This is a genomic window from Actinomadura sp. NEAU-AAG7 (assembly GCF_018603865.1).
Lineage (GTDB): Bacteria > Actinomycetota > Actinomycetes > Streptosporangiales > Streptosporangiaceae > Spirillospora > Spirillospora litoris.
Genome location: NZ_JAHFZY010000010.1, coordinates 1 through 57,068, shown reverse-complemented (window position 1 = coordinate 57,068; position 57,068 = coordinate 1). Strand labels below are relative to the sequence as shown.

The 57,068-nt window shown below is 73.5% G+C and carries 53 protein-coding genes (1 of these 53 running past the window's edge); 23 read left to right on the top strand and 30 right to left on the bottom strand.

Translation table 11 applies throughout. From position 1 onward, the window contains the following. A protein-coding gene (locus tag KLI87_RS35405; protein ID WP_156217949.1) for an aldehyde dehydrogenase family protein crosses the window boundary here: on the top strand, positions 1-582 show its end. It extends 846 nt beyond the left edge of the window; the window shows 582 of its 1,428 coding nt (coding positions 847-1,428); the start codon falls outside the window, past its left edge; its stop codon occupies positions 580-582. 44 nt (positions 583-626) lie between these two features. Here the strand turns inward: KLI87_RS35405 and KLI87_RS35400 are convergent, their stop codons facing one another. Both KLI87_RS35400 and KLI87_RS35395 read right to left on the bottom strand, forming a co-directional pair. Beyond that, positions 627-1,874 carry a cytochrome P450 gene (locus tag KLI87_RS35400; RefSeq protein ID WP_214620510.1) on the bottom strand — a complete coding sequence of 416 codons (1,248 nt, stop codon included), beginning with the start codon at positions 1,872-1,874 and terminating at the stop codon, positions 627-629. 22 nt (positions 1,875-1,896) lie between these two features. Next, on the bottom strand, positions 1,897-3,258 hold the full coding sequence (locus KLI87_RS35395) for a glutamine synthetase family protein (protein ID WP_214620509.1): 1,362 nt from the start codon (positions 3,256-3,258) through the stop codon (positions 1,897-1,899). Positions 3,259-3,426: 168 nt separating this feature from the next. Between KLI87_RS35395 and KLI87_RS35390 the strand changes: the two genes are divergently transcribed. After that, complete coding sequence (locus tag KLI87_RS35390; protein WP_214620508.1) at positions 3,427-4,215, top strand: acetoacetate decarboxylase family protein; 789 nt, start codon at positions 3,427-3,429, stop codon at positions 4,213-4,215. Here KLI87_RS35390 and KLI87_RS35385 read toward each other — a convergent pair. Further along, positions 4,212-5,672: an APC family permease gene (locus tag KLI87_RS35385; protein WP_214620507.1), complete on the bottom strand. Its 1,461-nt coding sequence runs from the start codon at positions 5,670-5,672 to the stop codon at positions 4,212-4,214. The genes KLI87_RS35390 and KLI87_RS35385 overlap by 4 nt on opposite strands. 164 nt (positions 5,673-5,836) lie before the next feature. Here KLI87_RS35385 and KLI87_RS35380 point away from each other — a divergent pair, with 164 nt between their 5' ends. Beyond that, positions 5,837-6,412, top strand: coding sequence for a MarR family winged helix-turn-helix transcriptional regulator (locus KLI87_RS35380; RefSeq protein ID WP_214620506.1), 576 nt, complete (start codon positions 5,837-5,839; stop codon positions 6,410-6,412). A gap of 55 nt (positions 6,413-6,467) precedes the next feature. Next, positions 6,468-7,400, top strand: a complete 933-nt coding sequence (locus KLI87_RS35375) for a TIGR03619 family F420-dependent LLM class oxidoreductase (protein WP_156217946.1) — start codon at positions 6,468-6,470, stop codon at positions 7,398-7,400. A gap of 62 nt (positions 7,401-7,462) precedes the next feature. Here KLI87_RS35375 and KLI87_RS35370 read toward each other — a convergent pair whose 3' ends face one another. The 5 genes from KLI87_RS35370 to KLI87_RS35350 all read right to left on the bottom strand — a co-directional run bounded on the left by KLI87_RS35370 (position 7,463) and on the right by KLI87_RS35350 (position 12,459). Beyond that, the gene (locus KLI87_RS35370; protein WP_214620505.1) at positions 7,463-8,482 is read right to left on the bottom strand and encodes a D-alanine--D-alanine ligase family protein; all 1,020 of its coding nucleotides are present in this window, start codon (positions 8,480-8,482) and stop codon (positions 7,463-7,465) included. Between the two features lie 14 nt (positions 8,483-8,496). Then, positions 8,497-9,132 carry a M15 family metallopeptidase gene (locus KLI87_RS35365; protein WP_156217945.1) on the bottom strand — a complete coding sequence of 212 codons (636 nt, stop codon included), beginning with the start codon at positions 9,130-9,132 and terminating at the stop codon, positions 8,497-8,499. A 135-nt stretch (positions 9,133-9,267) separates the two neighbouring features. Beyond that, positions 9,268-10,113 (bottom strand): fumarylacetoacetate hydrolase family protein, encoded by an 846-nt coding sequence (locus tag KLI87_RS35360; protein WP_214620504.1) that lies wholly within the window; start codon positions 10,111-10,113, stop codon positions 9,268-9,270. 1 nt (position 10,114) lies between these two features. Continuing rightward, positions 10,115-11,017 carry a catechol 1,2-dioxygenase gene (locus KLI87_RS35355; protein WP_156217943.1) on the bottom strand — a complete coding sequence of 301 codons (903 nt, stop codon included), beginning with the start codon at positions 11,015-11,017 and terminating at the stop codon, positions 10,115-10,117. Then, entirely contained in the window at positions 11,005-12,459 is a 1,455-nt protein-coding gene (locus tag KLI87_RS35350) for an aldehyde dehydrogenase (protein WP_214620503.1), read from the bottom strand. The genes KLI87_RS35355 and KLI87_RS35350 overlap by 13 nt, the downstream gene beginning before the upstream one ends. Before the next feature lie 118 nt (positions 12,460-12,577). Between KLI87_RS35350 and KLI87_RS35345 the strand changes: the two genes are divergently transcribed. The 5 genes from KLI87_RS35345 to KLI87_RS35325 all read left to right on the top strand — a co-directional run bounded on the left by KLI87_RS35345 (position 12,578) and on the right by KLI87_RS35325 (position 16,873). Next, complete coding sequence (locus KLI87_RS35345; protein ID WP_308166452.1) at positions 12,578-14,062, top strand: aldehyde dehydrogenase family protein; 1,485 nt, start codon at positions 12,578-12,580, stop codon at positions 14,060-14,062. Then, on the top strand, positions 14,059-14,769 hold the full coding sequence (locus tag KLI87_RS35340; protein WP_214620502.1) for a gamma-glutamyl-gamma-aminobutyrate hydrolase family protein: 711 nt from the start codon (positions 14,059-14,061) through the stop codon (positions 14,767-14,769). Before KLI87_RS35345 ends, KLI87_RS35340 begins: the two co-directional genes overlap by 4 nt. 90 nt (positions 14,770-14,859) lie before the next feature. Continuing rightward, positions 14,860-15,033 carry a hypothetical protein gene (locus tag KLI87_RS35335; protein ID WP_156217941.1) on the top strand — a complete coding sequence of 58 codons (174 nt, stop codon included), beginning with the start codon at positions 14,860-14,862 and terminating at the stop codon, positions 15,031-15,033. Positions 15,034-15,119: 86 nt separating this feature from the next. Continuing rightward, positions 15,120-16,241: a sensor histidine kinase gene (locus tag KLI87_RS35330; RefSeq protein WP_214620501.1), complete on the top strand. Its 1,122-nt coding sequence runs from the start codon at positions 15,120-15,122 to the stop codon at positions 16,239-16,241. Then, the gene (locus KLI87_RS35325; RefSeq protein WP_214620500.1) at positions 16,238-16,873 is read left to right on the top strand and encodes a response regulator transcription factor; all 636 of its coding nucleotides are present in this window, start codon (positions 16,238-16,240) and stop codon (positions 16,871-16,873) included. Before KLI87_RS35330 ends, KLI87_RS35325 begins: the two co-directional genes overlap by 4 nt. Here KLI87_RS35325 and KLI87_RS35320 read toward each other — a convergent pair whose 3' ends face one another. Next, positions 16,874-17,575 (bottom strand): gamma-glutamyl-gamma-aminobutyrate hydrolase family protein, encoded by a 702-nt coding sequence (locus tag KLI87_RS35320; protein WP_214620499.1) that lies wholly within the window; start codon positions 17,573-17,575, stop codon positions 16,874-16,876. It abuts the gene before it with no gap. A gap of 53 nt (positions 17,576-17,628) precedes the next feature. Continuing rightward, complete coding sequence (locus tag KLI87_RS35315) at positions 17,629-19,074, bottom strand: carboxyl transferase domain-containing protein (protein WP_214620498.1); 1,446 nt, start codon at positions 19,072-19,074, stop codon at positions 17,629-17,631. Between the two features lie 80 nt (positions 19,075-19,154). Between KLI87_RS35315 and KLI87_RS35310 the strand changes: the two genes are divergently transcribed. Next, entirely contained in the window at positions 19,155-20,567 is a 1,413-nt protein-coding gene (locus KLI87_RS35310; RefSeq protein WP_250904597.1) for an amidase, read from the top strand. A gap of 14 nt (positions 20,568-20,581) precedes the next feature. Here KLI87_RS35310 and KLI87_RS40690 read toward each other — a convergent pair whose 3' ends face one another. Continuing rightward, positions 20,582-21,991 (bottom strand): cell wall metabolism sensor histidine kinase WalK, encoded by a 1,410-nt coding sequence (locus tag KLI87_RS40690; RefSeq protein ID WP_214620497.1) that lies wholly within the window; start codon positions 21,989-21,991, stop codon positions 20,582-20,584. Positions 21,992-22,532: 541 nt separating this feature from the next. On the opposite strand from KLI87_RS40690, the gene KLI87_RS35300 reads away from it, so the two are divergent. Continuing rightward, positions 22,533-23,729 (top strand): serine/threonine-protein kinase, encoded by a 1,197-nt coding sequence (locus KLI87_RS35300; protein WP_156217937.1) that lies wholly within the window; start codon positions 22,533-22,535, stop codon positions 23,727-23,729. On the opposite strand, the gene KLI87_RS35295 is transcribed toward KLI87_RS35300, so the two are convergent. After that, entirely contained in the window at positions 23,710-24,828 is a 1,119-nt protein-coding gene (locus KLI87_RS35295) for a PP2C family protein-serine/threonine phosphatase (RefSeq protein ID WP_156217936.1), read from the bottom strand. The two genes, KLI87_RS35300 and KLI87_RS35295, sit on opposite strands and share 20 nt — an antisense overlap. Before the next feature lie 201 nt (positions 24,829-25,029). On the opposite strand from KLI87_RS35295, the gene KLI87_RS35290 reads away from it, so the two are divergent. Next, entirely contained in the window at positions 25,030-25,278 is a 249-nt protein-coding gene (locus KLI87_RS35290) for a hypothetical protein (RefSeq protein WP_156217935.1), read from the top strand. Between the two features lie 28 nt (positions 25,279-25,306). Here KLI87_RS35290 and KLI87_RS35285 read toward each other — a convergent pair whose 3' ends face one another. The 8 genes from KLI87_RS35285 to KLI87_RS35250 form a co-directional block, all read right to left on the bottom strand. Next, positions 25,307-25,783 carry a ribose-5-phosphate isomerase gene (locus KLI87_RS35285; RefSeq protein ID WP_156217934.1) on the bottom strand — a complete coding sequence of 159 codons (477 nt, stop codon included), beginning with the start codon at positions 25,781-25,783 and terminating at the stop codon, positions 25,307-25,309. An 89-nt stretch (positions 25,784-25,872) separates the two neighbouring features. Further along, a complete protein-coding gene (locus KLI87_RS35280; protein WP_156217933.1) occupies positions 25,873-27,009 on the bottom strand; it encodes a hypothetical protein in 1,137 nt (378 codons plus the stop codon). Positions 27,010-27,054: 45 nt separating this feature from the next. Next, complete coding sequence (locus KLI87_RS35275) at positions 27,055-28,002, bottom strand: ATP-binding protein (RefSeq protein WP_214620496.1); 948 nt, start codon at positions 28,000-28,002, stop codon at positions 27,055-27,057. Positions 28,003-28,142: 140 nt separating this feature from the next. Then, positions 28,143-28,892: an energy-coupling factor ABC transporter ATP-binding protein gene (locus KLI87_RS35270; protein ID WP_214620495.1), complete on the bottom strand. Its 750-nt coding sequence runs from the start codon at positions 28,890-28,892 to the stop codon at positions 28,143-28,145. Between the two features lie 59 nt (positions 28,893-28,951). Beyond that, a complete protein-coding gene (cbiQ, locus tag KLI87_RS35265; RefSeq protein ID WP_214620494.1) occupies positions 28,952-29,716 on the bottom strand; it encodes a cobalt ECF transporter T component CbiQ in 765 nt (254 codons plus the stop codon). After that, positions 29,716-30,036, bottom strand: a complete 321-nt coding sequence (locus KLI87_RS35260; protein WP_214620493.1) for a PDGLE domain-containing protein — start codon at positions 30,034-30,036, stop codon at positions 29,716-29,718. Before KLI87_RS35260 ends, cbiQ begins: the two co-directional genes overlap by 1 nt. 21 nt (positions 30,037-30,057) lie before the next feature. Next, on the bottom strand, positions 30,058-30,765 hold the full coding sequence (locus KLI87_RS35255) for an energy-coupling factor ABC transporter permease (RefSeq protein ID WP_214620492.1): 708 nt from the start codon (positions 30,763-30,765) through the stop codon (positions 30,058-30,060). Between the two features lie 115 nt (positions 30,766-30,880). Further along, entirely contained in the window at positions 30,881-31,432 is a 552-nt protein-coding gene (locus KLI87_RS35250; protein WP_156218127.1) for a disulfide bond formation protein DsbA, read from the bottom strand. Positions 31,433-31,745: 313 nt separating this feature from the next. Between KLI87_RS35250 and pepN the strand changes: the two genes are divergently transcribed. Beyond that, positions 31,746-34,280: an aminopeptidase N gene (gene pepN, locus KLI87_RS35245; protein WP_214620491.1), complete on the top strand. Its 2,535-nt coding sequence runs from the start codon at positions 31,746-31,748 to the stop codon at positions 34,278-34,280. A gap of 185 nt (positions 34,281-34,465) precedes the next feature. Then, complete coding sequence (locus tag KLI87_RS35240; RefSeq protein WP_214620490.1) at positions 34,466-35,464, top strand: hypothetical protein; 999 nt, start codon at positions 34,466-34,468, stop codon at positions 35,462-35,464. On the opposite strand, the gene malQ is transcribed toward KLI87_RS35240, so the two are convergent. After that, on the bottom strand, positions 35,445-37,541 hold the full coding sequence (malQ, locus tag KLI87_RS35235) for a 4-alpha-glucanotransferase (protein WP_214620489.1): 2,097 nt from the start codon (positions 37,539-37,541) through the stop codon (positions 35,445-35,447). The genes KLI87_RS35240 and malQ overlap by 20 nt on opposite strands. Before the next feature lie 49 nt (positions 37,542-37,590). After that, on the bottom strand, positions 37,591-39,015 hold the full coding sequence (locus KLI87_RS35230; protein WP_214620488.1) for an amidase: 1,425 nt from the start codon (positions 39,013-39,015) through the stop codon (positions 37,591-37,593). Positions 39,016-39,398: 383 nt separating this feature from the next. On the opposite strand from KLI87_RS35230, the gene KLI87_RS35225 reads away from it, so the two are divergent. After that, positions 39,399-40,241, top strand: coding sequence for a nuclease-related domain-containing protein (locus tag KLI87_RS35225; protein ID WP_308166449.1), 843 nt, complete (start codon positions 39,399-39,401; stop codon positions 40,239-40,241). A gap of 583 nt (positions 40,242-40,824) precedes the next feature. Then, positions 40,825-42,687 (top strand): dihydroxy-acid dehydratase, encoded by a 1,863-nt coding sequence (gene ilvD, locus KLI87_RS35220; RefSeq protein WP_214620487.1) that lies wholly within the window; start codon positions 40,825-40,827, stop codon positions 42,685-42,687. A gap of 19 nt (positions 42,688-42,706) precedes the next feature. On the opposite strand, the gene KLI87_RS35215 is transcribed toward ilvD, so the two are convergent. Together KLI87_RS35215 and KLI87_RS35210 are read right to left on the bottom strand one after the other, a co-directional pair. Continuing rightward, positions 42,707-42,922 (bottom strand): zinc ribbon domain-containing protein, encoded by a 216-nt coding sequence (locus KLI87_RS35215; protein WP_214620486.1) that lies wholly within the window; start codon positions 42,920-42,922, stop codon positions 42,707-42,709. 35 nt (positions 42,923-42,957) lie between these two features. Further along, the gene (locus KLI87_RS35210; protein ID WP_156217927.1) at positions 42,958-43,467 is read right to left on the bottom strand and encodes an HNH endonuclease; all 510 of its coding nucleotides are present in this window, start codon (positions 43,465-43,467) and stop codon (positions 42,958-42,960) included. A gap of 384 nt (positions 43,468-43,851) precedes the next feature. Here KLI87_RS35210 and KLI87_RS35205 point away from each other — a divergent pair, with 384 nt between their 5' ends. Continuing rightward, positions 43,852-45,981, top strand: coding sequence for a prolyl oligopeptidase family protein (locus KLI87_RS35205; protein ID WP_214620485.1), 2,130 nt, complete (start codon positions 43,852-43,854; stop codon positions 45,979-45,981). A gap of 13 nt (positions 45,982-45,994) precedes the next feature. Then, positions 45,995-46,807 carry a methyltransferase domain-containing protein gene (locus KLI87_RS35200; RefSeq protein WP_308166447.1) on the top strand — a complete coding sequence of 271 codons (813 nt, stop codon included), beginning with the start codon at positions 45,995-45,997 and terminating at the stop codon, positions 46,805-46,807. Positions 46,808-46,858: 51 nt separating this feature from the next. Here KLI87_RS35200 and KLI87_RS35195 read toward each other — a convergent pair whose 3' ends face one another. Then, positions 46,859-47,491, bottom strand: a complete 633-nt coding sequence (locus KLI87_RS35195) for a GNAT family N-acetyltransferase (protein WP_156217925.1) — start codon at positions 47,489-47,491, stop codon at positions 46,859-46,861. Between the two features lie 7 nt (positions 47,492-47,498). Continuing rightward, positions 47,499-49,190, bottom strand: a complete 1,692-nt coding sequence (locus KLI87_RS35190; protein WP_246249976.1) for an XRE family transcriptional regulator — start codon at positions 49,188-49,190, stop codon at positions 47,499-47,501. Between the two features lie 429 nt (positions 49,191-49,619). On the opposite strand from KLI87_RS35190, the gene KLI87_RS35185 reads away from it, so the two are divergent. From KLI87_RS35185 to KLI87_RS35170, 4 genes are all read left to right on the top strand, one after another. Beyond that, on the top strand, positions 49,620-49,931 hold the full coding sequence (locus KLI87_RS35185; RefSeq protein ID WP_214620483.1) for a hypothetical protein: 312 nt from the start codon (positions 49,620-49,622) through the stop codon (positions 49,929-49,931). A 215-nt stretch (positions 49,932-50,146) separates the two neighbouring features. Further along, positions 50,147-51,163 (top strand): mechanosensitive ion channel family protein, encoded by a 1,017-nt coding sequence (locus KLI87_RS35180; RefSeq protein WP_156217924.1) that lies wholly within the window; start codon positions 50,147-50,149, stop codon positions 51,161-51,163. Between the two features lie 20 nt (positions 51,164-51,183). Further along, positions 51,184-51,567: a globin gene (locus tag KLI87_RS35175; protein WP_214620482.1), complete on the top strand. Its 384-nt coding sequence runs from the start codon at positions 51,184-51,186 to the stop codon at positions 51,565-51,567. Between the two features lie 36 nt (positions 51,568-51,603). Then, complete coding sequence (locus KLI87_RS35170) at positions 51,604-53,169, top strand: glycoside hydrolase family 13 protein (protein ID WP_214620481.1); 1,566 nt, start codon at positions 51,604-51,606, stop codon at positions 53,167-53,169. A 46-nt stretch (positions 53,170-53,215) separates the two neighbouring features. Here KLI87_RS35170 and KLI87_RS35165 read toward each other — a convergent pair whose 3' ends face one another. Continuing rightward, positions 53,216-54,619 carry a S28 family serine protease gene (locus tag KLI87_RS35165; RefSeq protein WP_214620480.1) on the bottom strand — a complete coding sequence of 468 codons (1,404 nt, stop codon included), beginning with the start codon at positions 54,617-54,619 and terminating at the stop codon, positions 53,216-53,218. A 292-nt stretch (positions 54,620-54,911) separates the two neighbouring features. Between KLI87_RS35165 and KLI87_RS35160 the strand changes: the two genes are divergently transcribed. After that, positions 54,912-55,520, top strand: a complete 609-nt coding sequence (locus tag KLI87_RS35160) for a hypothetical protein (protein WP_156217920.1) — start codon at positions 54,912-54,914, stop codon at positions 55,518-55,520. Between the two features lie 7 nt (positions 55,521-55,527). Here KLI87_RS35160 and KLI87_RS35155 read toward each other — a convergent pair whose 3' ends face one another. Genes KLI87_RS35155 through KLI87_RS35145 form a run of 3 tightly spaced genes read right to left on the bottom strand, consistent with a single transcriptional unit; the run spans position 55,528 to position 56,856 of the window. Then, positions 55,528-55,749: a hypothetical protein gene (locus KLI87_RS35155; protein ID WP_156217919.1), complete on the bottom strand. Its 222-nt coding sequence runs from the start codon at positions 55,747-55,749 to the stop codon at positions 55,528-55,530. 55 nt (positions 55,750-55,804) lie between these two features. Then, positions 55,805-56,422, bottom strand: coding sequence for a GNAT family N-acetyltransferase (locus KLI87_RS35150; RefSeq protein WP_156217918.1), 618 nt, complete (start codon positions 56,420-56,422; stop codon positions 55,805-55,807). Next, a complete protein-coding gene (locus tag KLI87_RS35145) occupies positions 56,419-56,856 on the bottom strand; it encodes a thioesterase family protein (RefSeq protein WP_214620657.1) in 438 nt (145 codons plus the stop codon). The genes KLI87_RS35150 and KLI87_RS35145 overlap by 4 nt, the downstream gene beginning before the upstream one ends. Positions 56,857-57,068: the final 212 nt, after the last annotated feature.

Sequence of the window (57,068 nt, the reverse complement as noted above, 5' to 3'; positions counted from 1 at the left end):
GCCGTCCAGCGCGTCTACGTGGACCGCTCCGTCTACGAGGCGTTCCTGCCGAAGCTGGTCGAGACCGTCGGCGGCCTGGTCACCGGCGACCCGTGGGACGACAAGACCCAGGTCGGCCCGCTGGTCAGCCAGGACGCCGCCGAGCGCGTCGAGTCCTGGGTGGACGAGGCCGTCGCCGCCGGGGCGAAGATCCTGGCCGGCGGCACCCGCGAGGGCGCGGCCTACGCGCCGACCGTCCTCACCGACGTCCCCGCCGACGCCAAGGTGTCGCGCGAGGAGATCTTCGGCCCGGTCATGGTCGTCCAGCCCGTGGACGGTGTCGACGAGGCGTTCGCGCTGGTCAACGACTCCAAGTTCGGCCTCCAGGCGGGCGTGTTCACCCGGAGCCTCGACATCGCGTTCCGCGCCCACCGCGAGCTGGAGGTCGGCGGCGTCGTCATCGGCGACGTGCCGTCCTACCGCGCCGACCAGATGCCCTACGGCGGCGTCAAGGACTCGGGCGTGGGCCGCGAGGGCCTCCGCTCCGCCATGGCCGACTACACGGAGGAGAAGGTCCTGATCTTCACCGGCCTCCCCCTCTGAAACGCCGGACGCGGGGCCCTATACAGGGCCCCGCTTTCGTCTGTTCAGGCGAGGGTCACGGTCACCGGCATCTCCTTGATGCCGTTCACGAAGTTGGAGCGGACGCGGCGGACGTCCCCCGCGAGGCTGATGCCGGCCAGGCGGGGCAGCAGCTCCTCGAACATCACGCGCATCTCCAGGCGGGCCAGCGCGGCGCCCATGCAGTAGTGCGGGCCGCCCTTCCCGAACGTGATGTGGTCGTTCGGGGTGCGGGTGACGTCGAACCGGCCGGCGTCCGCGAAGACGTCCTCGTCGCGGTTGCCGGAGGCGAACCACAGGACGACCTTGTCGCCCTCGCGGATCGCGGTGCCGTTCACCTCGGTGTCGCGGGTCGCGGTGCGGCGGAAGTGGTAGACGGGCGAGGACCAGCGGAGGAACTCCTCCACGGCGGTGGGCATCCGGGCGAGGTCGGCGCGCAGCAGGTCCGCCTGGTCGGGGTGGTCGATCAGCGCGCGCATGGTGTGGGTGATGGCGTGCCGGGTGGTCTCGTTGCCCGCGACGACCAGCAGCAGGAAGTAGTTGTCGAAGTCGCGGGCCGAGAGGGGCTCGCCGTCGATCGGGGCCTGGTTGACCAGGCGGCTGACGAGGTCGGTGGCCGCGCCGCCGCGGCGCCGGGCGGCCAGCTCGCGGCCGTACTCGAAGACCTCCAGCGACGCGGGGCTGCGGAAGGGCAGGTCGCGGTAGCGCTCGCTCTCGGCGCTGTGCAGCAGGACGTCGGCGTAGTCGGGGTCGGTGTTGGCGATGATCCGGTTGCCCCAGTCGATGAGGCGCTGGGTGTCGTCGTCCGGGACGTCCAGCATGCGGGCCAGGACGTTGATCGGGAAGTCGGCCGCGACCTCCGCGACGAAGTCGAAGGTGCCCTTGGCCAGCGCCCTGTCGAGGGTGCGGGCGGTGAGGCCGCGCAGGAACGTCTCGTAGCCGGCGACGGCGCGGGGGGTGAACTCGCGGGACAGGATCCGGCGGAGCGCCAGGTGGCGGGGGCCGTCGGTCTCCAGCATCGAGCGGCGGATCGCGGCCTGCCGCTCGTCCACCTCTTCGAGGTTGACGAACCTCTCCGAGGTGAAGGTGGCCTGGTCGCGGTCGGCGGCGACGATGTCGGCGTGCCGGGTCAGCGACCAGAAGCCGCCGCCGTCCTCCTCGGGGTTCCAGTGGACGGGCGCGGAGCGGCGCAGCGTCTCGAACATCCGCCAGGGGGTCTCGTCGTCCAGGAAGTGGTCGGGGTCGGCGAGGTCGACGAAGGTGTCGATCGGCAACGGGGGGCTCCTTGTCCGGGGGTCACAGGTGGTAGGCGTACTCGCCGAACTCCCAGTCGGTCACATGGCGGTGGAAGCGGGCGACCTCGTCGCGCTTGTAGGTGAGGAACGCCGAGACGAACTCCTCGCCGAGCACCTCGACCAGGGCGGTGTCGGCGGCGAGGGCGTCCAGCGCGGTCGGCAGGTCGCCGGGCAGGACGGGGGCCTTGGTGGCGTCGTAGCCGTAGCCTTCGAGCGGCGCGGGCGCGCTGAGCTTGTCGCGGACGCCCAGGTAGACGGCGGCGAGCAGGCCCGCGATGCCGAGGTAGGGGTTGGCGGAGGCGTCCCCGAGGCGGACCTCCAGGCGGGACGCGGCGCCGCGCTCGGGCGGGATCCGCACCATCGCGCTGCGGTTGTCCAGGCCCCAGTCGATCAGCCAGGGCGCGAGCGAGTCGGGGCCGAACCGCTTGTAGGAGTTGATCGTCGGGTTGAACAGCGCGGCGAGCGCGGGCGCGTGCTCCAGGACGCCCGCGATGGCCTGGTGCGCGGTCTCGGACAGGCCGTCGGGGCCCTCGCCCTGGAAGAGGTTGCGGCCCTCGGCGTCCAGGCACGACAGGTGGACGTGGAAGCCGGAGCCGCCCTCGTCGTTGAACGGCTTGGCCATGAACGTGGCGAGCAGGCCGTCGGCCCGCGCGAGCTCCTGGACGGCGGCCTTGAACCGGAACGCGCGGTCGGCGGCGTCCAGCGCGGCGGAGTGGTCGAGGTTGATCTCGAACTGGCCGCCGCCGAACTCGTGGTTGCCCATCGTGACGCCGAGCCCGAGGTCGCGCAGGTGGCGCAGGGTGCGCAGCAGGTGCCCGCCGGTGTCGCCCTTGCGTCCGGCGGTGTAGACGTTCCCGGGCGCGTCGCTGTAGCGGCGCCAGCCGGACGGCGCGGAGGGGTCGGGCTCGCAGACGTAGTACTCCAGCTCGGGCCCGACGACCGGGTCGAGCCCGAGTTCGGCGATCTTGTCGATGGCGCGGCGCAGCACCTCGCGCGGCGCCTCGGCGGCGGGCTCGGCGCCGTCCGGCTCGAAGGCGTCGCCCAGGCAGGACGCGACGCCCTCCTCCCACGGCACGGTCACCAGCGTCGACAGGTCGGGGCGGATGCAGATGTCCGGCAGGCCCGCGTCGAGCCCGCCCGCGACCTCGACCGTGTCGCCCCGGGGGGTCGTGTGGTAGATCGCCCGGCAGAACGACAGGCCGTGCTCCATCACCGACGGCAGCCGCTCCACGAGCACGTCCCGCGCGCGTTCGACGCCGATCAGGTCGGTGAAGGAGACGCGGACGACGTCGACGCCGTGCGCGGTGAGCCGTTCCACCACCTGGTGGACGTCGCGGTCTGCTGCGGGGTCCTGTCGACTCACGCCGGGCTCTCCCTCTCGACGGGCTTTCGTTTGGGCTCAAACCATATGGCGGCCCGGGGTCTGTGACAAGACTCCCTGGCCACGGGTACTGATCACCAGTGGCCGGGTGGCGAAACCGCACCGCAGGGCCTATCGTACGGACCCAAACGACATTCCAGGAGGAGCGCGGTGGCATCCGTCCGAGGTTTCCTGTTCCCGAAGACCGCGACAGGCCGGTCGTCGCTGATCCCGAACCCGCCGTGGCACTACTCGGGCGACCTGCTCACCGTCGAGTACCGCACCGACCCGGCCCGCGTCGCCGCGCTGCTGCCCGCGCCCCTGTCCCCGGCCCCCGAGGACCCGGGCGCCGTCGCGATCATCTGGGCCGACTGGCAGTCGTGCTCGGAGTCCGGCGAGGAGCTGCTCGACCCCGTCCGGGCGCAGTACAAGGAGTGCTTCGTCGTGGTCCGCTGCTCGTTCGAGGGCCGGACGTACTCCCGCTGCGTCTACATCTGGGTCGACAAGGACTTCGCCATCGGGCGCGGCCTGCACCAGGGCTACCCGAAGAAGCTCGGCTCGATCCACCAGACCCGCCCCCACCCCTACGGGCAGGGCGCGCCCCGCATCGCCGCCGGCGGCCGGTTCGGCGCGACGCTCGCCGCCGCCGACCGCCGCCTCGCCGAGGCCGTCGTAACGCTGCGCGAGCCGTCGGAGACCAACGGGTTCGTCAACGGGCACCCGATGGCGCACCACCGCTTCCTGCCCTCGATCGAGCCCGGTCAGCCGCCCGCGCTGGACGAGCTGGTCGAGTCGGGCGCCGCGTCGTTCGAGGCCGGCCCCGCCTGGAGGGGCGAGGCCGACCTCCGCCTGTTCGACTCCCCCACCGAGGAGCTGACCGACCTCGCGGTGGAGGAGGTCATCGGCGCCTACTACCGCCAGGTCGGCGTGGTCTGGAACGGCGGCCGCCGCCTCGCCTAGGCTCCCGCGCCGATGCGGGCGTAGGCGTCGGGGCGGGCGGCGCGCAGGTACGCGGCGAACGCCGCGCCCAGCGCGGCGGCGACGAAGATCAGCCCCGGCAGCACCCAGGTGAGCGGCGAGCCCTTCTCGGCGCCGAGCAGCGCGTCGAAGTTGAGCAGGCTGACGACGAAGACGGCGCCCAGGCCGAGGAAGGCCAGCGCGGGCGCCGCGAGGCGGTTCCAGGTGTTCTCGCCCCGGTGGTCGCGCGCGAAGTAGCCGACCACCGAGGCCGAGGTGAGGGCCAGCAGCGCGATCACGCCGAGGGCGCCGAGGTTGGTGAACCAGTTGAACAGGCTCAGCACCGGGTCCTCGCCCGCGAGCGCGAACACCGCGACCACCCCTGCCGCCAGGGCGGTCTGGGTCGCCGAGCCGACGTGCGGGGACCCGTGCCGGGCGTGGGTGCGGCTGAGCGGGGACGGCAGCACGCCCTCGCGTCCGAGTGAGAAGAAGTAGCGCGCGACGGCGTTGTGGAACGACAGCAGCGCCGCGAACAGGCTCGTGATCAGGAAGATCTGCGCGAGGTCGGAGAAGAGCCCGCCGACGTGCTCCTCGGCCAGGACGAACACGAGCGCGGGCCCGTCCTTCCGCGCCCGCGCGATGATCTGGGACGAGCCGGTCCCCACGGTCATCGCCCACGCGGTGAACGCGTAGAACACGCCGATCACGGCGACGGCGACGTAGGTGGCGCGGCCGACGGTCCGGCGCGGGTCGCGGCACTCCTCGCTGTAGAGGGCGGCGGCCTCGAAGCCCATGAAGCTCGCCATCGCGAAGCAGAACGCGGCCCCGGTCGCGCCGGTGGTGGCGGCGTCGAGGCCGAGCGGGGCGGCCGACACGCCGTCCGGCGCGTCCGCGAGTTGGGCGGCGTCGAACACAAGGACGGTCAGGAACTCGACCGCGAGCAACACGCCGAGGACGCGGGCGTTGAGATCGACGCGGCGGAAGCCGAGGACCGCGACCACCGCGACCCCGGCGAGCGCGACCGCCCACCAGGGCGGGTCGAGGTCGGTCCTGGTCCTGAGGAAGTCGGCGGTGGTGAAGCCGAACAGGCCGTACAGGCCGATCTGCATGGTGTTGTAGGAGACGAGGGCCACGAACGCGGCGCCGACGCCGGCGACGCGCCCGAGGCCGTGGGTCACGTAGGCGTAGAACGCGCCCGCGTTCGCGACCGAGCGGCTCATCGCCGCGTAGCCGCCGGTGAAAACGGTGAGCAGCACCGCCAGCACGACGTACAGCAGCGGGATTCCGGTCACCCCGGTGACGGCGAAGGAGGTCGGCAGGCCGCCGGCGGCGACGGTCAGCGGGGCGGACGCGGCGACGACGAAGAATACGATCTCGGGGACGCCGATGCGGCGCCGTCCGGACGCGCCGGACGAGGGGGGCGACGGGGACGAGGGGGGCGCGGCTTCCGGGATCGCCATGGGCAGCTCCAGTGCCGGTGCGGACCCTCGGGGAATATTCGTTTGGGCCCGCACGAGATGCGGATTGCGGGAGATCGTACGGGCCCGAACAATGACGGACAAGAGTAGATTCACCTTTCGGCCCGCGAGTATTCGACTACGCAGGGCTCCAGGGGAGGACGTACGTGACCGGGCATCACACACTGCAAGAGACCGAGCAGGCGATCCAGCGGCGGCTCGGCGACGTGCCCCTGCGCCACGACGCGATGATGGCGGTCTCCAACATCTACCGCGCGGCCGCCGCGATCCGGCAGCACTTCGAGAGTTCGGTGCTGCGCGGCGCCGACCTCACCTGGACCTCGTTCGTCGTGCTCTGGGTGGTGTGGATCTGGGAGGAGATGGAGACCCGCCACGTCGCCGAGGAGGCGGGCATCTCCAAGGGGACGCTCACGGGGGTCGTGAAGACGCTGGAGGGGCGCGGGCTGATCGAGCGCGGCGCGCACGCGCGCGACGGGCGGCTCGTCCTGCTGCGGCTGACCGACAAGGGGCAGGACCTCATGCGGACGCTGTTCCCGGCCTTCAACGCCGAGGAGGCGTTCGTGGTCGAGCGGCTGGACGGGGAGGAGAACCGGGCGCTCGCGCAGACGCTCCGGTCGGTCGTCGAGCACCTGGAGGAGGAGGGCGACGAGCGGCGGGCGGCGCTGCGGGCCGACTCCCCGCCGCCCCCGCCGCGCCGCTCGGGCCGCCGCCCCCGCTCCTGAGGACGGCCGCCGGAGAGCCTTGCCCGGCGATCGTTTGGGCCCGTACGATGACCGGATGACGCCACGCTTCGTACTCGTGCTGAGCGAGAACTGGACGCTGACCACCGGCCGTGACCTGCCCACGCTCGTCCGCTGGGCGCGGGAGGCCGAGGACGCGGGGTTCGACGCCGTGATGGTCAGCGAGCACGTCGTCCTCGGCCCGGACGCGGGCGCGGACGGCGTGATGGGCAACCCGCGCGAGTACGCGCTGCCCGGCAACCAGGACCCGTTCACGCCCTGGCCCGGCTCGCTGATGCTGCTCGGCGCCATCGCCTCGGTCACCACCCGGATCCGGCTGGCCGCCGCCGCGATCCTCGCCCCGCTCAGGCACCCGCTCGCGCTCGCCCGCGACATCGGCACGCTCGACCTGCTGTCGGAGGGGCGGCTCGTCGTCCAGCCGACGGTGAGCTGGAGCCGGGACGAGTACGCGGCGATGCAGGTCCCCTTCACCAAGCGCGGCGCCATCCTCGACGAGCAGCTGGAGATCTGGGACCTGCTCTGGCGCGGCTCCCCCGTCTCCTACAGCGGCGAGCACTTCTCCTTCGAGGATGTCTACTTCGAGCCGCGCGCCTACCGCCCGGACGGGCCGCGCATGTGGTTCGGCGGCCAGCACCTGCACCCGAGGCTCCTGGACCGGATCGTGAAGTACGCCCACGGCTTCCACCCGCTGGGCCGTCCGACGCCGGAGGAGCTGGAGACGCTCTCCGCCGCGATGTCGGCCGCCGGGCGCGACCTCGCCGACCTGGAGCGGATCGGCGGCTGCCGCCCGGTGTTCCCCGACGACCACTCGGTCTCGCCGCTCGCACCGGCGCTGGAGAGCATCCCCGAGCAGGTCGCGCAGGGGTTCACGACGTTCTGCATCAAGCCGTCCCAGTTCACCGACGACCCCGACGGGGTCGGCGCCTTCTGCCGCGAGGTCGTGAAGCGCACCGACGCGCTCATGTCCTGAGACGGGTCCTGGGACGGGGCGTACAGGTACGAGGCGGGGCGTCCCGGGGACGCCCCGCCGCCTCACACGCTCAGGACCGGGTGCGCAGGGCTGGGCACGGTCGCGGCGTCGACCATGCGCGCGACCAGCTCCTCGTAGGACAGCCCGGCGGCGGCGAACATCCTCGGCACCTGGGACTCGGCGGTCATCCCCGGCATCGTGTTGATCTCGTTGAGCACGGGCCCCTGGTCGGTGAGGAAGAAGTCGACGCGGGCGAGGCCCGCGCAGCCGAGGGCGTCGAACATCCGTACCGCCGCGCCGGTCAGGGCCTCCCGCTCCGCGTCGGAGATCTCGGCGGGCACGGAGAAGCGGGCGGAGCCGTCGTACTTGGTCTCGGTGTCGAACAGCCCGTCGGTGTGGATCTCCAGCGGCGGCGCCGCCCAGCGGCGGCCGCCCGCCTCCCGCAGCACGGCCAGATCGATCTCCCGGCCCGCGACGAGGCGCTCGACCAGGATCCGGTCGTCGTAGCGGGCCGCCTCGCGCAGCGCCTCGCGGAGGCCGGCCGCGTCGCGGGCCAGGGCGACGCCGTGGCTCGACCCGGCCGAGGCAGGCTTGACCACCACGGGGACCTCGAACTCGATGTCCGCGATGTCCGCCGCGTCCACCAGCCGGGCGGGGGCGGTGCGGATCCCGACGGCGTCGGCGACGAGCTTGGTCGTCCACTTGTCCATGCCGACCGCGCCGGCGCGCAGGCCCGAGCCCACCATCGGCGTGTGGGCCAGCGCGCACAGCGCCGCCAGCGTCCCGTCCTCGCCGCACGGGCCGTGGACCGCGGGGAAGACGGCGTCGGCGCGCTCCATCAGGCCCAGCGCCGCCGCCACCGAGCCGGCGGCCCGCGCCCCGAGCACCTCCGTGCCGCGCCGCCACGTCCCGTCGCGGTCGATGGTCAGCTCGTCGACGTCGAACCCGCCGCGGCGGAGCGCCCCCGCGATCCCCGCCGCCGTGGCCAGCGACACCTCGTGCTCGGCGTTCTCCCCGCCGCCGATCACCGCGACCCGCCGCGCCATCCGCCGCTCCCCGTTCACCCGGTGCTCCCTGATCATTCCGACACTCCCTTTCACGCCGCCGGTCCCGCGGTCGCGTTCATGTACGGTGGGCGGCCGCCGTCGGGACGCGGCGCGCGGCGCCAGGGCTCGTCGCCGTGGGTGCGGCGCGGCCACCGCGCGGCGGCCGGGCTCGGCAGCCGGACGGGCGCGACCGTGCGGTACTCGAAGTGCCACCACTCGTTGTCGTAGATGCGGTAGAGGCCGTACCGCCAGCCGTGCCGTTCGAGCCACAGCGCGCCCTCGGTGGGGCGGACGTCGAGGGCGAGCCCCCGCACATGGCCGGACTCCTCCGGCGGCAGCACCCGGAGCCGCGCGGCGGCCACCGAGCCGGTGCGCGCCACCTCCGCGGCGAAGATCCGGTGCTGCTCCGCCGGGTCGCGGTATCCGGAGGTGAGGCCGATCAGCTGCTTGTCGCGCCAGAACGCCTCGGCCCGCGCGTGGGTGAACGCCGCGAGCGTCTGCGGCGCCAGCCCGCGCAGGTCCTCGGCCGGGAAGCGCAGGGCCAGGGCCCATTGGCAGGCCGTGAAGCGGGCGCGGCCCGGTGCGCGGCAGAAGGCGACCGGGACCAGCGACACGGCGACGAGCCGGGTGAGGGACGCGAGGACACGCGCCTTGATCGCCAGAGGTGGATTCGCGCTGCGGTGCATGCCTCCACTGAAGACGGAAGGCTGTTGCCACGGCGTATGCGGGAAACGATAAGTCCGCGATACACGGAGGCGCCCCTCCCGGACGGCCGTCCGGAAGGGGCGCGGGGGCGCTGAGGGCGTCTGGGAGGAAGCCTGTCAGCGGCGGGGGGCGCGGATGCCCCGGAACTCCCAGTCGCCGCCGAACGTGGTCGATATGACCTCCTCGGACTCGGTCGGCTGCGCGCCGCAGTCGTCCCGGATCGGGACGGGACCGGCGACGATGTGGTTGCGGAGCCGTCCGAGGCCCTCGGCCTCGACCTCGACGACGTCGCCCGGCTGGACGGGCCGCGAGTTGGCCGGGGTGCCCGACAGCAGCACGTCCCCGGGGTAGAGGGTGATCGTGCGGGCGATGTCGGCGACGAGGTAGTGCATGTCCCACTCCATCTCGTCGGTGCTGCCGTCCTGCACCAGCTCGCCGTTGACGTAAGTGCGCAGGTACTTGCCGTGGAAGTCCCAGCCGGTGACGAGGCCGGGGCCGAGCGGGCACAGCGTGTCCGAGCCCTTGACCCGCAGCATCGACCCGGCGTCGGTGTCGCGGAAGTCGTGCAGGCCGTAGTCGTTGGCGACGGTGTAGCCCGCGATGTACTCGCCCGCCTCCTTCGGCGACACGTTGCGCGCCGTCCGGCCGATGACGATCGCGATCTCGCCCTCGTAGTTGAGGTACTTGCACCGCTCCGGGCGGACGACCGCGCCGCCGTGCGCGTTCAGCGCCGAGATCGGCTTGTGGAAGAACGTGGGCGCGGGCGGCAGGCTGGTCTGGAACTCCTCCACGCGGCTGCGGTGGTTGAGGTGCACCGCGATGACCTTGGACGGCTCGCACGGCGGCAGGTGCACGGCCTCGTCGGCGCGGACGCGGCGCCCGTCCGCGCCGACCAGCTCCTCGCCGTCCCGCACGACCTGGGTCGCGGCGCCGTCGAGGAGGATCCTCCGGTATTCGGTCACGTCAACTGGTCCATCCATGCTCGGGGCGGTCGAACCAGATGTGCACCTGGCCGGTACCGACGGAGTTCTCGTACTCGCTGTAGAGGCGGCCGGGGGCCGTGCAGGCGTGCTCCCCGAGCGCCCCGATCATCATGAGGTAGTGGCCGAAGCGGGCCTCGGGCTTGAACTTGAGGAACTCCGGCATGGTGTCCAGGACGCGGGCGTGGTCGCCCGCCTCAAGCCAGCCGATGCGCTCCTCGTCGGCCGCGCGGGCCTCGGGGGTGAAGATGTGCTCCGGTCCGGCCGCCTCGTGGTCGCGGATCACGCGCAGCGGCCAGAACGTGTGCGACAGCGCGCCCGACGCGATCAGCAGCACGCGGCGGTCCACGGCCGCGATCGCGTCGCCGAGGGCGCGGCCGAGGCGCAGGAAGTCCTCGGTGTCGGCGGTCTGGCACACGCCGATCGAGATCCACCGGCGGCCGGGGTCGCCCAGGTAGGGGTCGTCGCGGACGCCGAGGTGCGTCCACAGGTTGACGGTCGCGTAGTAGATCGGCAGGTACGGGTCGTCGATCGGGGTGATGTAGGTCCCGTGCTTGCCGGCGTAGTCGGCGACGGCGCGGGCCAGCTCGGGGTCGCCCGGGAAGTCGTAGGGCATGCGGGACATGCCCCGCGGCAGCTCCTCGGAGGTGTAGAGCCCCGCGCGCCGGTCGTGCGCCGTGGTGACGAACTCGACGGTCGTGGCCCAGTGCGAGTCCAGGACGACGACGGTGTCGTAGTCGTCGCGCTCGAAGACGTCCGCGCGCAGCCGCTTCAGGCCCGGGACGAGCGTGGTGTCCTCGCCGTGGTTCAGCTCGCGCCGCGTCACCTCGGGGAGCACGATCGTCGGGACGTGCGCGAGCAGCCCCGCGCCGACTACCTCGCCCATGGCGCCGTCACCGTGTTCTTGAGGTCGCAGTAGAAGTCGAAGCTCCAGTCGCCGCCCTCGCGTCCCACGCCGGACTGCCGGGCGCCGCCGAACGGCGCCTTCAGGTCGCGGACGAAGAAGCAGTTCACCCAGACCGTCCCGGCCACGAGCCGCTCGGTGACGCGCCGCGCGCGCTCCCGGTCGCCCGTCGCGAGCGTCGCGGCGAGGCCGAATCGGGTGCCGTTCGCCATCGCGACGGCCTGCTCCTCGGTGTCGAAGGTCTGGAGCGTCAGGACGGGCCCGAAGACCTCCTCGGTGAGGATCTCCGCGCCCTCCGGGGCGTCCGCGAAGAGGGTCGGGCGGTAGTACAGGCCGCCCAGGTCCTCGTTGGGGCCGCCGCCGATCAGCGCGCGGGCGCCCGCGTCCTTGGCGCGCCGGACGAAGCCGTCGACGCGCTCCAGGTGGCGGCGGTGGATCTGCGGGCCGATATCGGTCGCCTCGTCGCGCGGGTCGCCCTGCGTGAGCCGGCCCGCCTTCTCCAGGAACCGCCGGGTGAACTCCTCGGCGATCGAGGACTCCACGAGCAGCCGCGTCGCGGCGAGGCAGACCTGCCCGGCGTTGTCGTACTGCTCCACGGCGAGGTCGACGGCGAGGTCGAGGTCGGCGTCCGCGAAGACGATCAGCGGCGACTTGCCGCCCAGCTCCAGCGACAGCGGCGTCAGGTTGGGGGCCGCCGCGGCGGCGATCGTCCGCGCGGTCGGCACCGAGCCGGTGAAGCTGATCCGCCTGACGTCGGGGTGCGCGGTCAGCGGGCCGCCGACCTCGGCGCCGTAGCCTTGGACGACGTTGAACACCCCGTCCGGCAGCCCGGCCTCGGCCGCGATGTCGGCGAGGAGGGAGGCGGTCAGCGGCGTCCACTCGGCGGGCTTGAGCACGACCGTGTTCCCGGCCGCCAGCGCGGGCGCGATCTTCCAGGTGGCCAGCATCAGCGGGGCGTTCCACGGGGTGATCAGCGCGCAGACGCCCGCCGGGTCCCAGCTGACGTGGTTGGTGTGGCCGCGCGTCTCGAAGTCGTCGTGGCCGAGGTTCAGCAGCCAGTCGGCGAAGAACCGGAAGTTGTGGGCGACCCGGGGCATGACGCCGCGCCGGTGGGAGCGGATCAGCGCGCCGTTGTCGGCGGTCTCGACCTGCGCCAGCTCCTCGATCCGCTTCTCGACGCCGTCGGCGACCGCGTGCAGGATCCGCGCCCGCTCCTCCCGGCTCGTCCGGGACCAGGAGGGGAAGGCCCGGTGCGCGGCGGCCACCGCCGCCTCCGCCTCCGCGGCCCCGCCGCGCGCGATCTCGGCGATCGGCCGCTCGTCGATCGGCGAGACGTCGGTGAACGTCGCGCCGCCCCCGGCGGGGACGCGCTCACCTCCGATCCAGTGCCCGGTATCGACGGCGACGCCCGCGACTGTTGCCATCGCTGTGCACCTCCAGTTTGTTTGGTCCCAAATAATCTAGGAAGCGGGGATGGCGGCGGTCAACCCGCCGACGCTAATGTTTGGGTTCAAACGAACATTAGCGCGAGGAGGGGCCTCCGTGACCGACGTCCCGTACGAGGAGTGGCGCAGCCGTGCCGCCGGGCTCGTCCCCCACACCGGACACCACATCGACGGCGCGTTCGTCGACGGCCCGGGGAGCTTTCCCGTCGTCTCCCCGCGCGACGGGCGGACGATCGCGCACGTCGCCTCCGCCGACGCCGCCCGCGCCGGGGACGCCGTCGCCGCCGCCCGCGGCGCCTTCGACCTCGGCCCCTGGCCGCGCCTCGCGCCCGCCGAGCGCAAGGCCGCGATGCTGCGCTGGGCCGATCTCGTCGAGCGGGACCGCGAGAGCCTCGCGCTCCTGGTCAGCCTGGAGATGGGCAAGCCGATCAAGGACACCTTCGGGATCGAGCTGCGCGCCCTGATCAACTGCCTGCGCTGGTACGCCGAGGCCGCCGACAAGCAGCTGGACGAGTCGCCCCGCACGTCCGGCTCGTCGCTCGCGCTGATCACCCGGGAGCCGGCGGGCGTGGTGGCGGCGGTCGTCCCGTGGAACTTCCCGCTGACGATGGCGGCCTGGAAGATCGCCCCGGCGCTCGCCGCGGGCTGCACGGTCGTGCTGAAGCCCGCCGAGGAGTCGCCGCTGTCGGCGCTGCACCTGGCCGCGCTCGCCGCCGAGGCGGGGTTCCCGCCGGGGGTGTTCAACGTCGTCAACGGGCCGGGCGAGGTCGCCGGGCGCGCCCTCGGCGAGCACCCCGGCGTGGACGTGCTGGCCTTCACCGGCTCCACCGAGGTCGGCCGGCACTTCCTGCGCTACGCGGCCGGGTCCAACCTGAAGCGCGTCTGGCTGGAGCTGGGCGGCAAGTCCCCCAACATCATCCTGCCGGACGCCCCGGACCTGGACGCCGCCGCCGACACCGCCGCCTGGGGCATCTTCTTCAACGCCGGGGAGATGTGCAGCGCCCCGTCCCGGCTGCTCGTCCACCGCTCGGTCGCGGACCGGGTGCTCGACCGGATCACGGCCCGCGCCGAGTCGCTGCGCGTCGGCGACCCGCTCGACCCGGCCACCGAGATGGGGCCGCTCGTCTCGGCCGCCCACCGGGGCCGGGTGGCCTCGCACGTCGAGGCCGCGCTCGGCTCGGGCGCCCGGCTGCGCGCCGGCGGCGGCGCCCTGCCCGAGGGCGACGGCTTCTACCTCGCGCCGACGGTCTTCGACCGGGTCAAGCCGTCGATGCCGGTGGCGCGCGACGAGATCTTCGGGCCGGTCCTCGCCGTGCTGGAGTTCGACGAGGTGGAGGAGGCGCTCGCGATCGCCAACGACAGCGACTACGGGCTCGCCGCCGCCGTGTGGACGTCGGACCTGTCCACCGCGCACCGGGTGTCGCGCGCCCTGCGCGCGGGGACGGTCTGGGTCAACTGCTACGAGGAGGGCGACATGAGCGTGCCCTTCGGCGGCGTGAAGCAGTCCGGCCACGGCCGCGACAAGTCGCTGCACGCGCTCGACAAGTACACCGACCTCAAGACCACCTGGATCGAGCTGTGACCGCCGCCAGGCCCCTCATCGCGATCCCGGCCCGGTTCTCGGCGGGCGCCTCCGCCCTGCGGTACGCGGCGGAGGTCGCGGCGCGGGCGCTGGTGGAGGCCGTCCACCGGGCGGGCGGCGAGCCGTTCGTCATGCACCCGGCCGCGCCGTTCGAGGCGTCCCGGCTGGCGCGCTGCGACGGCGTGCTGCTGCCGGGCGGCGGCGACCTCCACCCCCGGCACTACGGGGCCACGTCCGAGCACGAGACCCTCTACGACGTGGACGACCTCCAGGACGAGTTCGACCTGGCGCTCGCGTCCCACGTCCTGGAGAGCGGGCTGCCCACGCTCGCGGTCTGCCGGGGGTTCCAGGTCGTGAACGCGGTGCTCGGCGGCACGCTCGACCAGCACATGGAGCGCGACCACCGCCACCACGTCCACCCCGTGGCCGTCTCCCCCGGCACCCTGCTGGCCAAGACCCTCGACGCCGAGGAGACGGTCGCCTCCTGCTACCACCACCAGGCGGTCGCGACGCTGGCCCCGGGCCTCCGGCCGACCGCCCGGTCCGCGGACGGGACGATCGAGGCCGCCGAACTCGCCGAACCCTCCGGCGGGTGGTTCCTCGCCGTCCAGTGGCATCCGGAGGACACCGCCGCGACCGACCGCGCGCAGCAGTCCCTTTTCGCCGCGTTGGTCCGGGCGGCGAGCGGGGGCCGCCACGCACTGTAAGGGTTTGCCACGATGCGGTGCGTAGCGAATTCCTGACAGAATGTAACGCAAGAAAGGCGAGATAAACCCCAAGACAGGACACCTAACGTTATGGCGGACAAGGCCGGGCTGTGCAGGGGCTTCAAGATCATGCTGGGCGCGGTCCTGGCGGGCGTCGCGGCGACGGCCCTGGTGGCGCTCGTCCCGCGCGGTGGGCGCCACCGCCGGGGCTCGCGCCGCCGCACGGCACCGGGCCCGGCGCCGGTGCCGGCCCTGGCCCGCTGACCCGGCAGGGAACGACTCGCCTTCGTCATCGCCGTACGACTTTCTATGGATGACCGCCTTTCGGCACCGCTATAGCGTGAGCGTCCATGAGGGCGGTGAACCTGGCGGTGGCGCTCGGCGTCGCCGTGAGCACCGCGTCCGGCGACCTCGGCGTCGGACGCTCGCTCGGCGAGCACACGATCGCCCGCCTCGACCCGCCGCTCTGGCTCGCGGTGCCCCTCGGCCTGCTGGTCGGCGCCGCGCTGCTCCGGAGCCGCCGTCCCGAGGTGCCGCTCGCGCTCGCCCTCCTGGCCTGGACGACGCTCGCCGCGTTCGTCGCCGTCATGGTCGCGCAGTACCGGCTCGCGGAGCGGACGCGGTCCCGGCGCCGGACCGCCGCCGCGACCCTGGTCGCGGCGCTCGTCCTCGGCGTACCGCTCTGGCGCCTCGGCGGCCCGGACGCGGCGGCGCCGCTGACCGCCGCGATCTGCCTGGCCCCCGCGCTGCTCGGCCTCTACGTCGGGACCCGGCGCGAGCTGATCGCCCGCGTCCGGGAGCGCGCCGACCGCCTCGAACGCGAGCAGCACCGGCGCGTCCGGCAGGCCCGCGCCGACGAGCGCGCCCGGATCGCCCGGGACATGCACGACGTCGTCACCCACCGGGTGTCGCTCATGGTGCTGAACGCCACCGCCCTGGAGGCCGCCGAGGGGCGCGACGCCGTCGCGGCGGGCCGCCGGATCGGGGACATCGGACGCGAGGCCCTCGGCGAACTCCGCTCGCTGGTCGAGGTCCTGCGCGCCGACGGCGAGGCGCCGCTGGCGCCGCAGCCCGGCCTCGCCGACCTGGCCGCCCTGATCTCCGACACGCGCCGCCTCGGCACGCCGGTCAGATTCGAGGCGGTGGCCGAGCCGGGGTCCGCGCCGTCGGCGCTCGTCGAGCACGCCGTCTACCGGGTCGTGCAGGAGGCGCTGACCAACGCCCACAAGCACGCCCGCGGCGCGGGCGTCGAGGTGCGCGTCGTTCAGAGGCCCGGCGTCCTGCGTCTGCGCGTCGCCAACGGCGCGAGCCCGCAGGCGGCGCGCGGCGGCGGACCGCCGGGCGGCGGCATCCCCGATGGCGGGTTCGGCCTGCTGGGGATCGCGGAGCGGATCCGGCTCCTCGGCGGGGAGCTGACCACCGGCGCCACGCCGCAGGGCGGTTTCGAGGTCAGGGCCGAGGTGCCGCTGTGATCCGGGTGCTGATCGTGGACGACGAGTGGATGGTCCGGGCCATGCTCCGCACCATCATGGAGACCGCGCCCGACATGACCGTGGTGGGCGAGGCCGCCGACGGCGGCGAGGCGGTCGAGCGGGCCGCCGCCCACCGTCCGGACGTCGTCCTGATGGACATCCGCTTGCCCCGCCACGACGGCCTGACCGCCACCAGGCGGCTCGCGGGCCGCCACCGCGTCGTGGTCCTGACCACCTTCGACCTGGACGACTACGTCCGGACGGCGCTCGCCGACGGCGCGGTCGGGTTCCTGCTGAAGGACGCCACGGCGCAGGAGATGCTCACCGCCGTCCGCAGCGCCGCCCGCGGCGACGCGATGCTCTCCCCCAAGATCACACGGCGGCTGCTCCGCGACCTCGCCGGCACCGGGCGCTCCGAGGCGCGGAGCCGGCTGGACGTCCTCACCCCCAAGGAGCGCGAGGTGCTCGCCGCGGTCGGCGGCGGGCTCTCCAACACCGAGGTCGCGGCCCGGCTGGCGATGAGCGAGGCGACCGCGAAGACCCACGTCAGCCGGATCCTCGCCAAGCTCTCCCTCGGCAACCGGGTCCAGGCCGCGATCCTCGCGCACCGCGCCGGCCTCCTCGACCCCTGATCAGACGGTGGCCACCTTGGTGAGGAAGGCGTCCACGAGGGCGTGGGTGCGGGCGGCGGAGGCGGCCTCGGTCCGGCGGACCTCGGCCAGGACGGCGCCGGGGTCGACGCCCTCGGCGCGCATGTGCGCGTCCCCGCCGTTGACCAGCCACGACTCCAGCTCGGCGGCGGTGATCTCCGGGTGGAACTGGAGGCCAAGCGAGCGTCCGAGGACGAAGGCCTGGGAACCGGCGGCCGAGCGGGCGATCTCGACGGCGCCGGGCGGCAGCGTCCAGCGGTCGTAGTGGAACTGGAACCAGGGGCCCGGCCCGACCAGCGACGGGTCGTCGGTCTCGACCTCCACCCAGCCCATCTCCGGACGCGGCGCGCGTTCGACGGTACCGCCGAGCGCCGCGGCGAGCGCCTGTCCGCCGAAGCAGATGCCGAGGACCGGGACGCCCGCCGCGTGCGCCTTGCCGAGCATGGCCAGCTCGGGCGCCACCCAGGAGGCGACGACCGCGTCGTTGACCGACCACGGGGAGCCCATGGGGATGATCAGGTCCCACGCGAGCGGGTCGGGGAACTCGAAGTCCACGCCCGGGGCGTGGTGGAGGTCGGCGGGGACGATCAGGCGCTCTTCGAGGTCCCAGCCGTGCTCGGTCAGGCGCTCGCCCACCGGGCCGGGGATCGACAGGTGGTCGTGGTGGATGAGCAGGGCGCGCACGGAACCTCCTTGGAACGTTGACCTCAAATCGTACGTACCCAAACGAAATATGGTCAACGGCGGCGGGCCAGGCGGGCGGCGGGCGTGCCGGGGGCGAGGCCCGACAGCCCGCGCTCGACCGCCCGCGCGGCGCGGCGGCAGAACGCGGCCGGTTCGGCGGAGGCGTCGGGGCGCTCGTCGACGATCGCGTCCACGATGCCGTCGCGGAGCAGGTCCGCCGCGCGGACGCCCTGGTCGGCGGCCAGTTCGGCGGCGCGGTCCGGGGTGCGGTGGACGATCACCGACGCGCCCTCGGGCGGCAGCGGGGCGAGCCAGGCGTGCCGGGCGGCGAGCACGCGGTCGGCCGGGAGGAGGGCCAGCGCGGCGCCGCCGGCGCCCTCGCCCAGCAGGAGGCTCAGCGTGGGAGCGGGAAGGGTGACGATCTCGGCGAGGCAGCGGGCGATCTCACCGCCCAGACCGCCCTCCTCGGCCTCGGCCGACAGGGCGGCGCCGGGGGTGTCCACGACCGTGACCAGCGGCAGCGCGAGTTCGGCGGCCAGGCGCATGCCCCGGCGGGCGACGCGCAGACCGGCGGGCCCGAGAGGGTGGCCGCCGCGCTGGCCCGCGCGGTCCTGGGCGACCAGGACGCAGGGCGCGGCGCCGAAGCGGGCCAGGGCGAGGACGAGGCCCGGCGCCGCGTCGGCCGTGCCCGAGAGCGGGGTGACCAGGGTCGCGCCGTGGTGGATCAGGTCGCGCGCACCCGGACGGTTCGGGGCCCGCGACCGGACGACCGAGTCCCACACGGGATCGTCCGCGACCGCGGACGGCGGCTCCGGCACCTCGGCGGCGGGCGGCCTCGCGCACAGGACGTCCAGGACGCGGGACACGGCGTCCGCCAGGCCGTCGACGCCGACCACGACGTCCAGCAGGCCCTTCGCGGCGAGGTTCTCGGCGACCTGGACCCCCGCCGGGAACGGCTCGCCGCGCAGCCCCTCGTGGACGCGCGGGCCGAGGAAGCCGATCAGCGCGCCCGGTTCGGCGGAGGTCATGTGGCCGAGGGAGCCCCACGACGCGAACACGCCGCCGGTGGTGGGGTGGCGCAGGTGGACGAGGTAGGGCAGCCCGGCGGCGCGGTGCGCCATGACGGCGGCGGTGATCCGCGCCATCTCCACGAACGCCGCCGTGCCCTCCTGCATGCGCGTCCCGCCGGAGCACGGCGCCGCGAGCAGCGGGAGGCGCTCGGCGGTGGCGCGCTCGACGGCGGCGACGATCCGGTCGGCGGTGGCGCGGCCGATCGAGCCCGCGAGGAAGCGGAACTCCGACACGACGAACGCGACGCGGCGCCCCCGCAGGAGGCCCGCGCCGGTGAGCACGGACTCGTCGCAGCCGCTGCGCGCGCGGGCGGCGGCGAGCTCCTCGCTCTCGCCCGCGCCGATCGGGGCGTCCCAGGACGTCCATCCGCCGTCCAGGACGCGGCGCAGCAGCTCGCGCGCGCCCGGCCGCTCGGCCGTCCCGGTCACGCGGCCTCCTCCCTCGCCTTGTGCGGCGCCCTCCCTGCATGATGACCTCGTAGAACACGCCGCGCCGGGAGGGGAACGCCTTGTCGCCAGAGATCCACTTCGCCTCGGCCCGTGAACTGGCACGCCGCGTCCGGGACCGGGAGCTGTCGGCGCGGGAGGTCGTGCAGGCCCATCTCGACCGGATCGAGGCGGTGAACCCGCAGGTCAACGCCGTGGTCACGGTGGAGGCCGAGCGGGCGCTCCGGGAGGCCGCGCGGGCCGACGAGCGGCTGGCGGCGGGCGCCGAGCCCGGCCCCCTGCACGGGCTGCCGGTCGCGCACAAGGACACCCACGCCACCGCAGGGATCAGGACGACGTCCGGGTCGCCGGTCTTCGCCGACCACGTGCCCGACACCGACGAGCTGGTGATCGAGCGGATGCGGGCCGCCGGGGCGATCGCGGTCGGCAAGACGAACGTGCCGGAGTTCGCGGCCGGTTCGCACACGTTCAACACGCTCTTCGGCGTCACCCGCAACCCCTACGACCTGTCGCGGTCGGCGGGCGGGAGCAGCGGCGGCGCGGCGGCGGCGCTCGCCTGCGGGATGCATCCGCTCGCGGACGGCAGCGACATGGGCGGCTCGCTGCGCAACCCCGCCTCGTTCTGCAACGTCGTGGGGTTCCGGCCCTCGCCGGGCCGCGTGCCGGCGTGGCCGGTCCCGGCGGGCTGGGCGACGATGGGCGTGCAGGGCCCGATGGCGCGCGAGGTCGCCGACGTCGCGCTGCTGCTGTCGGTGCTCGCCGGCCCCGACCCGCGCAGCCCGATCGCGCTCGACACGCCCGGCGGGACGTTCGCCGCGCCGCTGGCGCGCGACCCCGCGGGCCTGCGGCTGGCCTGGTCGCCCGACCTCGGCGGGATGGTCCCGGTCGACCCGGCGGTCACCGGCGTCCTGGAACCCGCGGTGAAGGTCTTCACCGACCTCGGCTGCGCCGTCGAGGAGGCGTGCCCCGACCTCTCCGGCGCGGACGAGGTGTTCCGCACGCTGCGGGCCTGGCAGTGGGAGCTGTCGCTCGGCCCGCTGCTGGACGCGCGCCCGGACGACATCAAGCCGTCGCTCCGGGAGAACATCGCCGCCGGGCGCGCCCTGTCCGGCGCCGACGTCGGGCGGGCGGAGGTGCTGCACACGGCGCTGTTCCACCGCGTCCGCGCGTTCTTCGAGCGCTACGACGCCCTGCTGCTGCCGGTCAGCCAGGTCCCGCCGTTCGAGGCGTCGCTGGAGTACCCGGGCGAGGTCGCCGGGCGGCCCATGCCCGACTACCTGGAGTGGATGCGCTCCTGCTTCCTCGTCTCGGCGACCGGCTGCCCCGCGCTGTCGGTGCCCGCCGGGTTCACCTCCGGCGGGCTGCCGGTCGGCCTCCAGATCGTCGGCCCGCACCGCGCCGACCTCGCCGTCCTGCGGATCGGGCACGCCTTCGAGCAGGCCACCGGGCACGGCCTCCGCCGCCCTCCGCTGTGAGCCCGCGCCGGGGGTCATGACGCCAGCGGGAGCCGGAGGACCAGCCGGGCACCGCCGTGCGCGGCGTTCGTGGCACCGCCGGTGCCGGTGATGCCGCCGCCCTCGGCGACGAGGCTGCCGCCGTGCGCGTGGGCGATGTCGCGGGAGATCGTCAGGCCGAGGCCGGTGCCGCCGCGGTCGCGCCGGCGCCCCTCGGCGAGGCGGTGGAAGCGTCGGAAGACGCGCTCGCGGTCCTCGGGCGGGATGCCCGCGCCGTCGTCGGCGACCACCAGCACCGCGTCCCCCCGCTCGGAGGCCACGCTCACGCGGACGCGGGAGCGGGCGTGCCGCTCGGCGTTGTCGAGCAGGTTCGTCAGCACCCGGACGAGGTGGTCGCCGGTGACCCAGACGACGACGCCCTCCTGGAGGTCGGTCTCGACCGGGACCCGCCGCGGCCGACGCGCCACCTCGTCTCGGACCAGCCCGCCGAGGTCCACCCGCTCCCGTCCGGCGGGGACGCCCGCGCCCAGCCGGGCCAGGATCAGCAGGTCCGTGACGATGCCCTGGAGCCGGTCGGCGTCGGCCAGCGCGGACCGCGCGACCGCCGGCCAGTCCTCGTCCCCGGGATGCTCCAGCGCCACCTCCAACTGGGCGCGCAGGCCGGTGAGGGGGCTGCGCAGCTCGTGCGAGACGTCCGCGACGAACGCGCGCTGGCGGAGCAGGACGTCCTCCAGCCGGTGGAGCGTCAGGTTCACCGAGCGGGCCAGGTCGGAGACCTCGTCGACCGGGTCCGGGACGGTCACCCGGCGCTCGCCCTCGCCGCCCTCGATGTCGGTGATGTCGGCCAGCTCCGCGCTCATCACCCGCACCGGGCTCAGCGCCCGCCGCACCGACAGCGCGACGATCCACGCCACGGCCGCCGTCGCGAGCAGCACCGCCGCCGCGAGCGCCGCGACGAAGAACCGCCTGTTGCGGGTCAGCTCGGTGATCGGGGCGCCCGCGTGCACGGTCCGGAACCCGTAGGGGCTGGACGTCCGCTCGCTGACCACGTACACGTCGGCGGACACGCCCGGCACGTGCACGGTGTGCACCTCGGGCCGCCCGGAGGCGGGCGGGCGCGGCACGTCCAGCGCGCCGCGGCCGCGCAGCGCCTCGCTGGAGGCGAGCACACGGCCCCGGTCGTCCACGACCTGGAGGAGGGGGAAGTCGGCGTCCTGGACCGCCAGCATGCCGCGCGGGTCCTCGTTGCGGACGATCGTGACCACGTCGGCGGCGGCCAGCACCCCGCGGGCGCGCAGATCCTGGAGCACGGTGTGCCGGACGGCCTGGTAGAACACGGCCACGCCGGCGATCAGCAGCAGCGCGACGATCACCGTCGCGGTGACGGTCACCCGTGTCCGCACCGACCAGCACGAGGGCGACAGCCCGTCCGCGACGATCCGCACTCCGGCGCCCTCCCCTGCCCGTCGCGCGTCGGGGGACCTGCGCAAAAGTGGTTCTTGCCCGGCGGCGGCCCGTGAAACCTCGGGCGGACCGAGGTCGCCGGTGACCGGGACAGGCCGTGCCGCACCATCCCGGTCACCCGGCGGGTCCCCGCCGTAAGAGCGCCCCGAACAGCGGGGACGGCGAGCGCGGAACTCGCGATCTCCATCGTGGTGGCTATCTCCTACTAAGTCAATAGGTTATGTCGGGAAACCGTCCGGAGAGGGGCTGGAAAGCTCGATGTCCGCGCGAGTCGGCTCCTCCCACCCCTGGGGTGCCGATCCGCGCGGACATCGTTCTCGGTGCCGCCAGCCGCCTGGTCCACCCGCGGACCGGCCTTCGCTGCGGAACGCCTCCCACTCTGCACCCCGCGGATGCACTGGGAGCCACATCGACGTGACGAACGCGTTTCCTCTGTTCGTGCAGGAAGGCGCCATACTTTGCCGACAAACGGGGAGAGACGGGTCGGAGGGGCGCCAGATACACCGGATTCAGGATTTCCTCATGGACGGAGACATCCGACCGCTCGAACCCGCGGACCCGCGCGAGGTCGGCGGGCACCGCCTGCTCGGCCGGCTCGGCTCGGGCGGCATGGGCACCGTCTACCTCGGGACCGACCCGGTGTCGGGGGGACGCGTCGCGGTCAAGACCATCCACCCGCATCTGGCGGGCGACCCGTCCTACCGCCGCCGGTTCCGCGACGAGGCGGCGCTCGCGGGCCGCGTCGCCTCGTTCTGCACCGCGCGGGTCCTCGCGCACGGCGAGGAGGACGGTCGGCCCTACCTCGTCACCGACTACGTCGGCGGCGTGTCGCTGCACCACCGGCTCGGCGGGGACGGCCCGCTGCCGCCCGCCGACCTGCACGGCGTGGCCGTGGGCGTGGCCTCGGCGCTGGCGGCGATCCACGCCGCCGGGCTCGTGCACCGCGACCTCAAGCCCGGCAACGTGATGCTGACGCTGTCCGGCTGCCGCGTCATCGACTTCGGCATCGCGCGCAGCGTCGCGCGCGGCCCCGCCTCACACGGCTCCAACCCGCACGGCTCCACCTCGCTCGGCCCCACCTCGCACGGGGGTAGCTCGCGCGGGCCGGGTGCACGCGGTCAGCGACCGCCCGCGGAGCGGTCGCACGGGCAGGACCCGCCCGGCCGCACCGCCGCCAACGGCAGGGTGTTCGGCACGCCGGGCTGGATGGCGCCCGAGGTGCTGCGCGGCGGGCCCGCGACCCCGGCCGCCGACATCTTCGCCTGGGGCTGCCTCATCGCCCACGCGGGCACCGGGCGGCTCCCCTTCGGCGACGACCTCGCCGCGACCCGGGGCGCGCTCGGCGAACCCGACCTCGCGGGGCTTCCCGACGCGCTGCTGCCCTGCGTCCGCGCGGCGCTGGCGAGGGATCCGCGCGACCGCCCGTCCGCGCCCGACCTCCTGCTGGCCCTGGTCGAGCAGGGAGGTGACGGCGGGCGCGCGGCGGGCACGGAGAACAGGGCCGGTCTCTGGAGGGAGGGTGGCGCCCCGCGCCGACCGGAGCAGCCGAACGAGCCCGGCAGCGCGACGAAGGCGTTCACACCGATGGGGCTGAGCGTGGCGGAGTTCCTGTCGTCCTCGCGCACACGGCTGCTGGCCGGGGCGGGGACGATCCTGGTCGGCGCGGTCGTCCTCGGCAGGATCGGCGCCCGGCACGGGGTCAGGGGCGCCAGACGATGACGAGCGCGCAGTCGTCGTCGCGGGCCGCCGCCATCGTCTCCACCAGCTCCTTCGCGCCCTGGCCGAACCCGCGCGGGACGAGCCGCTCCGCCTCGCCGAGCAGGCGGTCGATCCCGGCGTCCAGGTCGCTGCCGGGCGACTCGACCAGGCCGTCGGTGTAGAGCAGGAGCGCGTCGCCGCGTCCGAGCTGCCCGCTCTCGGGCACGCAGCGCAGGTCGGGGACGACGCCGAGCACGACGCCCTTGGCGGGGCTCACCTTCCACTCCCCCGTCGCCGCGTCGAACTGGACGGCGGGCGGGTGCCCGGCCGACTCCACGACGTACTCGCCGGTCTTCAGGTCGACGACGACGTGCACCGCCGTGACGAACCCCTCCTCCCACCGCTGGCGTTGCAGATAGCCGTTGCAGGCGGGCAGGAAGCGATCAGGTTGGATCGATCCAAGCAGGCCACCGAACGCGCCGGACAGCATCAGCGCCCGCGTACCGGCGTCGGTCCCCTTCCCGGAGACGTCGACCAGCGCGACCTCCAGCTTCGAGCCGTCGCAGGTGGAGACGACGAAGTCGCCGCCGAAGGAGGAGCCGCCCGCCTGGAGCATCACGACCTGCGAGGCCCAGCCGCCCGGCAGCTCGGGCATCTCGCTCTGGCGGCGCAGCCGGTCGCGCAGCTCCAGCAGCATCGAGTCGCCGCGCAGGCCCTGCACGCCGAGCTGCTGCCGGGTCCGCGCCAGCGTCAGCGCGAGCACCGTCGTGATCGCCAGCGTCGCGATCATGCCGGGGCCGATCGCCGCGATGTCGTGCCAGGCGTCGTAGGACACCATCGCCACGACCACCACCAGCAGCGCGACGAGGCTGCGCACCCGCAGCAGCAGGCCGCCGCCGAGCACGATCAGCACCAGCGCGCCGGACGGCGCCAGCCCGCGGGTGTCGGTCGCCGCCGTCACGCCGATCACGATCGCGAGGACGGCGAGCGCGGCGAACACGTACCGCTCCCTGGTCAGCCGCCCTCTGCGGAGCCACCGGTACAGCGCCACCAGCAGCGGGATCCTGCGCAGGACGGCGCGCACTCCCGGCGGCATGAGGTGCACCAGTCGTTGAAGCATGACTCCGGCACTGTACCGAGCATCGGCGGCGGCGGTCGCCCATCCGCGCCAGGGGTGCCTGCTTGCAGCGCTCCAGCCACGTGACTTCGACCACCCGGTGACATCGAAGGTCTTGCCTGATCCGGGGGCGGTGTGTCCAATGGGCGGGGCGGGATCGTTCCCCCCGGACGGTTCTTCGGACGTGCGGCGAGGAGGCGGCGGATGAGTCAGCCGGGCATGCGGATCACGCTGGACGCGGCGATGCGGGCGCGGGACGTCTCACCGCCGCTGCCGGAGGGTGAGGATTCACTGGCGGCCGCGCCACCGGGTTCTGGCGCCGCCGCGCGGCCGGGTGAGCCCGCGCGGCGCGCGAACGCCTCCAGGACCACGAAGGCCGCCAAGAACGAGCGGCGCCGCCTCGGCAAGCGCGGCGGCACCGGTCGCAGACCGTCACCGGAGCCGGGCGCCTGAGGCCGGTGCTCGGGATCCGGCGCCCGGGTCAGGCCCCGGACGTCTCCGGCGGCAGCTCGCCCGTGGTCTCGAACTCGCTGAGCATCGTGATGCGGCGGGTGTGCCGGTCCTCCTGCGAGTAGGGCGTCTCCAGGAACACCTCGACGAACCGGGTCGCGGTCTCGGCGTCGTGCTGCCGCGCGCCGAGGCTGATGACGTTCGCGTCGTTGTGCTGGCGGGCGAGCCTCGCGATCTCCTCGTTCCAGACCAGGGCCGCGCGGACGCCCTTCACCTTGTTCGCCGCGATCGCCTCGCCGTTGCCCGACCCGCCCAGCACGATGCCGAGCGTCCCCGGCTCGGCCGCGGTCCGCTGGGCGGCGCGCAGCACGAACGGGGGGTAGTCGTCGACGGCGTCGTACTCGAACGCGCCGCAGTCGACGGGCTCGTGCCCGTTCGCCTTCAGCCAGGAGACGAGGTGCTCCTTCAGCTCGTAACCGGCGTGGTCGGTGCCAAGAAAGACGCGCATGCGCCCGATTCTCGCAGGCGGGCGGGGACGGCGCGCGCCCGGGTCACCCCGTCATCGGGTCACCCGTCATCAGGTCACCGGTCATCAGTTCACCGGGGCGGGGGGAGCGTGTCGTCTCCGGGCCTGCCGTCGAGCATCGTCTCCTCCGCCGGGCCCTTCGGCGGCGCGTCCTCGCTCGGCGGCGCGGCCTCGGGCTCCTCGTCGCCGACGGTCTCGTCCCCGGGGCGCTCGGCGGCGGCCTCGTCCGCGGGAGGGGTCGGCGGCGGGACGGCCGGTACCGGCGCCTGCGCGGGCTGCCGGGGCACGGGCGGCTGCGCGGGCGGCTGCGGGACGGGGCCGCCCGGGTACTGCCCGCCCTGCGGCGGGACGGGCGCGGCGCCCCACTGCGGCTGCTGGGGGCCGCCCGGCGGCACGTAGGGGACGGCGGCCGGGTGCTGCGGAGGAAGCCCCTGGCCGCCCTGCGCCTGCGGCGGCACCATCGGCTGCTGCTGCATCTGCCCGGGGTGCCCCGGATACATCTGCCCCGGCTGGCCGGGGGCCTGCTGCATCTGCCCGGGGTACATCTGGCCCGGCTGCATCGGGGCGCCCGGCTGCATGTGGCCGCCCTGCGGGATCGGGCCGCCGGGGGGCAGGGCGCCGGCGGGCGGCAGCGGGCCGCCGAGGTGCGGGGCCGCGTGCGCCATCTGCCGGGCGAGGCGCTCCTCCGGCGTGCGGGTGACCATGAAGGCGGCCAGCGCGCCGAGCCCGGCCAGCCAGCCGAACATCAGGCCGAAGCTCGCCCCGTCGCCCACGAGGCTCCACAGGGCCCGGCTCATCGGCTGGCCGGACATGTCCAGGCTCCAGTGCAGGAGGGGTCCGGCGACGAAACCGGACAGCCCGCCCGCGGCGACCGTGGCCCACCATCCGCCGATGACCACGCCGAACGCGCCGCGGCGCGGATCGACCGCCCGGACCGCGGCGAGCGCGAACAGGGCCAGCAGGGCGAAGAACACCAGCAGGCTGAAGTCGAGCGCGAGGATGAACTTGGCGGGGAAGTGCTGCTCACCGCCGGTGAGACGCCACTGCGGGTACTGCGACCAGCTGACGAGCGGCCCGATCCCCTTCTGGAAGTCGAAGTCGCTCTCGCGGGTCGCGTCGACCACCCACTGGTTGTCGAACAGCAGGGCGAGCAGGAGCACGGGCGCGAGCGCGCCGCCCGCCATCACGAACATCCGCCGCGTCGTCATGGCGGGCAGGTTAGTGAAGATCTCCGTCCGCCGGTAGGGCCCTCATCACCGCGCGTACGCGACGGGGAACCGGAACCCGGGATCGACCTGCTTCTCCAGGTCCTCGCCCACCGCGCGGTTCGCCCAGCTCCGCGCGTTCTTGACGTGGAACTCGACGGCCTGCCGCTGGAAGGCGTCCCAGTCCTTGGCGCGGGCGTCCACCTCGGCGAGCATCAGGTCGAGGGCGCTCTCGTTGCGCTCCTCCAGCACGACGCCGCTGCGCCCCTGGTCCAGCGCCCGGACGGCCGAGGACTGGCCGACGTAGGTGAGCAGGTCGTCGCCGACGTGGGCGCGCAGGTAGGCGATGTCCTCGTCGTCCTGCACCTTGTTGCCGACGACGCGGATGGCGACGTCGTAGTCGCGGGCGTGGTCGGTGTACTGGCGGTAGACGCCGACGCCCTTGCGGGTGGGCTCGGCCACCAGGAACATCAGGTCGAACCGCGTGAACAGGCCGGACGCGAACGTGTCGGCCCCGGCGGTCATGTCCACCACGACGTACTCGCCGGGCTCGTCGACCAGGTGGTTGAGGTAGAGCTCGACCGCGCCGGTCTTGGAGTGGTAGCAGGCCACGCCGAGGTCGTCGTCGTTGAAGGGGCCGGTGGCCAGCAGCGTGATGCCGTCCACCTCGTGGCCGAGCGCGTGCACGGGGTCGTCGCCGCGCAGCCGCAGCAGCCGCGACCCGGCGCCGGGCGGCGTCGTCTTGACCATCGCGGCGGTGGAGGTGATCCGCGGGTTGTCACCGCGCAGATGGTCCTTGATGGCGTCCAGGTGGTCACCGAGGGCCGGGACCCGGGCGGCGCGCTCCTCGTCGAGCCCGAGCGCCACGCCGAGGTGCTGGTTGATGTCGGCGTCGATGGCCACGACCGGCAGCCCGCGCCGGGCCAGGTGCCGCACGAACAGCGACGACAGGGTCGTCTTGCCGCTGCCGCCCTTGCCGACGAACGCAACCTTCACGAATGCCTCAATTCGGAGATGAAAACCGTTGCCACTTTCAATGTCGGCACGAGTGTGGCAAGCCTCGGGGGCGCGCGCAAGCAGAAACCCCGAACCGAAAATTCACCCCATGTGAACGCGCCCGTCGCCGGCGCCGCGCCTCAGCGGAGGGCGGCGGCGGGGTCGAAGCCGAACGGCAGCTCCAGCCGGTGCGCCCGGAGCAGGTCGGCGTCGGTGAGCAGGTCGCGGGTGGGCGCGTCGGCGGCGATCACGCCGCCGGACAGGATCACCGAGCGCGGGCACAGCTCCGCCGCGTAGGGGAGGTCGTGCGTGACCATAAGGACGGTCACGTCCAGGCCCAGCAGGATCTCGGCCAGCTCGCGGCGGCTGGCCGGGTCGAGGTTGGAGGACGGCTCGTCCAGGACGAGGATCTCCGGTTCCATCGCCAGGACCGTGGCCACCGCGACGCGGCGGCGCTGGCCGAAGCTGAGGTGCTGCGGCGGGCGGTCGGCGACGTGCGCCATGCCGACCCGGGTCAGCGCGTCGTGCACGCGGGCGTCGAGTTCGGCGCCGCGCAGGCCGAGGTTGACGGGGCCGAACGCGACGTCCTCGCGGACGGTCGGCATGAAGAGCTGGTCGTCGGGGTCCTGGAAGACGATGCCGACGCGGCGCCGGATCTCCCGCAGCGACGCCCGGTCCTTCGGGTCGACCGCGAGGCCGCCGACGCGCACCTCGCCGAGGCCGCCGTGCAGGATGCCGTTCAGGTGCAGGACGAGCGTGGTCTTGCCCGCGCCGTTGGGCCCGAGCAGCGCGACGCGCTCGCCGCGTCCGATCGTCACGTCCACGCCGAAGAGGGCCTGCGTGCCGTCCGGATAGGCGTAGGCGAGGCCCCGCACCTCAAGTGAGGGCACCTCAAGGGAAGGCACCTCAGGCGAGGACGCGTCGGGCGGTGGGCCTTGCGGCGTGGAGGTCATGACAGCATCCAAGCGGCCGCGGTCACCAGGGCGGCGGCCAGGGGGAGCGCGGCGGCGGCCGTCCACTGCGCGGAGGTCGCGCCCACGTCGTACAGGGCGGGCATCCGGCCGTCGTAGCCCCGGCTCACCATGGCCAGGTGGACGCGCTCGCCCCGCTCGTAGGAGCGCAGGAACAGCGCCCCGACCGACTTGGCGAGCACGCGGGTCGCCCGCAGGTCGCGCGCCTCGAACCCGCGCGAGGCCCGCGCGACCCGCATCCGGCCCAGCTCGGCCGTGACGACGTCGCCGTACCGGAGCATGAACGTGGCGATCTGCGTGATCAGCTGCGGCATCCGGAGCCGCTCGATGCCGAGCAGCAGCAGCCGGGGCTCGGTGGTCGCGGCGAGCAGGATGGACGCGACGACGCCGAGGCTCCCCTTGGCGAGGACGTTCCAGGCGCCCCACAGCCCGCTCTCGCTGAGCCGCAGCCCGAGCACGGTGACCTTCTCGCCGTTCGCCACGAACGGCATCAGGAACGCGAACGCGACGAACGGCAGCTCGATGACGATCCGCCGCGCGATCGTGCCGAACGGCACCCGGGCCGTGGCGGCGACGGCCGCGAGCAGCACCGCGTACGCGCCGAAGGCCCACAGCCGCTCCCGCGGCGTCGCCACCACCAGCAGCACGAACGCCAGCACGGCGACGATCTTGCACTGCGGCGGCAGCCGGTGCACCGGCGACGCGCGCGGGACGTAGAGGCGGTGGGCGTGCCCAGCGCCCACTAGGAGGCGTCCCGGGACGGGCCGGAGGAGGGCTCGCGGCGCCGCATCACCCAGAACAGGCCGCCGCCGGCGAGCAGCACGACGCCGACGCCGATCACCCCCGCGAGGCCGCCGGACAGCCGGGCGTCGCCGACCCCCTTGACCCCGTAGTCGCCGAGCGGGGAGTCCTTGAGGGAGTGGTCCTTCTCCTTGGAGTCGATGCCCTTGTCGGCGGCGACCTTCTCTAGGCCGTCGGGGCTGGAGCTGGCGTAGTAGCTCACCACCCCGGCGAGCACGAGCGAGACGAGCAGGAACCCGACGAAGAAGCGCTTGATGTTCATGGTCCTCCTTCAGGTCCGGGCTCAGGCGCGGGACGGCTCGGCCGAGCCGTCGGCGCCGGCGGGCCGCAGCTGGAGCGGCTTGATCATGTCGCGCGCCCCGTACACGAGGTCGGGGCGGACGGCGAGGACGCTGGAGACCGTCACGGCGGTGATCAGCGCCTCGCCGATGCCGATCAGCACGTGCACGCCGATCATCGCGGCGGCGACCTTGCCCACCGACACGTCGGTGGTGCCGCCGGCGGCGTAGATCAGCGTGAACGCGACGGCGGCGGCCGGGACCGAGACCACGGCGGCCGCGAAGGACGCCCCGGCGACGAAGGCCCGGGTCTTCGGCAGCACCCGCAGCAGCACCCGGAACAGCCCGTACCCGACCAGGACCGTGGCCAGCGCCATCGTGGTGATGTTGACGCCGAGCGCGGTGAGGCCGCCGTCCGCGAACAGCAGCCCCTGCATGAGCAGGACGACCGAGACGCAGAGCACGCCGGTGTAGGGGCCGACCAGGATGGCCGCGAGCGTGCCGCCGAGCAGGTGCCCGCTGGTCCCCGAGGCGACGGGGAAGTTGAGCATCTGCGCGGCGAACACGAACGCGGCGGTCAGCCCCGCGAGCGGGGCGGTGCGGTCGTCCAGCTCGCGCCGGGCGCCGCGCAGCGCCACTCCGACCCCCGCCACCGCGACCGCGCCCGCCGCGATCGAGACCGGAGCATTGATGAACCCGTCCGGTACGTGCACGTCCCTCACCGTCCTACCTGTTACTGGCTGTAGGACCAGTTTGGGGGCGCATCCCTGGTAGTTGCAATACGGTCGCAACTACCTGACCTTCGCGTGGCCCCGTCCGGCCGGGCTCTCAGTCGATGATCGGCTCGCGGGTGCGGGTGCGCTTCAGCTCGAAGAAACCGTCGGTGGAGGCGACCGCGAGCACGCCGTCGAACAGCTTCAGCGCCGCCTCCCCGCGCGGCGCGGGCGTCACGACCGGGCCGAAGAACGCGTGCCCCTCGACCTCGATCACGGGCGTGCCGACCTCCTGGCCCACCCGGTCGATGCCGTCCTTGTGGGAGGCCCGCACGGCGTCGTCGTAGGTGGTGGAGTCGGCGGCGGACGCGAGCTCCGGGTCGAGCCCGGCGGCGGTCAGCGCCTCCTCGTACAGCTCCCGGCCGAACTCGCGCCGGTCATGGTGGCGGCGCGTCCCGATCTCGGTGTAGAAGGGGCCGAGCGCGTCCGCCCCGTACTTCTGCTCCACGGCGATCGCGACCCGCACCGGGCCCCAGCCCGCGTCGAGCATCCGGCGGTACTTCTCGGAGACGTCCTTGTCCTCGTTGAGGACGGACAGGCTCATCACATGCCAGCGCACCTCGATCGGACGCTGCCGCTCGACCTCGATGATCCATCGCGAGGTCATCCACGCCCACGGGCAGAGCGGGTCGAACCAGAAGTCCACAGGTGTCACAGCGTCGTTCGGCAACGTCGGCCTCCTCAGGGAACGAACACAAACGCATGAAACGGGGGCGGAACAGGGCGCCCACCAGGGGGGCACGGGTTCCCCGCCAGGCTTCCACAGACGACAACCCGGGCCGGTCCGCGCGGATTCCCCGCCGATTCGTGCCGATTCCGGTCGGTCTGCGGCGACCGAAGGCCGTGGCGCCGGGACCCGTGCACCGACCGGTTGGTAAACATGGGGGGCACAAGGCAGATAAGCCGACCAAGGAGTTCATGTGGCAGGCAACCTCACGCGCGATGAGGCGCGGGAACGGGCCCGGCTGCTCACCGCGCGGTCGTACGCGGTCGAGCTCGACCTCACCACGGGTGAGGACCGGTTCCGCTCCACCACTGTGGCGAGGTTCGACAGCGCCGAGCCGGGCGCCTCGACCTTCATCGACCTGCATGGCGCGCTCGTGCGGGAGGTGACGCTGAACGGGCGTGACCTGGACCCCGCGTCCTACGACGCCGAGAAGGGCCGGATCCCGCTGCCGGACCTCGCGGCCGACAACGAGCTCCGGGTCGTCGCCGACTGCGCGTACTCGCGCTCGGGCGAGGGCCTGCACCGGTTCGTCGACCCGGTCGACCAGAGCGTGTACCTGTACACGCAGTTCGAGACGGCCGACGCGCACCGCATGTTCACCTGCTTCGACCAGCCCGACCTCAAGGCGACGTTCGAGCTGGAGGTGCGCGCGCCCGAGGACTTCGAGGTCGTCACCAACGAGGCGGCCGACCGCGCCGAGGGCGGGACCTGGCACTTCCCGCCGACCCCGCAGATCTCGACCTACATCACGGCGCTGATCGCGGGCCCCTACCACGTCGTCCGCGACGAGTACCGCCGCGAGGACGGCACCGTGATCCCGCTCGGGGTGTACTGCCGCGCCTCGCTCGCCGAGCACCTGGACGCGGACGCGATCGTGGACGTGACCCGCCAGGGCTTCACCTACTTCGAGAAGGTGTTCGGCCGCCCGTACCCGTTCGCCAAGTACGACCAGCTCTTCGTGCCGGAGTTCAACGCGGGCGCGATGGAGAACGCGGGCGCGGTCACGTTCCTGGAGGACTACGTCTTCCGGTCCCGGGTCACCGACGCGGCCTACGAGCGGCGCGCCGAGACGATCCTGCACGAGATGGCGCACATGTGGTTCGGCGACCTCGTCACCATGCGCTGGTGGGACGACCTGTGGCTGAACGAGTCGTTCGCCACGTACATGAGCGTGCTGTGCCAGGCCGAGGCCACCAAGTGGACGGCGTCCTGGACGACGTTCGCGAACCTGATGAAGGCGTGGGCCTACCGGCAGGACCAGCTGCCCTCCACCCACCCGATCTCCGCCGACATCCCCGACATCCGCGCGGTGGAGGTCAACTTCGACGGGATCACCTACGCCAAGGGCGCGAGCGTGCTGAAGCAGCTCGTCGCCTACGTGGGCCGCGACAACTTCCTGGAGGGCGTGCGGCGCTACTTCGACCGGCACGCGTGGGGCAACACCGTGCTGACCGACCTGCTGGGCGCGCTGGAGGAGACGTCCGGCCGCGACCTGGCGGCCTGGTCGAAGGAGTGGCTGGAGACGGCCGGGGTCAACACGCTGCGCGCCGAGTACGAGGTGGACGGCGACGGGAACTTCTCCTCGTTCGCGGTCTCGCAGGAGGCCAAGGCCGACTACCCGACGCTGCGCTCGCACCGCGTCGCGATCGGCCTGTACGACCGCACCGGCGAGGGGATCGTCCGGCGGGAGCGGGTCGAGCTGGACGTCGTCGGCGCCCGCACCGAGGTGCCCGAGCTGGTCGGCAGGAAGCGGCCCGACCTCGTCCTGGTCAACGACGACGACCTCACCTACGCCAAGATCCGGCTGGACGCCCACTCGCAGAAGACGCTGGTCGAGGGCATCGGCGACATCAAGGAGGGCCTGCCGCTGGCGCTGTGCTGGTCGGCGGCCTGGGACATGACGCGCGACGCCGAGATGGCGACCCGCGACTACGTCCGGCTGGTGATGCGGGGCATCCGCGGCGTCACCGACATCTCCGTCACGCAGACGCTGCTGCGGCAGGCGCGCACGGCCGTCCACCAGTACGCGGACCCGGCGTGGCGGGACGAGGGCGTGCGCCTGATGGCGGACGCGCTGGCGGAGCTGGCGCGGGAGTCCGAGCCGGGCTCGGACTTCCAGCTCGCCTACGTGCAGGCGTTCTCGGCGTCCGCCGTCGGCGCCGACCACCTGGGGTTCGTCCGGGGCCTGCTGGACGGGTCGCAGTCCCTGGAGGGGCTCAAGGTCGACACCGAGCTGCGCTGGGCCCTGCTGCGCCGCCTGGTCGTCACCGGCGAGGCGGGCGAGGCCGAGATCGACGCCGAGCACGAGCGGGACCGCACCGCCGCGGGCGAACGGCACGCCGCCGCCTGCAAGGCCGCCGCCCCCTCGGCGGAGGCCAAGGCGGCGGCGTGGGAGCGGATCGTCTCCGGCAAGCTCCCGAACGCGGTGTTCCGGGCGACGCTCGGCGGGTTCGTCGAGCCCGAGCAGACCGCGCTGCTGCTCCCCTACGTGGACGCCTACTTCGCCGAGGTCGGGCGGATCTGGAAGGAGTGGAGCAGCGACATGTCCCAGACGTTCGCGGAGGTCGCCTACCCGTTCCTGGTGATCGAGCAGTCCACGGTCGACCGGACCGAGTCCTACATCGCCGAGCAGCGGCCCCCGGCGGCGCTCGTCCGGCTGCTGTCGGAGGGGCGCGACGGCGTGGCCCGCGCCCTGCGCGCCCGCGCCAAGGACGGCTCCGCCGCCTGACGGCGCCCCCGCTCGGTACGACCGGCGCCCCGTGGCCGTGTGACCGGATCCGGATACCTCCATACCGGACGGAATGCATGGTCACGGGGCGCATTGGCCTTGAGAGGTGAAATCATCGCGGAAAGCATCACGGGGAGCCGGATGCGACGCGGGGTGGAAATCGTGACAGGTGGGAAGGTGGGCGCGTGCGGACAGCACAGGACGTTCTGAAGGCACTCGCGCATCGGTACGCCTTCGGCGACCTGGAGGCGCTGATCACGCGGGGGACGCTCGCGCCGAACGGCCGGGCCGACGGCGTGGCGGCGCTGTGCGCGTTCGGCCAGCGGGTCCTCGACCTGGACGCGGAGGACTTCGGCATGCCCGAGGCGGTCGGCGACGTCCCGCACGACCTCCTCGACCGCGCGCGGGCCAGCCGGATGCCGCAGGCACCGCGGGAGCAGCCGCGCGGCGCGCTCGCGAGCCTGCGGCCCGCCTACCGGCTGCTGCTGGAGGTCATCTCGATCCGCTGGTACCGGCGCGACATGGCGGCGCTGGTCGCGGCCGTGCACATCGCCAGCGAGTACCTCGCGATGCTCGCCTGGGAGCCCGTGCTCGGGCACGCGGGCGACCCGGCGCGGATCGGCCCGGCGGTGAACGGCGAGGGCAGCCGGTTCGGGGTGCCGGTCGAGCCGGGGTCGGCGCGGGTGTGCGACCACACCCGTCCCGAGCGCGCCGCCTGCGAGCGGACGCTGCGGGTCTCCACCGAGCCGCCGCCCGGGTGGCGCGCCTACCTCGACCGGCAGCACAGCCAGGTCGCCTCCGCGCTCGGCGACTGCGCCGCCCGCTGCCGCACCCCCTGCACGGTCATGACCCGGCTGGAGGACGGCGTCCGCGCGAGGCTGAGCGAGCGGTGCAGGCTCGCGGCCGACTTCACCGACAGCGCCCTGGTCAAGCTCCGGCACGCGGCGCCGGTCGGGCACGGCTTCGGCGTCCCCTCGCCGGAGGAGGTGCAGGCCGCGTGGGCCCGCGCCCGCAAGTCCCTGGCGCACCAGCCCCTCGGCCGCGCCGCGCTCCAGGACGCGGACAAGGACCACTACCCGCTGCCCGGCCTGCCCGCGCTGTTCTCCAAGATCGCGGACGCGACGCTCGTCCCCGACACGCTCCTGCACGACGTCAGCACGCGGATCACCGCGACGCTCGGCTGACCGGCAGGCCCCGCAGCGCGGCCCGCACCCGCCGGTCCGTCCGCAGGTCCTCCAGCAGGACGGGCGTCCCGCCGGCATCGGCCAGCGGGACGCGCCAGTTCGGGTACTCGTCGATCGTGCCGGGCTGGTTCTGGGTGCGGCGCTCCCCGACGGCGTCGGCGAGCGCGACCCCGACGAGGCGGGCCGGGGTGCGCGCGAGGAAGGCGTGCAAAGCCTCCACCAGCCGCTCGTCGTAGGCGGTCGAGCCGTTCGAGAGCGCGCGCAGGACCTCCCCGGGCGGGACGTCCAGCAGGTCGTGCTCGTGCAGGAGCCGCAGCCAGTCCGCGAGGCGCCGCCGGTGCTCGTCCGCCTCCTCGGCCGCCGGACGGGTGAGGAGGCCGAGCCGGTCGCGGAGCGCGGTGTGGTCGCCGTGCAGGTAGCCCGTGATCGGGGGCATGTCGTGGGTGCCGACGGTCGCGAGCGACAGCTCCCGCCACCGGTCCGGGGGCTTCGGACGGCCCTGGCCGTCCTGCTCGAACCACAGCAGGGACGTGCCGAGGATCCCCCGGGCGGCGAGGTCGTCGCGGACCTCCGGCTCGACCGTGCCGAGGTCCTCCCCCACGACCACCGCGCCCACCCGCGCCGCCTCCCAGGTGAGGCAGCCGAGCAGGGCGCCGCGGTCGTAGCGTACGTAGGTGCCCTCCGCCGGGGAGCCGCCCTCGGGGACCCACCACAGCCGCGACACCTGCATCGCGTGGTCCAGGCGCAGCCCGCCGCCGTGCCGGAACGCGGCGGCCGCCATCTCGCGGAACGGCACGTAGGCGGCGTCCGCGAGGCGGCGCGGATGCCAGGGCGGCTGGCCCCAGTCCTGGCCGCGCTGGTTGAACTCGTCCGGCGGCGCGCCGACGCTCATGCCGGGCGCCATCAGGTCCCGGTAGATCCAGGAGTCCGCGCTGCCGTGCGCGACGCCGACCGCCAGGTCGTGGACGATCCCGACCTGCATCCCCGCGTCCCTGGCGGCGCGCTGGGCGCCGCCGAGCTGCTCGTCCAGGCGCCATTGCAGCCAGGCGTGGAAGTCGACGCGTTCCCTGAGCCGTCCGGCGGCCTCGGCGACGGCGCGGCTCCGCGCGTCGCGCAGCTCCGCGGGCCAGCGCCGCCAGTCGGCGCCGTGCTCCTCCGCGAGCGCGCACCAGATGGCGAACGCCGTCAGGGCCTCGCCCTCGCGGCGGCGGAACCCCTCGAACCGGTGCCGTGCCCCGGCGTCGCGCGGGGCGCCGTACAGCAGCTCCAGGGCCCGCAGCTTGGCCGTCCACACCCGGTCGCGGTCGATCCGGTCGTGCGGCGCGCGCAGCGGCGCGGCGAGGGCGGCGAGCCGTTCGCGGTCGCCCGCGGGCAGCGCGCCGTACTCGGGGAGGTCCTCGATCCGCAGGTAGATCGGCGCGGCGAAGCGGCGGCTCATCGGCGAGTAGGGGGACGCGCCGACCGGCGGGACGGGCTCGGCCGCGTGCAGCGGGTTGATCAGCGTGAAGCCCGCGCCCAGCTCGTGCCCGCTCCAGGCGGCCAGGTCGGCGAGGTCGCGCAGGTCGCCCATCCCCCAGGACGCCCGGGACCGCACCGAGTAGAGCTGCGCGGTGAACCCCCACATCCTCGGCGGCGGCTCCAGCGCCCTCGGGGCGAGCAGGAACGGCGCGGTCTCGTGCGCGTCGCCCTGCCGGGCGTGCAGGAGATGCCACCCCAGCGGCACCTCGTCCTGGGCGAACGGGTCCTGGACGAGCGGGATCGTCTCGCCGGAGTCCAGCTCCACCGCGAGGTCCAGCGGCTCGCCCGGACGCGCCCGCACGAACGGCGCCGGGACGCCCCGCCGCAGGACGACGACCGGCGGCAGCATCCTCCCCGGGTCGCCGTAGGGCCGCGCGGGGGCGGGGGCGCGGGCCAGTTCGTCCCGGACGGCGGCCGGGGACGACGCGTCCACGCCCAGCGCGCCGAGGACGGCGACCAGCGTCTCGCGGCCGACCCCGACCTCCTCGCCCTTCCAGTCGGTGTAGCGGGGCGCGACGCCGTACCGTCCGGCGAGCATGCTCAGTTCGTCCTCGATCACGCCTGGGGCATGCCCCTTCAGCGCGACCCGAAAAGCGGGATCAATCGGGCTAGTCGTGCCAGATAGGAGGCTTGCGCCCGATCCAGGGACGAGCTTGCTCAAGTTGGGCGGAAAGCGAGATCAGCGTCCCCTCGCCGCCCAACCGTCCGGCGAGCATGACCCCGATCGGCAATCCATCCGCATTCTGATGAAGTGGCACGTTAACGGCGGGTTGGCCCGAGATGTTGTAGGCGGCCGCGAACGGCGTGAATTGCGTCTGGCGCCGGAAGTTCTCCTCCGGTTCCTGATCATGGAAGTGGCCGATGGGGACGGGCGGCAGCGCCAGCGTGGGGTGCAGGATCGCGTCGAACCCGTCCATCACGGGGAACGCGGTGCGCAGCGCGGCCTGCAACGCGGCGTGCGCCTGGAGCACCTGCGTCGCCGTCGTCGCGCGCCCGCGCTCGCGGAGCCAGCGGGTGAGCGGCTGGAGCAGGTGCTCGCGCTCGGGCGGGACGGGCGTCATCGTCGCCATCACGCCCCACAGCAGCTCGAAGTGCGGGACGACGTCGGCGCCGAGCACCGGCGGCAGCTCCACGACCTCGTGCCCCAGCTCCTCCAGCAGCGCGGACGCCTCCTCGTAGGCGGCGACGCAGTCCGGATGCACCTCGACGCCGGGGACGGCGGGCGTCCGGCTCCGCGCGACGCGCAGCCGCCCCGGCGGCCGGTCGGCGTGGGAGAGGAACGTTCCCTCGACGGGCGGCGCCGTGTACAGGTCGCCGGGCACCGGGCCCGCCATCACGTCCAGGAGGAGCGCCGCGTCCCGGACGGTCCGCGCGATCGGGCCGTTCGTGGCCAGCCCGAAGAGGTCGGCCTTGAGCGGCCCCTGCGAGATCCGGCCCCGGGTGGGCTTGATGCCGAACAGCCCGCAGACGCTGGCCGGGATGCGGATCGAGCCGCCGCCGTCGCTGCCCTGCGCGGCCGGGGCGAGCCCGGCGGCCACGGCGGCGGCCGCGCCGCCGCTCGAACCGCCCGCCGACCGGGTGAGGTCCCACGGCGTCCGCGCCGGGGGCGACACGTCGCCCTCGGTGTAGCAGGGCAGGCCGAACTCGGGGGTCGCGGTCTTGCCGAGCAGCACCGACCCCGCCCGCCGCAGCAGCGTCACGACGTGGTCGTCGGCGAAGCCGGTCAGGTCGGCGAACGCGGCCGACCCGAACGCCGCCCGGACGCCCGCGACCATGTTCAGGTCCTTGACCGGCACCGGCACCCCGTGCAGCGGCGGCAGCGCGGCCCGGTCCGGCGCGTCCGCCACCGCCTTCTCCGCCCGCCGCGCCTGGGCGCGCGCCAGGTCGGCGGTCACCGTCGCGAAGGCGCCCACCCGCGCGTCGAGCCGCTCGATGCGGTCGAGGTAGTGGTCGGTGAGCTCGACCGGCGACAACTCGCCGGAGCGGACGGCGGCGGCCATCCGCATGACGCTGAGGTCGTGGGTATGTGTCACATGGGCGAACGCTAGACGCCCGCCCGCCGGGCGGCAAAGGCCCGCGGAGAAGGCGGGCGGAGAGGCCCGTGGAGAAGGCCGGCGGAGAAGGCGGGGCATCTGACACGCCGCCGCCGGTATCCGGACAACAGGAAAATGAATACCATGGTACCCGTCCGCGACGGCAGTGAATCACCTACCGATGGCGACATAAGTATTAACCCGGCATGACTAGTCGCCAACCTTCGGAATGATTACTCTGCGCACGGAGGATCATGCCCCCGATGGGAAAGGAATACGGAGCGTCACTCATGGCGATCACGGAGCGGGGCAAAGGGCAGGGGGCCCGGGGCCAGCCCGGGGAAGAGACGGAGCGGTCACGTGAAGATCAGCACGAGGCTCCGGTGAATCCGCTGCGGGAGTCGGCGGAGGAGGCCGCGCAGTCCACCGCGCAGACCACGGCGCAGGTCACGGCCGAGGATGCGGCCGCGGAGGACGCCGCCGCGGAGGCCGCCGCGCAGGCGGCGGCGGAGGAGGAGCCGCGAGGCGCGGCGGCACTGCTCGGCGACCCCCAGATCCGCCAGTGGGCGTGGCGGGTCGGCATCGCGGTCGTCGTCGGCGCCGTCCTGTCGGTCGCCCTCGGTGTCCGCCTCGGCATCGCCGCGGCGGTGCTGGTGGTCGTGGTCGACTCGGTCCGCGCCTCCCGCAAGGACTCCAGCGTCGCGGCCTGGAAGAAGTCCTCGGCCGCCGAGCGGCGCACCGAGAAGCAGCTGAAGTCACTCCAGCGCAACGGGTACCGGGTGCTGCACGCGCGCGCCGTGCCCCGCGACGACGAGGGCGTCAGCGACGGCCGGATCGACCACCTGGTCATCGGACCGAGCGGCGTCTACGCCATCGACTCCGAGAAGTGGGACAAGCGCCTGCCGGTGCGCACCCAGTCACACCTCAAGCTCTTCCACGGCCCCTTCAACAAGAAGGACCGGCTGGACGAGGCGCGCTGGGAGGCCGAGCAGGCGAGCCGGATCATCGCCGGACGCGTCGGCTTCGAGGTGCCGGTGCAGCCGTCGGTGGCGATCTACGGCCCGTCCATCCCGTGGAAGGTCATGCGGGTGCGGGACGTGGACGTCTACGCCGGCAACCGGGCCCGCGCCTACCTGCGGCGCCGTCCGAAGATCCTGACCGACACCGACGTCCAGCGGATCTTCACGGCGGCCGAGGAGGCGCTCCCGCCGAAGTACCCCGACTGAGCAACGGACCGGGCGGCCCGGCCTTCCCCAGGGCCGCCTCCGTCTCCCCCTGCACGGCAGGAACACCAGACTCACCGGTAAACGGGCTCGCAGGAACACCGCGCTCGTAGGAACACCGGGCTCGCCGGAACATCGGGCTCAACGGCGAGCCCTGAGCGGCCGCGCCGGACCGCCGGCGCGGAGGGCACCTCACCCGCACCGCGGCCGAGGTGCCCCCTCCGCCGCCCCGAGCCGCGCCGCCTCCCCTGAACCGGCACCGAGCCGGCCCCCGAACCGGACCCGAACCGGACCCGAACCGAATCCCAGAGCCGGGCCGTCACGCGCCCGGCTCCTCTCATGCCCCCCGCGAGTACCATGGGAGACCGGCCGGTGCTCGCGCGACCTCCGCTGAGCCGGCCGCGCGGCGCCGCGATCCGCCGCCGCGGACACCAGGGACACGCGGGCGCACACCGCCACCCAGGTGGACACCGCGTCCGTTCAGGTGCGCACCCCGGACGTCCGCCCGAACCGCCCGACCGGCGCGGGCGCGGACGTACGATCGGTGTCACGGCACGTCACAGGTCTGGAACAGGAGAGGTCCGAGATGCCCGCCCTCAGGTCACGCACGGTCACGCACGGCAGGAACATGGCGGGCGCCCGCGCGCTCATGCGGGCCAGCGGCGTCCAGCGCGAGGACTTCGGCAAGCCGATCGTCGCGGTCGCCAACAGCTTCACCCAGTTCGTGCCCGGCCACGTCCACCTCGACGAGGTCGGCAAGGTCGTCGCGGGCGCCGTCCGCGAGGCCGGGGGCGTGCCCCGCGAGTTCAACACGATCGCCGTGGACGACGGCATCGCCATGGGCCACGACGGCATGCTGTACTCGCTGCCGTCCCGCGAGGTGATCGCCGACGCCATCGAGTACATGGTCAACGCGCACTGCGCCGACGCCCTGGTCTGCGTCTCCAACTGCGACAAGATCACGCCCGGGATGCTGCTGGCGGCGCTGCGGCTGAACATCCCCACCGTGTTCGTCTCCGGCGGGCCGATGGAGGCCGGCAAGCCCGTCGAGGGCGTCATGGGCGGCAACAAGCTCGACCTGATCGACCCGATCATCGCCTCCGCCGACGGCTCGGTCGGCGAGGAGACGCTGCTGGCCATGGAGGAGAGCGCCTGCCCGACCTGCGGGTCCTGCTCGGGCATGTTCACCGCCAACTCCATGAACTGCCTCACCGAGGCGATCGGGCTCGCGCTGCCCGGCAACGGCACCGTGCTCGCCACCCACACCGCCCGCCGCCGCCTCTACGAGGACGCGGGCCGCACCGCGGTCGAGGTCGCGCGCCGCTACTACGACGGCGACGACGAGTCCGTCCTGCCGCTGAGCATCGCCACCCGCGAGGCGTTCGAGAACGCGATGGTGCTCGACATCGCCATGGGCGGGTCCACCAACACGATCCTGCACCTGCTCGCGGCGGCCTACGAGGGCGGCGTCGACTTCGGCCTCACCGAGATCGACGCGCTGTCGCGCCGCGTCCCCTGCGTCTGCAAGCTCGCCCCGGCCACCGCCAAGTACCACGTCGAGGACTGCCACCGCGCCGGCGGCATCCCCGCGCTGCTCGGCGAGCTGCACCGCGCCGGGCTGCTGCACGAGGCGACCCACTCGGTCCACTCCGCGTCGCTGGAGGAGTTCCTCGCCAAGTGGGACGTGCGCTCCCCCGGTGTCCTGCCCGAGGCCGTGGAGCTGTTCCACGCGGCGCCCGGCGGCGTCCGCACGACCTCCGCGTTCAGCCAGAGCGCCCGCTGGGAGAGCCTCGACCTCGACCGCGAGCAGGGCTGCATCCGCGACGCCGAGCACGCCTACACCGCCGACGGCGGCCTCGCCGTGCTGCGCGGCAACATCGCCCCCGACGGCGCGATCGTGAAGACCGCCGGGGTGGACGAGGAGCTGTGGACCTTCACCGGCCCCGCCGTCGTCTTCGAGAGCCAGGACGACGCCGTCGAGGGCATCCTCGGCGGCAGGGTCAAGGCGGGCGACGTCGTCGTGATCCGCTACGAGGGCCCGAAGGGCGGCCCCGGCATGCAGGAGATGCTGTACCCGACGAGCTTCCTGAAGGGCCGGGGGCTCGGCAAGGACTGCGCGCTGATCACCGACGGGCGGTTCTCCGGCGGCACGTCCGGGCTGTCGATCGGGCACGCCTCCCCCGAGGCGGCGGGCGGCGGGATCATCGCCCTCGTCGAGGACGGCGACCGCGTCGTGATCGACATCCCGAACCGGACGCTGGAGCTGGACGTCCCCGCCGACGAGCTGGAGATCCGCCGCGAGAAGCTGCTGGCCGACCTCGGCGGCTACCGGCCGCGCGACCGGCAGCGCCCGGTCAGCGCCGCGCTGCGCGCCTACGCGGCCATGGCCACGTCCGCCTCGACGGGCGCGGCGCGCGACGTCTCGCAGCTGGAGCGCCCCGCCCTCTGACCCGTGCGGGACGGCGCCGTCAGGAGCAGCAGGCACCACCGCAGCAGCCCCCGCCCCCGGCGCGCGGCGGGGGCCTGCGGGCCCCGGCGGCGCCCGTGACGGCGACCGTGGACAGCAGCTTCACCGTGTCGTCGTGGCCGTCCGGGCACGGCGCCGGATCCGAGGCGTTGATCATCGGGCGGGAGACCTCGAAGGTCGACCCGCACGCGCGGCAGCGGTAGTCGTAGCGTGGCACGAGCCCAGGATACGGCTCGCCGCCGGAGGGCGGGGTCAGGCGGCCGGTTCCGACACGTACGCGGCCCACTGGGGGTCGCCGTCGTGGACGATGCCGATGAGCCGCCAGTGGGCGCCCCGGGGCACGCCGGGGGTGATGCTGAGCGTCCAGCCCAGCTCCTCCAGCAGCCGGTCGGCCTTGCGGTGGTTGCAGGTCATGCACGACGCGACGCAGTTCTCCCAGACGTGCTTGCCGCCCCGGCTGCGCGGGTGGACGTGGTCGATCGTCTCCGCGCGCCGGCCGCAGTACACGCAGCGGAAGCTGTCGCGGCGCATCAGGGCCGCGCGGGTCAGGGGCACGCGGGTGCGGAACGGGATCCGCACGTAGCGGCGCAGGCGGATGACCGAGGGCACCTCGACGGCCATCGTCGCCGAGTGCAGCACCGCGCCGGAGGTGTCGTGGTGGACGATCTCCGCCTTCTCCCGCAGCACGAGGCAGACGGCCCGCCGCAGCGGGAGCGTGGTGAGCGGTTCGTATGTCGCGTTCAGCAGGAGGACCTGTCGCATCAGACGCCCTCCGCCGCGCGCCGGGAGGCGGCACGCCGCGCTCCGGGCGGCCGGGCCCTGGTTCTGGGGCGATGCGTTCGGGGATAGTGCGTTCCGTTGGCCTCGGCGGGCGCGGCTGAGCGCGCCTCCCACCGAGGCCCGATTATTGTCTCCGGCACCTGCGCACTCGCCATGAGGTCCTCCTCAGGGGCGAACCGACCCGGCATCAGTGTGGCGTCTGAGGAGCCCGTCCGCTACCCCAATAATCCCCCACCACGTGCGTGATCGAACGCAAAAACACACCCCGGGACCTCTGAAACCGCTGTGGGGACGGCTCCCCGGGCGGTTCCGGGCGCGTCGCGGGGTCGGTCGGGTTCCCCTCATCACGGGCAATACAGTGCATCCATGACGCCGTATCCGCCCGCGCGCCGCGAGGACATCGTCGAGGAGATCCACGGTCACCGGGTCGCCGACCCCTACCGCTGGCTGGAGGACGCCGAGGGCGAGGCGACCAGGCGGTGGCTCGCCGCGCAGGACGAGCTGTTCCACAAGGCCACCGACGCCCTGCCGGGGCGCGAGGCGCTGCGGCGGCGGCTCGCCGAACTGCTCGGCGCCGGGAGCGTCGGATCCCCGGTGTGGCGGGGCGGGCGGCGGTTCTTCACCCGCCGGACGCCGGGCCAGGAGCACCCCGTCCTGTACACGGCCGGCGCGGACGGCGCCGAGCGCGTCCTGGTGGACCCCATGGCGCTCGACCCGGCCGGCACCACCACGCTGGACGGCTGGCAGCCCGACAAGGAGGGCCGCCGCCTCGCCTACAAGGTCTCGACCGGCGGGGACGAGGAGTCCCTGCTGTACGTCATGGACATCGCGACCGGCGAGCGGGTCGAGGGCCCGATCGACCGCGCCCGCGACTCCTCGGTGGCCTGGCTGCCCGGCGGGGAGGCGTACTACTACGTGCGGCGGCTCCCGGCGCGGGACGTCCCGGACGGCGAGGAGCGGTACCACCGCCGCGTCTACCTGCACCGGGTCGGCGCCGACCCCGAGGCCGACGACGTGCTGGTCTTCGGCGAGGGGCGCGACAAGACCGACTACTACGGGGTCGGGGTGAGCCGCGACGGGCGGTGGCTGACGCTGTCCTCGTCGCAGGGGACCGCGCCGCGCAACGACCTGTGGATCGCCGACCTGTCCGCGTCGCCGCCGGAGCGGCCCGCGCTGCGGGTCGTCCAGGAGGGCGTGGACGCCGAGACCGGCCTGTACGTCGGCCGCGACGGGCGCGCCTACGTCTTCACCGACCGCGGCGCGCCCCGGTCGCGGCTGTGCGTCACCGACCCGGCCGACCCCGGGTTCGAGACGTGGCGCGACCTGGTCCCCGAGGACCCCGAGGCGGTGCTGAGCGACTTCGCGATCCTGGACGACCTGGACCGGCCCGTGCTGCTGGCGGGGTGGACGCGGCACGCGATCAGCGAGATCACCGTCCACGACCTCGGGACGGGCGAGCGGATCGGCGCCGTCCCGCTGCCCGGGCTGGGCTCGATCGGCGGGATCATCGAGCGGCCGGAGGGCGGGCACGAGGCGTGGTTCGGCTACACCGACCACGTCACGCCGTCCTCGGTGATGCGCTTCGACGCCCGCACCGGCGAGACGACGCTGTGGGCGGCCGCGCCGGGGTCGGTCGAGGTCCCCGAGATCGAGACCCGCCAGGTCTCCTACGCCTCGGCGGACGGCACCGAGGTGCGGATGCTGGTGGCCGCGCGCCCCGGCCTCTCGGGGCCGCGCCCGGCGATCCTGTACGGGTACGGGGGCTTCAACATCTCGCTGACCCCCGCGTACTCGGCGAGCATCCTCGCGTGGGTCGAGGCGGGCGGCGTCTACGCGGTCGCGAACCTGCGCGGCGGGTCGGAGGAGGGCGAGGAGTGGCACCGCGCGGGCATGCGCGAGCGCAAGCAGAACGTGTTCGACGACTTCCACGCCGCCGCCGAGAAGCTGGTCGCCGACGGGCTGACCACACCGTCCCGGCTCGCGATCTCCGGCGGCTCGAACGGCGGCCTGCTGGTCGGCGCTGCGCTCACCCAGCGCCCCGAGCTGTACCGCGCGGTCGTCTGCTCGGCGCCGCTGCTCGACATGGTCCGCTACGAGCGGTTCGGCCTCGGCCAGACCTGGAACGACGAGTACGGGACGGCCGAGGACCCCGAGGAGTTCGGCTGGCTCCTCGGCTACTCCCCCTACCACCGCGTCCGCGCCGGGACCGCCTATCCCGCCACGCTGTTCACGACGTTCGGCAGCGACACCCGCGTCGACCCGCTGCACGCCCGCAAGATGTGCGCCGCGCTCCAGCACGCGACCGCGTCGGACGTGTCGGACGCGCCGGTCCTGCTCCGCGACGAGGCGGAGGTCGGGCACTCGACCCGGTCGGTGAGCCGGTCGGTCGACCTGATGACCGACACGCTGTCGTTCCTGGCGTCCCAGACCGGCCTGAGCCTCCTCCCCGACGGTGACAAGATCATGTCGGGCGGTGACAGCCGGGCGGATGGATGATCTCATGGAGGGCGTGAGTACTTCGGTGCGAACCCCCGCCGAGCGGGTCGTCGGGCTGCTCGCCGACCCGCCGGACGACCCCGACCTGTCCGCCGGATACGTGAACCTCCTCGGCCCCGCGACCGAGCCGCCGCCCTCGCTCGCGCAGTCGGCGATGCGGTCGGCGTTCCTGCCGCAGATCTACGAGAAGGTGTGGCGGCCCGCCGGGTTCAACCTGATGAAGGGCTGGCCGATCGGGCCGGACACCGCCGCCGAGCACGCCATGGCGCGCGACTGGCTCGGCCTCGGGCAGCCCGGCGAGACCGAGCGGCCCGCGCTGAACGTCCTGGACGTGGCGTGCGGGCCCGGCAACGTCACCCGCGCCCTCGCGGCGGGCGTCGGCGCGGACGGCCTGGTCGTCGGCCTGGACGCCTCCGCGACCATGCTCGGCCGCGCCGTCTCCGACACCCCCGCCGCCGGGTCCGGTGAGGCGCCCGTCTGCTACGTGCGCGGCAACGCCGTCGACCTGCCGTTCCGCGACGCGGCGTTCGACGCCGTCTGCTGCTTCGGGGCGCTGTACCTGTTCGACGACCCGTGGCGGGCCGTGGACGGGATGACCCGCGTGCTCAGGCCGGGCGGACGGCTGATCATCCTGACCTCCCGGCGCCCGTTCACGGTGCCAGCCGGCCCCCTCGGACGCGAGGTGCGGCGCCGCGCCGGGGACCTCACCGGCATCACCGTCTTCGGCGACTCCCAGGTGACCGGCGCCCTCACCGAGCGCGGGTTCACCGGCGTCAGGCGCCGCCGCTACCCCCTCATGCAACTGGTCGCCGGGCAGCGCTCCTGACGCGGGCGCGCCTCCGCCTCCGGGGCGCCCCGGAGGCGGAGCCCGCGGGCCCTATCCCAGCCGTTTCTCGATGTAGATGTTGGCGATGCCGCCGATCGTCTCGCGGCGCGTCTCCGTCCAGCCGTGCTTGCGGTAGAGGGTGAGCGCCGGCTCCTGGAGTTCGGTGGTGTCGGCGCGCAGGACCCGGTAGCCGTACTCCCTGGCGCGCCCTTCGAGGGCCCGCACCAGCGCGGTGCCGTACCCCCGGCGCTGGACGGCGGGCCGGACCCGCAGCCGCACCATCTCGACCGCGTCGAGGGCGGGGGTGCCGAGGGCGAACCCGCCGTAGGCGCGGGCGCTGCCGCCCGGGACGAGGTCGGCGCGGCGGAGCCCGCCCATCGCGACGACCCGCCCGTCGGCCTCGCCGACGAGGAACTCGCCGTCGTTGCGGAGGTAGATGTCCTCCATCCGGAAGAAGTCGTGGTCGTAGTAGACGCCGTCGCCGGGGCGCAGGCCGACCTGGGCCAGCCCCTCCCGGTGCAGCGCGAGGACGGTGGCGTGGTCGGAGGGCCGGTACCGGCGGAGCCGGAGTTCGGCGTAGCCCCATTCGGGGGGTTCCCACTGGAGCCGGACGAGCGTCCGCGCGCCCGCGGGATCGTCGTGCTTCGGGGCGTCGTGCCCCGGGGGGCCGTCTGCCGTGGCCATGGCCCGGTCAGACCTGCTCGGCCGGGGGGACGGGCCGTTCCGGGGACCGCGGGGGGTCGGCCCCCCACAGGGGACCGGACCGTTCGTCGGTGGGGCTGGTGACCCACGGCCCCGCGAGCGCCTCGAAGAACTCCTTCGTCGCCGGGCTCGTGCCGTGCTTGGCGACGACGGCCGCGCCGATCTGGCGGGCCCGGTGGACGAGGATGTCGGAGCGGTGGTCGGGCGGCAGTTCGAGGATGGCCTCCTGTCCGGCGGTCAGCGCCGCGTCCGGATGCCCGGCGTGCAGCTTGCAGGTCGCCCGGTCGAGCCGGACGAGCGTGAGGTCCACACGGTCGGTGGGCGCGTAGAGGGTCAGCGCGTGGCTGAGCACCTCGTCGCCGTGCCTGTGGTCGCCGAGGTTGGTGAAGGTGTCGCCCTCGTAGAAGGCCATCTGCCGGTCGGTGAAGCCGAACACCAGGTCGCCGGTGTCGGTCTTGGACAACTGGTCGAAAACCGCGCGGCCGCGCACCAGGGCGCGGCGGGCGCTCGGGGCGGCGTCCCCGCGGCCGCGCATGGCGAGCATGCCGAGCGCGCGCGCCTCGACGGCGGGCGCCATCGCGGCGGCCACACCGGGGGTGCGGCCGGCGAGGTCCTGCGCCTTGCGGGCCAGGTGCAGCGCCTCGCGCGGGTCGCCGTAGTACATCGGCACGAGCGCCTCGCGGACGGTCACCCACGCGCGCAGCTGCCGGTCGCCGGTCTCGTCGGCGGCGGTGCGCGCGGTGCGGAAGAACGACCGGGCCAGCCGGTGGTCGCCGAGGTTGATCATGATCAGGCCGGACAGCCCGGACAGCTGCGCCGCGATCCGGCACAGCCGCTCCTGGAGCTCGACCGGCTGGCGCTTGTCGCACATGCGCCGCACCTCGCTGAAGTCCAGCAGCACGTCGCAGAGCATCCGCAGGGACGGGGTGGCCTGGTACTGCTGGCCGTAGCCGTAGGTCGTCTCCTCCCACTGGTCGAGCATCGTCGGCGAGACCGTCGCGCCGACCAGCGTGTCGTCCATCTTGCGGCGAAGTCCGTCGACCGCCCCAAGGAACTGGCCGTCGACCGCCACGCCCGCTCCGGCCAGGAGTTGCAGAAGGGTTCTACGAAGCACGATGTCCTCCTCTCCCACATCAATGGACAGGGGGCCTTCGGCGCGGTCGGGGCCCCGCAGGTCGTTGACGGTGACCCAGGGCCGCTCCTGCGCCCTGGGCATGATCGACCCGACGAGCGGACCGTCGGTCTCGTGGGTCGCGTGCCGGTCGGGCGTCCGCTGCTGGGGGACGGCGGCGACGCTCGGGCGGGTCCCGTGGCCGCGGCCGCAGATGCAGGGACCCTGGAAGCCGAGCACGTCGGGTTCCACCCGGTAGACGGCACAGAGGTAGTGCAGATACTCGGGACCGGGTCTCTTGTATCCGCTCTCGTAGGCCGACAGCAGCGTCTCCCCCAGCTTGGGCACCGGTTTGCCGTCGACCTCGTACAGGGCCCTGACCTGGGCCACGATGTCGGACAGCGCGACACCGTGGGCGAGGCGATGCGCCTTCACCCGGCTGGTGCCGAACAGCGGCCCGCACTGCTCGTGGATGTCGTGCGCGATGTCCACGGCGCCGCGCCCCCTGGCGAGGCCGTGCGCGCGGATCCTGCGGGCGGCGTCGGTCTCTCGCCGAGGGGTGTCCGACATTGTGGTTCCGGCCTCCTCACCGCTGGGCGGGGGCCGGCTCCCCGGGGGGAGAGGCCGGTCTCCCCGCACGGCGACCGGTAACTTTGTTGACCACGACAGATAATCTCTCGCGCACGCAGCGTAACCCTGACACCGTCGCAGGCCAAGCGGTTCCGGGGAAGTCTGCGGGCCGGGAACGCGTCCCCGGCTCTCAGGGTAGAGATTCTTCCTCCGGGGCGGAGGAAACTTGCCCCGAGGTGGGGTAATCCGGTTCTTCGCCACCTGACCGGGGCCTTGACCGGGCGCCCGAAGAGTTGCAATTCTCGCGGCGAGTGAACGAACCGATCCGGAGAGTCGACCGGAGCGGCGGGCTCGCTCGTGGCAGGCACACGGGATCAGGCGATATCAGGCGATGCCGTCCTCGCACGACAACTGGAGGGGGTGGGGCGGGTGGTCAGCGACATGCGCGTCGACTACCTGGAGGAGCTGGAGCGCGAACTCGACACGCGCGGGCTCGTTGCCCGTGTCGTCCGGACCCGCTCGGGCCCGGCGTTCCTGCGCGTGGTGAACCCGGAGGCGGCGAGCCTCGCCGAGGACGTCACCTGCGCGCCCGTGCCCGAGTCGCACGACCACTACTACTGGTGGTCCTGGGGCGAGCGGATGCACCGCGTGGACGATCCGGGCGGCGCCGCGCTGAAGCTGGCGCACGTCCTGCAGCCTCTGTGTCGGGAAACACACGCGCGGCCGGTGGGCCGCGCCTAGAGCCGGGCGCGCCCCGCGGGCCGTGGCCGGAACGGCGCGGCAGCCACCGGTCCGCGGGGCGCGTTCGTCGGCCGGCCCTCCCCGGCCGGGTCGCGCCAGTCCGCCCGGCGCGGTACGAATCGGTCGTCCCCGTCCCCTACGATCGGGCTCGTGCCCGCCGCTGGTCCACGGCGGGGTGTCGCGACATCCACGAGACGACCGGGGAGGGTCCGCCGATGTCACTGGCCGCCGACACGCTGCTGCCCTGGGCCCAGTCGGGGACGGTGGAGAACGCCTGCCGGGCGTCCGCCGAGAGCGACAGGACGCCGACGACAGCGTGCCGCCTGGTCTGGAACATCTCCCACAGCACCGACTTCACCACGTTCTACTCCAACTGGCTCGACAAGCCGCTCGCGACCCTGTTCATGGTCATCGTCACCTTCGTGGTCGCGCTGATCGTGAAGAACATCGCGCACCGCATGATCACCAAGGTCACCGTGCGGATGGCCGAGGGCACGATGTCGGAGAAGGTCAGGGAACGGTCCCGGACGGTCTTCGACGGCAGCCCCACGCTGCTCAACCAGCGGCGGGCCCAGCGCGCCAAGACGCTCGGCTCGGTGCTGCGCTCGGTCGCCTCCATCCTGATCATGGGGACGGCGGCGTTCAGCATCCTCGGCTCGCTCGGGCTCAACCTCGCGCCGATCCTCGCCAGCGCGAGCGTGATCGGCGTCGCGGTCGGCTTCGGCGCGCAGAACATCGTGAAGGACTTCCTCGCCGGGCTGTTCATGCTGCTGGAGGACCAGTACGGCGTCGGCGACGTCATCGACGTCGGCAGCGCCAAGGGGACGGTCGAGGCCGTCACCCTGCGCGTCACCCGGATGCGCGACGTCAACGGCGTCGTCTGGTACGTCCCGAACGGGGAGATCAAGAAGGTCGGGAACGAGTCGCAGAACTGGGGGCGCGCCGTCCTCGACATCCCGGTCGACATCCACGAGGACACCGAGAAGGTCAAGGAGATCCTCCAGACCGCCGCCGACGAGCTGGCCGCCGACTCCACCTGGCAGGACGTGATCCTTGAGCAGCCGTCGGTGTGGGGCGTGCAGGCCCTGGCCGGGGACGCGCTGGTGATCCGCGTCGTGCTGAAGACCGCGCCGGGCAAGCAGGCCGACGTCGCCCGCGAGCTGCGCGAGCGGGTCAAGCGCGCGTTCGACGCGGCGGGGGTGTCGGTCGCCACCCCCGCCCCGACCGCCTGATCACATAGGCTGGGGGCGCGATGACTGACAAGGTGACCTTTTACGAAGCGGTCGGCGGCGAGGAGACCTTCCACAGGCTGGTGCACCGCTTCTACCAGGGGGTCGCTGAAGACCCCGACCTGCGCGCCCTCTACCCCGAGGAGGACCTCGGCCCCGCCGAGGAGCGGCTCCGGCTCTTCCTCGTCCAGTACTGGGGCGGTCCGACCACCTACAGCCAGCAGCGCGGGCACCCGAGGCTGCGGATGCGGCACGTGCCGTTCGTGATCGGCGAGGCCGAGCGGGTGGCGTGGCTGCGGCACATGCGCGACGCCGTGGACGAGCTCGGGCTCCCCGAAGACCTGGAGAAGACGCTCTGGGACTACTTCACGATGGCCGCGCGCAGCATGGTGAACGCCCCGCATTGATGGTGAACGCCCCGACTTAAGGGTAGATCGGCGTGTATGACGCGATCCCCCTGGTGGCGCAGTGCCGTCGTGTACGAGGTCTACGTCCGCAGTTTCGCCGATTCCGACGGGGACGGCGAGGGCGACCTCCGGGGGATCCGGTCCCGCCTCGGCCACCTGCGCGACCTCGGCGTGGACGCGCTGTGGCTCACGCCGTTCTACCCCTCCCCCCTCGCGGACGGCGGCTACGACGTGGCCGACTACCGCGACGTGGACCCCCGGTTCGGGACGCTCGGCGACTTCGACGACCTGGTCTCCGACGCGCACGCGCACGGGCTGCGGCTGATCGTGGACATCGTCCCGAACCACACCTCCGACCGGCACCGCTGGTTCCGGGAGGCGGTGGCCGCGCCGCCGGGGTCGCCCGCGCGCGACCGCTACATCTTCCGGCGGGGCAGGCCGGGGCCCGGGCCCGGTGAGGAGGACCCGCCGAACGACTGGCCGTCCTCGTTCGGCGGCCCCGCCTGGACGCGACTGCCCTGCGGCGAGTGGTACCTGCACCTGTACGCGCCCGAGCAGCCCGACCTGAACTGGCGCAACACCGAGGTGCGGCACGAGTTCGAGGACATCCTGCGGTTCTGGCTGGACCGCGGCGTCGACGGCTTCCGCGTCGACGTCGCCGCCGGGCTCGTCAAGGACGAGACGTTCTGCGACCTCGCCGGGCGCGGGCGGCGCACGGCGAACGGGCCGATCTACAACCGCCCCGAGGTCCACAAGATCTACCGCAGGTGGCGCCGCGTCCTGGACGGCTACGGCGGCGACCGCATGGCGATCGGCGAGGTGTGGACGGACGGCCCCGAGGACCTCGCGCTCTACCTCCGCCCGGACGAGCTGCACCAGGTGTTCCAGTTCGACCTCCAGCTCGCGCCCTGGTCGGCCACCGCGTTCCGGGACGTGGTGACGGCGGCGCTGGCGGCCGTCGCGCCGACCGGTTCGGCGCCGACGTGGGTGCTGTCGAGCCATGACTCCGTCCGGCACGTGACGCGCTACGAGCGGCCCGGGGGCGTCCCGGGGATCGAACTGGCGCGCGCGAGGGCCGCGCTGCTGCTGCTCCTCGCGCTGCCCGGGTCGGCGTACCTCTACCAGGGCGAGGAGCTGGGCCTGCCCGAGGTCACCGACCTCCCGGACGAGGCGCGGCAGGACCCGATCTTCAAGCGCGGCGGCGGCCGGGGGCGGGACGGCTGCCGCGTGCCGCTCCCCTGGTCGGGCCGCGCCGAGCCGTTCGGGTTCTCGCCGGACGGCGCCCGCCCGTGGCTGCCGATGCCGCGGGACTGGGCGTCGCTGACCGCCGAGGCGCAGCGGTCCGACCCGTCCTCGACACTGAGTTTCTACCGCAGGGCGCTGACACTCCGCCGCGACCTGGCCGGCGGCCTGCCCGAAAGCCTGGAGTGGCTCGACTCCTCCGAGCCCGCGCTGTTCTTCCGGCGCGGGCGGCTGACCTTCGCGCTGAACTGCGGGGAGAACCCCGTCCGGCTCCCGGCGGGGCGTCCGCTGCTGACCAGCATCCCCCTGTACGGCGACCTGCTCCCGGGCAACTCCGCCGCCTGGCTGGCCACCCTTTGACCTGCGGCGGACCGTCGTGGGACGGCCCGCCGCGGATCGGACGACGCTACAGCGGGGGCCGCTGGAGCTGGAGCGGGTCGTCCGCCGCCGGACCGGTCGTCAGCGTCTTCGCCGAGGGCTGGACGTTCGCCCAGCGCAGCAGGTCGGCGGTCGCCTTCGCCTTGTCCTGGTCGGTCAGCCTGGCGATGAGCCGTCCGCTGTGGTTCATGCCGGGCGCGGTGTAGACGGCCGAGTCGCGGCTGCCGTGCCCGAGCCGGAACCGCTCGGAGCCCCACGGGTCGTTGCCGCCGTACACGAACAGCAGCCGGCTGCCGTGGTCGCGGACCCAGCGGTCCACGTCCCGCATGGCCTCGCCCCCGTCGAACCGCATCGGGATGTCACGCGGCACGTAGGTGCGGGGCTGGTAGCTGTCCTCGTAGCGCAGCAGCGGGCGCAGGCTCGTGAACTGCGGCGTCGGCCAGCCGAGCTGCGTGCCCGCCTGGTAGTAGTACGGGATGTACTGCTGGAGGCCCTGGTCGGTGTAGAACGACAGGCCCGAGATCGCGTCGAGCGATCCGTAGATCTCGTCGTCGGAGGCGTCCACGGCGGGCAGCGACGGGCAGTCGGCCTGGAGGCTGTACTGCCAGAACGCCCACTCGTAGTCCATCACCGAGTTCTCGAACGCGCGGTCGGGCGAGCGGAGGATGTCGAACGTCCAGCCGTTCTTGGCCGCCGCGTCCTTGAAGCGCGCCAGCATCGCCGGACGGCGCTTCAGGAACTCCCGCGCGAGCGCCTTGACGTGCGCGCGGCACTGCGCGTCGGTGCCGACCGTCTGGAAGAACTTGTCGTAGGCGCGGTCGTCGTTGTTGTTCACGTCGTTCGGCGCCACGTACACGACGCTGCCGTCCACGTCACGCGGGTAGAACCGCTTGTGGTAGACGGCGGTCATGCCGCCCTTGCTGGCGCCCGTCGAGATCCACCGGGCCTTGTAGATCCTCTTCAGCGCGCCGACCAGCCGGTGCTCGTCGGTGGCGGCCTGCCAGATCGTGTCCTTGCGCCAGTCCGCGGGCTCGGGACGGGACGGGGTGAAGTACCGGTACTCGACGGAGATCTGGTTCCCGTCGACGAGCGCGGTCGGCTCGGAGGTGAACATGGTCTCGGGCGTGTTGTAGCCGCTGGTGTACAGCACCATCGGCCGGTCCGCCGACCTGTGCTGCAACATGATCCGCTGCTCGAACCACTTCCCCTTCGGGTTGCGGTGGTCGACCGGCTGGCGGTAGGTGAGCCAGAACCACCGGTAGCCGGGCAACGTCGAGGTCTTCTCCGTCACCTGCATGCCGGGGATGGCCTTGAGCTGGGCGAGGATGTCGCCGGCCTGAGCCTGTCCGGCCTGGGCCGGGCCCGCCGTGACCGCCGCCCGCGCCGCCGTGGCGCCGGCCCCGCTCACTCCCGCGGCCAGCAGCAGTGCCATCGCTCCTGTTGAGACGCGCCGCATCATGCCCCTTCCACGTGGGATCTCCACATTTCGCGAAGCGACCTTAGAGGGATAAGCCCGACAAAAGCGGTTTCCTGCTGGGCTTGTTACCGACCCGTGACGGCTCGGTGGTCAACACCCGGCTCCAGGCGTAACGTCGGTCTTAGGGGGACCATCGGGGGACGGTCATCCGGAACCGGGGCGAACACCCGGTCCAGGCCCTCTCAAGCGACCCCGGACGGCCGGTCCGCGCGGTGGCCCCAGGCGATCCCATACGAGGAGGTGCGCGATGTTCATCCAGGTCATCCAGGGAAAGATCACCGACCGCGACGAGGTCAGGGACGCGATGGACCGCTGGGTCCGCGACCTCGCGCCCGGATCCGTCGGCTGGCTCGGCAGCACCGCGGGCGTCACCGACGACGACACGTTCGTCGCGCTGGCCCGCTTCGAGTCGCAGGAGGCGGCCCGCCGCAACAGCCACCGCCAGGAGCAGGAGCAGTGGTGGACCGAGCTGTCCAAGCTGTTCGCCGGCGAGGTGACCTTCCACGACTGCGCCGCCACCGGCACCTGGATGTCCGGCGGCTCCGACGACGCCGGATTCGTCCAGATCATGCACAGCCGCGTCCGCGACCTGGACGGGCTCCGCGCGTGGATGGAGCACGCGGACTACGGCGTCCTCACCCGGAACCGCCCCGACATCCTCGGCGGCGTCTGGGCGGCGCACGGGGACGGCGGCATGACCGAGGCCGTCTACTTCAGGTCGGAGGCGGAGGCGCGCGCGGGCGAGTCCCAGGCGCCGACTCCGGAGATGAAGGCCGCGATGGAGGAGATGGGGCGGTTCTACGAGGGGGACTTCACCTACCTGGACCTCAAGGATCCGTGGCTGGCCTCGCGCTGAACCGCCGCTAGACGGCGCCGCCGGTGAGGAAGTGGGCGACGAGCCAGCCGAGCCCGGCGACCAGGGCGAGGCGGCGCAGCTGCCAGCCGACCGGCTTGCCGCGGATGGCGAACACGCTCCACACCAGTTCGGAGAGCGTGTCGCCCTCCTGCCGGTTGAACACGGCGGGCAGCTCGATGGCGAGGAACATCAGGACCCAGAGAATCCAGGCGGCGAGATAGGGGGACATGGCGTCTCGATTCAGAAGACTCATTCTTACCGGTAATACCCGGCAAGAATGATCGCTACGCCGGAGGGAGCGGCGCGATCCCGTCGTCCCAGGGCGCGAGCCGCTCGAAGAAGCGCTCGTCGTGCCAGCGGCCGTCCACGTGGATGTGGTGGCGGGCCGTCCCGACGACCGTGAAGCCGTTGCGCTCCAGGACGCGCTGGGACGCGCGGTTGTCGATCCTGGTGAACGCCTCCACCCGGTGGAGGAGCAGCTCGTCGAACGCCACGTCCAGCACCTGCCGGACGGCCTCGGTGGCGACGCCGCGTCCGGAATGCGCGCGCGCCACCCAGTAGCCGACGAAACAGCTCTGGAGGGGGCCGCGCAGGATGTTGTTGAGCGTGATGCGCCCGACGACCGCGCCGTCCACGAGGATGACGGCGGGCCACATCTCCCCCGCGTCGTAGGCGTCCAGCAGGGCGTGCAGATTGGCCCGCTGGCCCTCGACGGTGAAATAGGAGTCGGCCCGCTCCGGCTCCCACGGCCGCAGGTACTCGCGGTTCTCCCGGCACAGGACGGCGAGCGCCTCCGCGTCCGCGTCCGCGGCGAGCCGCAGCGCGACGCCTCGTCCGATACCGAGACCGGGCAGCGGGTCACGGGGGCCGTCACCGAGCGCGTGGCCCGCGACCGCCGTCATGCCCCGGGGGCGAGGTAGCGGCCGATGAACTCCCGTTCCTCCTCGGTGAACCGGCGCAACCGGTTCGTGGACGCGTCGAACGCCACCAGCGTCGACCTCGCGACGGCGTAGACGTTCTCGTCGTCGCGCACCTCGTAGGCCAGCTTGAACGACGCGACGCGGGCCTCGGTGACCCACGACTCCACGCGGACGGGATGGACCGTCGGCAGCAGCGGCAACCGGTAGTCGATCTCGTGCCGGGAGATCACCATGCCCCGGACGGGCTGCTCCCCCTTGCGCACCGGACCGCCGTGGAACATCTCCATGCGCGCGTCCTCCAGGTAACCGAGGAACTTCACGTTGTTCACATGGCCCTGGGAGTCGATGTCCCCGAAACGGAGGTAGAACTCGTAGACGTGCCGGTACTCGGCCTCGGGCAGGTCGGTCTGCTGCATGTCCTCGCCTGGGGGTCGGGTCACGGGGGCTCCGCCGTTCGCCCGATGCTACCCGGAGCGGATCTACACGCCCGACGACCAGCCGGACGAAACACCAGAAACAGCAGGCCAGCCGAGTGCGCCCCCGCGCGGCACCGAGACGGAGAACACACCGGAACACACGCACCGTCCACGAACAGAACGGCCGTGTGACCACCCGGTGGTGGTCACAC

Bases quoted from the DNA above. Each gene is read 5' to 3' on its own strand.
- KLI87_RS35350 (WP_214620503.1), bottom strand. From the start codon at position 12,459: ATGGCAACAGTCGCGGGCGTCGCCGTCGATACCGGGCACTGGATCGGA.
- ilvD (WP_214620487.1), top strand. From the start codon at position 40,825: ATGCCCGCCCTCAGGTCACGCACGGTCACGCACGGCAGGAACATGGCG.
- KLI87_RS35300 (WP_156217937.1), top strand. From the start codon at position 22,533: ATGGACGGAGACATCCGACCGCTCGAACCCGCGGACCCGCGCGAGGTC.
- KLI87_RS35355 (WP_156217943.1), bottom strand. From the start codon at position 11,017: ATGGGCGAGGTAGTCGGCGCGGGGCTGCTCGCGCACGTCCCGACGATC.
- KLI87_RS35260 (WP_214620493.1), bottom strand. From the start codon at position 30,036: ATGAACATCAAGCGCTTCTTCGTCGGGTTCCTGCTCGTCTCGCTCGTG.
- KLI87_RS35145 (WP_214620657.1), bottom strand. From the start codon at position 56,856: ATGCAGCAGACCGACCTGCCCGAGGCCGAGTACCGGCACGTCTACGAG.
- KLI87_RS35210 (WP_156217927.1), bottom strand. From the start codon at position 43,467: ATGCGACAGGTCCTCCTGCTGAACGCGACATACGAACCGCTCACCACG.
- KLI87_RS35160 (WP_156217920.1), top strand. From the start codon at position 54,912: ATGTTCATCCAGGTCATCCAGGGAAAGATCACCGACCGCGACGAGGTC.
- KLI87_RS35330 (WP_214620501.1), top strand. From the start codon at position 15,120: ATGAGGGCGGTGAACCTGGCGGTGGCGCTCGGCGTCGCCGTGAGCACC.
- KLI87_RS35190 (WP_246249976.1), bottom strand. From the start codon at position 49,190: ATGTCGGACACCCCTCGGCGAGAGACCGACGCCGCCCGCAGGATCCGC.
- KLI87_RS35170 (WP_214620481.1), top strand. From the start codon at position 51,604: ATGACGCGATCCCCCTGGTGGCGCAGTGCCGTCGTGTACGAGGTCTAC.
- KLI87_RS35335 (WP_156217941.1), top strand. From the start codon at position 14,860: ATGGCGGACAAGGCCGGGCTGTGCAGGGGCTTCAAGATCATGCTGGGC.
- KLI87_RS35175 (WP_214620482.1), top strand. From the start codon at position 51,184: ATGACTGACAAGGTGACCTTTTACGAAGCGGTCGGCGGCGAGGAGACC.
- KLI87_RS35370 (WP_214620505.1), bottom strand. From the start codon at position 8,482: ATGATCAGGGAGCACCGGGTGAACGGGGAGCGGCGGATGGCGCGGCGG.
- KLI87_RS35375 (WP_156217946.1), top strand. From the start codon at position 6,468: ATGACGCCACGCTTCGTACTCGTGCTGAGCGAGAACTGGACGCTGACC.
- KLI87_RS35365 (WP_156217945.1), bottom strand. From the start codon at position 9,132: ATGCACCGCAGCGCGAATCCACCTCTGGCGATCAAGGCGCGTGTCCTC.
- KLI87_RS35205 (WP_214620485.1), top strand. From the start codon at position 43,852: ATGACGCCGTATCCGCCCGCGCGCCGCGAGGACATCGTCGAGGAGATC.
- KLI87_RS35290 (WP_156217935.1), top strand. From the start codon at position 25,030: ATGAGTCAGCCGGGCATGCGGATCACGCTGGACGCGGCGATGCGGGCG.
- KLI87_RS35285 (WP_156217934.1), bottom strand. From the start codon at position 25,783: ATGCGCGTCTTTCTTGGCACCGACCACGCCGGTTACGAGCTGAAGGAG.
- KLI87_RS35155 (WP_156217919.1), bottom strand. From the start codon at position 55,749: ATGTCCCCCTATCTCGCCGCCTGGATTCTCTGGGTCCTGATGTTCCTC.
- KLI87_RS35180 (WP_156217924.1), top strand. From the start codon at position 50,147: ATGTCACTGGCCGCCGACACGCTGCTGCCCTGGGCCCAGTCGGGGACG.
- KLI87_RS35250 (WP_156218127.1), bottom strand. From the start codon at position 31,432: ATGACCTCGCGATGGATCATCGAGGTCGAGCGGCAGCGTCCGATCGAG.
- KLI87_RS35295 (WP_156217936.1), bottom strand. From the start codon at position 24,828: ATGCTTCAACGACTGGTGCACCTCATGCCGCCGGGAGTGCGCGCCGTC.
- KLI87_RS35280 (WP_156217933.1), bottom strand. From the start codon at position 27,009: ATGACGACGCGGCGGATGTTCGTGATGGCGGGCGGCGCGCTCGCGCCC.
- KLI87_RS35150 (WP_156217918.1), bottom strand. From the start codon at position 56,422: ATGACGGCGGTCGCGGGCCACGCGCTCGGTGACGGCCCCCGTGACCCG.
- KLI87_RS35385 (WP_214620507.1), bottom strand. From the start codon at position 5,672: ATGGCGATCCCGGAAGCCGCGCCCCCCTCGTCCCCGTCGCCCCCCTCG.
- KLI87_RS35165 (WP_214620480.1), bottom strand. From the start codon at position 54,619: ATGGCACTGCTGCTGGCCGCGGGAGTGAGCGGGGCCGGCGCCACGGCG.
- KLI87_RS35195 (WP_156217925.1), bottom strand. From the start codon at position 47,491: ATGGCCACGGCAGACGGCCCCCCGGGGCACGACGCCCCGAAGCACGAC.